General features: G+C 64.8%; 47 protein-coding genes and 1 pseudogene (1 of these 48 cut by a window edge). 21 read left to right on the forward strand and 27 right to left on the reverse strand.

Translation table 11 applies throughout. From position 1 onward, the window contains the following. Positions 1 to 491: 491 nt before the first annotated feature. Genes CCOS865_RS13785 through msuE form a run of 3 tightly spaced genes read right to left on the reverse strand, consistent with a single transcriptional unit; the run spans position 492 to position 3372 of the window. Positions 492 to 1601 carry a sigma-54 interaction domain-containing protein gene (locus tag CCOS865_RS13785; RefSeq protein ID WP_119141690.1) on the reverse strand — a complete coding sequence of 370 codons (1110 nt, stop codon included), beginning with the start codon at positions 1599 to 1601 and terminating at the stop codon, positions 492 to 494. 11 nt (positions 1602 to 1612) lie between these two features. Further along, positions 1613 to 2800 (reverse strand): acyl-CoA dehydrogenase family protein, encoded by a 1188-nt coding sequence (locus tag CCOS865_RS13790; RefSeq protein ID WP_119141692.1) that lies wholly within the window; start codon positions 2798 to 2800, stop codon positions 1613 to 1615. Between the two features lie 11 nt (positions 2801 to 2811). Further along, complete coding sequence (msuE, locus tag CCOS865_RS13795) at positions 2812 to 3372, reverse strand: FMN reductase (protein WP_119141694.1); 561 nt, start codon at positions 3370 to 3372, stop codon at positions 2812 to 2814. Between the two features lie 408 nt (positions 3373 to 3780). Here msuE and CCOS865_RS13800 point away from each other — a divergent pair. After that, positions 3781 to 4011, forward strand: a pseudogene (locus CCOS865_RS13800) (DNA-binding protein); the annotation flags it as partial. A gap of 164 nt (positions 4012 to 4175) precedes the next feature. On the opposite strand, the gene mrdA reads toward CCOS865_RS13800, so the two are convergent. Further along, on the reverse strand, positions 4176 to 6062 hold the full coding sequence (gene mrdA, locus CCOS865_RS13805) for a penicillin-binding protein 2 (RefSeq protein WP_119141696.1): 1887 nt from the start codon (positions 6060 to 6062) through the stop codon (positions 4176 to 4178). A 324-nt stretch (positions 6063 to 6386) separates the two neighbouring features. On the opposite strand from mrdA, the gene CCOS865_RS13810 reads away from it, so the two are divergent. The 8 genes from CCOS865_RS13810 to CCOS865_RS13845 all read left to right on the forward strand — a co-directional run bounded on the left by CCOS865_RS13810 (position 6387) and on the right by CCOS865_RS13845 (position 15387). Further along, complete coding sequence (locus CCOS865_RS13810; protein WP_119141698.1) at positions 6387 to 6722, forward strand: hypothetical protein; 336 nt, start codon at positions 6387 to 6389, stop codon at positions 6720 to 6722. A 127-nt stretch (positions 6723 to 6849) separates the two neighbouring features. Next, the gene (locus tag CCOS865_RS13815; RefSeq protein WP_119142047.1) at positions 6850 to 8340 is read left to right on the forward strand and encodes an aldehyde dehydrogenase; all 1491 of its coding nucleotides are present in this window, start codon (positions 6850 to 6852) and stop codon (positions 8338 to 8340) included. A gap of 338 nt (positions 8341 to 8678) precedes the next feature. Continuing rightward, positions 8679 to 10061, forward strand: a complete 1383-nt coding sequence (locus CCOS865_RS13820) for an aspartate aminotransferase family protein (RefSeq protein WP_119141700.1) — start codon at positions 8679 to 8681, stop codon at positions 10059 to 10061. A 150-nt stretch (positions 10062 to 10211) separates the two neighbouring features. After that, positions 10212 to 11591, forward strand: a complete 1380-nt coding sequence (locus CCOS865_RS13825) for an APC family permease (RefSeq protein WP_119141702.1) — start codon at positions 10212 to 10214, stop codon at positions 11589 to 11591. Between the two features lie 268 nt (positions 11592 to 11859). After that, a complete protein-coding gene (locus CCOS865_RS13830; protein WP_119141704.1) occupies positions 11860 to 12783 on the forward strand; it encodes a metal ABC transporter substrate-binding protein in 924 nt (307 codons plus the stop codon). Continuing rightward, the gene (locus tag CCOS865_RS13835) at positions 12780 to 13679 is read left to right on the forward strand and encodes a manganese/iron ABC transporter ATP-binding protein (protein WP_119141706.1); all 900 of its coding nucleotides are present in this window, start codon (positions 12780 to 12782) and stop codon (positions 13677 to 13679) included. Before CCOS865_RS13830 ends, CCOS865_RS13835 begins: the two co-directional genes overlap by 4 nt. Beyond that, the gene (locus CCOS865_RS13840; protein ID WP_119141708.1) at positions 13676 to 14536 is read left to right on the forward strand and encodes a metal ABC transporter permease; all 861 of its coding nucleotides are present in this window, start codon (positions 13676 to 13678) and stop codon (positions 14534 to 14536) included. Before CCOS865_RS13835 ends, CCOS865_RS13840 begins: the two co-directional genes overlap by 4 nt. Next, positions 14533 to 15387, forward strand: coding sequence for a metal ABC transporter permease (locus CCOS865_RS13845; RefSeq protein ID WP_119141710.1), 855 nt, complete (start codon positions 14533 to 14535; stop codon positions 15385 to 15387). The genes CCOS865_RS13840 and CCOS865_RS13845 overlap by 4 nt, the downstream gene beginning before the upstream one ends. Here CCOS865_RS13845 and CCOS865_RS13850 read toward each other — a convergent pair. Continuing rightward, positions 15333 to 16289 (reverse strand): LysR family transcriptional regulator, encoded by a 957-nt coding sequence (locus tag CCOS865_RS13850; protein ID WP_119141712.1) that lies wholly within the window; start codon positions 16287 to 16289, stop codon positions 15333 to 15335. The genes CCOS865_RS13845 and CCOS865_RS13850 overlap by 55 nt on opposite strands. An 84-nt stretch (positions 16290 to 16373) precedes the next feature. On the opposite strand from CCOS865_RS13850, the gene CCOS865_RS13855 reads away from it, so the two are divergent. Then, positions 16374 to 16886, forward strand: a complete 513-nt coding sequence (locus CCOS865_RS13855) for an SRPBCC family protein (RefSeq protein WP_119141714.1) — start codon at positions 16374 to 16376, stop codon at positions 16884 to 16886. A 22-nt stretch (positions 16887 to 16908) separates the two neighbouring features. On the opposite strand, the gene CCOS865_RS13860 is transcribed toward CCOS865_RS13855, so the two are convergent. The 4 genes from CCOS865_RS13860 to CCOS865_RS13875 form a co-directional block, all read right to left on the reverse strand. Then, complete coding sequence (locus CCOS865_RS13860; RefSeq protein WP_244216106.1) at positions 16909 to 19302, reverse strand: efflux RND transporter permease subunit; 2394 nt, start codon at positions 19300 to 19302, stop codon at positions 16909 to 16911. Continuing rightward, positions 19292 to 20416 carry a WD40/YVTN/BNR-like repeat-containing protein gene (locus CCOS865_RS13865; protein WP_244216107.1) on the reverse strand — a complete coding sequence of 375 codons (1125 nt, stop codon included), beginning with the start codon at positions 20414 to 20416 and terminating at the stop codon, positions 19292 to 19294. The genes CCOS865_RS13860 and CCOS865_RS13865 overlap by 11 nt, the downstream gene beginning before the upstream one ends. Positions 20417 to 20481: 65 nt before the next feature. Then, on the reverse strand, positions 20482 to 21834 hold the full coding sequence (locus tag CCOS865_RS13870) for a DUF1329 domain-containing protein (RefSeq protein WP_119141718.1): 1353 nt from the start codon (positions 21832 to 21834) through the stop codon (positions 20482 to 20484). A gap of 26 nt (positions 21835 to 21860) precedes the next feature. Further along, positions 21861 to 23516 carry a DUF1302 domain-containing protein gene (locus CCOS865_RS13875; protein WP_208644533.1) on the reverse strand — a complete coding sequence of 552 codons (1656 nt, stop codon included), beginning with the start codon at positions 23514 to 23516 and terminating at the stop codon, positions 21861 to 21863. Positions 23517 to 23823: 307 nt separating this feature from the next. Here CCOS865_RS13875 and CCOS865_RS13880 point away from each other — a divergent pair, with 307 nt between their 5' ends. Together CCOS865_RS13880 and CCOS865_RS13885 are read left to right on the forward strand one after the other, a co-directional pair. After that, positions 23824 to 24510 (forward strand): GntR family transcriptional regulator, encoded by a 687-nt coding sequence (locus CCOS865_RS13880; protein ID WP_119141720.1) that lies wholly within the window; start codon positions 23824 to 23826, stop codon positions 24508 to 24510. A gap of 376 nt (positions 24511 to 24886) precedes the next feature. After that, the gene (locus CCOS865_RS13885; RefSeq protein ID WP_119141722.1) at positions 24887 to 26470 is read left to right on the forward strand and encodes a methyl-accepting chemotaxis protein; all 1584 of its coding nucleotides are present in this window, start codon (positions 24887 to 24889) and stop codon (positions 26468 to 26470) included. A 52-nt stretch (positions 26471 to 26522) separates the two neighbouring features. Here the strand turns inward: CCOS865_RS13885 and CCOS865_RS13890 are convergent, their stop codons facing one another. The 3 genes from CCOS865_RS13890 to CCOS865_RS13900 all read right to left on the reverse strand — a co-directional run bounded on the left by CCOS865_RS13890 (position 26523) and on the right by CCOS865_RS13900 (position 29623). Beyond that, entirely contained in the window at positions 26523 to 28088 is a 1566-nt protein-coding gene (locus CCOS865_RS13890) for a bifunctional 3-(3-hydroxy-phenyl)propionate/3-hydroxycinnamic acid hydroxylase (protein ID WP_119141724.1), read from the reverse strand. A gap of 82 nt (positions 28089 to 28170) precedes the next feature. Then, entirely contained in the window at positions 28171 to 28728 is a 558-nt protein-coding gene (locus CCOS865_RS13895; RefSeq protein WP_119141726.1) for a VOC family protein, read from the reverse strand. Between the two features lie 43 nt (positions 28729 to 28771). After that, positions 28772 to 29623 carry a fumarylacetoacetate hydrolase family protein gene (locus tag CCOS865_RS13900; protein ID WP_119141728.1) on the reverse strand — a complete coding sequence of 284 codons (852 nt, stop codon included), beginning with the start codon at positions 29621 to 29623 and terminating at the stop codon, positions 28772 to 28774. A gap of 120 nt (positions 29624 to 29743) precedes the next feature. Between CCOS865_RS13900 and CCOS865_RS13905 the strand changes: the two genes are divergently transcribed. The 6 genes from CCOS865_RS13905 (at position 29744) to CCOS865_RS13930 (ending at position 34340) form a co-directional block, all read left to right on the forward strand. Continuing rightward, the gene (locus CCOS865_RS13905) at positions 29744 to 30325 is read left to right on the forward strand and encodes an amino acid synthesis family protein (RefSeq protein ID WP_119141730.1); all 582 of its coding nucleotides are present in this window, start codon (positions 29744 to 29746) and stop codon (positions 30323 to 30325) included. A gap of 68 nt (positions 30326 to 30393) precedes the next feature. After that, positions 30394 to 31509 carry an alcohol dehydrogenase catalytic domain-containing protein gene (locus tag CCOS865_RS13910; protein WP_119141732.1) on the forward strand — a complete coding sequence of 372 codons (1116 nt, stop codon included), beginning with the start codon at positions 30394 to 30396 and terminating at the stop codon, positions 31507 to 31509. A 46-nt stretch (positions 31510 to 31555) separates the two neighbouring features. After that, a complete protein-coding gene (locus tag CCOS865_RS13915; protein WP_119141734.1) occupies positions 31556 to 32086 on the forward strand; it encodes a cupin domain-containing protein in 531 nt (176 codons plus the stop codon). Positions 32087 to 32112: 26 nt separating this feature from the next. Then, positions 32113 to 32679, forward strand: a complete 567-nt coding sequence (locus tag CCOS865_RS13920; protein ID WP_119141736.1) for an NADPH-dependent FMN reductase — start codon at positions 32113 to 32115, stop codon at positions 32677 to 32679. A gap of 192 nt (positions 32680 to 32871) precedes the next feature. Then, positions 32872 to 33426, forward strand: a complete 555-nt coding sequence (locus tag CCOS865_RS13925) for a GlcG/HbpS family heme-binding protein (RefSeq protein ID WP_244216108.1) — start codon at positions 32872 to 32874, stop codon at positions 33424 to 33426. Between the two features lie 14 nt (positions 33427 to 33440). Further along, complete coding sequence (locus tag CCOS865_RS13930; RefSeq protein WP_119141740.1) at positions 33441 to 34340, forward strand: DoxX family protein; 900 nt, start codon at positions 33441 to 33443, stop codon at positions 34338 to 34340. Between the two features lie 66 nt (positions 34341 to 34406). Here CCOS865_RS13930 and CCOS865_RS13935 read toward each other — a convergent pair whose 3' ends face one another. The 10 genes from CCOS865_RS13935 to CCOS865_RS13980 form a co-directional block, all read right to left on the reverse strand. Further along, the gene (locus CCOS865_RS13935) at positions 34407 to 35732 is read right to left on the reverse strand and encodes a c-type cytochrome (RefSeq protein WP_119141742.1); all 1326 of its coding nucleotides are present in this window, start codon (positions 35730 to 35732) and stop codon (positions 34407 to 34409) included. 7 nt (positions 35733 to 35739) lie between these two features. Then, positions 35740 to 37509: a GMC family oxidoreductase gene (locus CCOS865_RS13940; RefSeq protein WP_119141744.1), complete on the reverse strand. Its 1770-nt coding sequence runs from the start codon at positions 37507 to 37509 to the stop codon at positions 35740 to 35742. 17 nt (positions 37510 to 37526) lie between these two features. Beyond that, entirely contained in the window at positions 37527 to 38255 is a 729-nt protein-coding gene (locus CCOS865_RS13945) for a gluconate 2-dehydrogenase subunit 3 family protein (RefSeq protein ID WP_119141746.1), read from the reverse strand. 36 nt (positions 38256 to 38291) lie between these two features. Next, positions 38292 to 39650, reverse strand: a complete 1359-nt coding sequence (locus tag CCOS865_RS13950) for a carbohydrate porin (protein ID WP_244216109.1) — start codon at positions 39648 to 39650, stop codon at positions 38292 to 38294. A gap of 162 nt (positions 39651 to 39812) precedes the next feature. Next, entirely contained in the window at positions 39813 to 41105 is a 1293-nt protein-coding gene (locus CCOS865_RS13955) for a c-type cytochrome (RefSeq protein WP_244216110.1), read from the reverse strand. A gap of 10 nt (positions 41106 to 41115) precedes the next feature. Next, positions 41116 to 42888, reverse strand: coding sequence for a GMC family oxidoreductase (locus tag CCOS865_RS13960; protein ID WP_119141749.1), 1773 nt, complete (start codon positions 42886 to 42888; stop codon positions 41116 to 41118). A 55-nt stretch (positions 42889 to 42943) separates the two neighbouring features. Then, a complete protein-coding gene (locus CCOS865_RS13965; protein ID WP_119141751.1) occupies positions 42944 to 43669 on the reverse strand; it encodes a gluconate 2-dehydrogenase subunit 3 family protein in 726 nt (241 codons plus the stop codon). Between the two features lie 245 nt (positions 43670 to 43914). Then, positions 43915 to 44922, reverse strand: a complete 1008-nt coding sequence (locus tag CCOS865_RS13970; protein ID WP_119141753.1) for a LacI family DNA-binding transcriptional regulator — start codon at positions 44920 to 44922, stop codon at positions 43915 to 43917. 56 nt (positions 44923 to 44978) lie between these two features. Next, entirely contained in the window at positions 44979 to 46130 is a 1152-nt protein-coding gene (locus CCOS865_RS13975; protein WP_167469059.1) for an SMP-30/gluconolactonase/LRE family protein, read from the reverse strand. A gap of 107 nt (positions 46131 to 46237) precedes the next feature. After that, entirely contained in the window at positions 46238 to 46951 is a 714-nt protein-coding gene (locus CCOS865_RS13980; protein ID WP_119141757.1) for a putative quinol monooxygenase, read from the reverse strand. A 215-nt stretch (positions 46952 to 47166) separates the two neighbouring features. On the opposite strand from CCOS865_RS13980, the gene CCOS865_RS13985 reads away from it, so the two are divergent. From CCOS865_RS13985 to CCOS865_RS13995, 3 genes are all read left to right on the forward strand, one after another. Further along, positions 47167 to 48240: a LacI family DNA-binding transcriptional regulator gene (locus CCOS865_RS13985; protein WP_119141759.1), complete on the forward strand. Its 1074-nt coding sequence runs from the start codon at positions 47167 to 47169 to the stop codon at positions 48238 to 48240. A 120-nt stretch (positions 48241 to 48360) separates the two neighbouring features. Then, a complete protein-coding gene (locus CCOS865_RS13990) occupies positions 48361 to 49563 on the forward strand; it encodes a mandelate racemase/muconate lactonizing enzyme family protein (RefSeq protein ID WP_119141761.1) in 1203 nt (400 codons plus the stop codon). Between the two features lie 57 nt (positions 49564 to 49620). Next, entirely contained in the window at positions 49621 to 50997 is a 1377-nt protein-coding gene (locus tag CCOS865_RS13995; protein ID WP_119141763.1) for an MFS transporter, read from the forward strand. Positions 50998 to 51055: 58 nt separating this feature from the next. Here the strand turns inward: CCOS865_RS13995 and CCOS865_RS14000 are convergent, their stop codons facing one another. From CCOS865_RS14000 to CCOS865_RS14020, 5 genes are all read right to left on the reverse strand, one after another. Beyond that, a complete protein-coding gene (locus CCOS865_RS14000; RefSeq protein WP_119141765.1) occupies positions 51056 to 52318 on the reverse strand; it encodes an OprD family porin in 1263 nt (420 codons plus the stop codon). 101 nt (positions 52319 to 52419) lie between these two features. Further along, positions 52420 to 54072, reverse strand: coding sequence for an AMP-binding protein (locus tag CCOS865_RS14005; RefSeq protein WP_119141767.1), 1653 nt, complete (start codon positions 54070 to 54072; stop codon positions 52420 to 52422). Continuing rightward, positions 54069 to 54815 carry a nitroreductase gene (locus CCOS865_RS14010; RefSeq protein WP_208644534.1) on the reverse strand — a complete coding sequence of 249 codons (747 nt, stop codon included), beginning with the start codon at positions 54813 to 54815 and terminating at the stop codon, positions 54069 to 54071. Before CCOS865_RS14010 ends, CCOS865_RS14005 begins: the two co-directional genes overlap by 4 nt. A gap of 53 nt (positions 54816 to 54868) precedes the next feature. Next, complete coding sequence (locus CCOS865_RS14015; RefSeq protein ID WP_119141771.1) at positions 54869 to 56209, reverse strand: MFS transporter; 1341 nt, start codon at positions 56207 to 56209, stop codon at positions 54869 to 54871. 193 nt (positions 56210 to 56402) lie between these two features. Continuing rightward, positions 56403 to 56470, reverse strand: the final stretch of a protein-coding gene (locus CCOS865_RS14020) for an AraC family transcriptional regulator (RefSeq protein WP_119141773.1). 958 nt of this gene lie beyond the right edge of the window; only the last 68 of its 1026 coding nucleotides appear in the window; the start codon falls outside the window, past its right edge — the gene reads right to left on this strand; it ends in the stop codon at positions 56403 to 56405.

A 56470-nucleotide genomic window follows, 5' to 3' on the forward strand; every position in this document is an offset into this window, starting at 1 on the left:
GAGCCTGGCAGGGGTGATGCTTGGGGTGTCGGCCGGGGTGGATGGGCGGGCCGAGACCTCGGTGGCGGATATCGCCACGGTGATGCTGGTGTGTGCGCTGATGTGCGGGGTGTCGGCGTGGGTGTTCAGGCGGTTGGCGAATTGATTGTGAGGAGTGCATAGCGGGTGCTAGCCACAGGCTTCTCGGGCGCCCTCACTATCGAGCGCCGCCCGCGCGGCGCTTCGCGAGTAAACTCGCTCCCACATTTGTTGCAACGTACCATGGCCTGTGAGAGAGGGGTTGCCAGCCTCGGTGCAAGGCGAAAGGTTGCAGGGAGGCCATTTGGGTCGGCTCAAGATTCTCGCCGTTCAAACAAGGGCTAAGGCTGAGGTCTTTCCGGCCATGGCACGATGCAACAAAATGTGGGAGCGAGTTTACTCGCGAAGCGCCGCGCGGGCGGCGCTCGATAGTGAGCGCGCCGCAAAAGCCTGTGGCCTGCACGGCCAGCCCCCTAAATCGACAACCGCAGCACCCGATTGTCGAGCGGCTGCTCCGGCCCCCGGCGCTTGTTGACCACCAGCTCACCGATCGCGATCAGCCGGGTGCGCGTGACATTGCGCGACAAGCCGAGCAGCTGCGCGGTATGCACCTGGTTGTAATGGCAGAACTGATAAGCCGAACGCAACAGCGCATTCTCGACCTTCTCGTACAATGCCCCAGGCTGCTCCTCATAGAGCCGGCTGAACGCGTGCTGCAGCAGCTCCTCAACGGTGCCGCCCCGTCTGTCACCCGCCGGCCCGTCCTCCTGACGCGCCAGTCGCAGGCTGGACAAGCGCAGATCCTGCGCCTGGATCTGCCCGTCGCCACACGTCAGCAGGCTGTGATGAATGACATTCTCCAACTCACGAATGTTGCCCGGCCAGCTGTACTCGACCAGCTTGGCCTGCGCCGGCGGGCTCAGTTCCACCGGCCCGTAACCGAGCCGCTCGCTGTAGGTGCGGATGAAATGCCAGGCCAGCGGCAGGATATCCCCAGGCCGGTCGCGCAACGGGTGCAGTGATAAGGTGACGACGTTCAGCCGGTAGTACAGGTCTTCGCGAAAATGCCCGGCATTGATGGCCCTTTCCAGTTGCACGTTGGTCGCTGCGAGCACCCGCACGTTGATCGGGATGCTCTTGCGCGAGCCCAGCCTGACCACCTCACGCTCCTGCAGCACGCGCAGCAGCTTGACCTGGATCGGCAGCGGCAGGTCGCCGATCTCGTCGAGAAACAACGTGCCGCCGTTGGCCTCCTCGAACCAGCCCGCCTTCGACGACAGCGCGCCGGTAAAGGCGCCTTTGTCGTGGCCGAACAATTCGGCCTCGACCAGTGACTCGGAGAAGGCCCCACAGTTGACCGCCACGAACGGCCCGTTGCGCCGGCCACTGAGGTTGTGCAGGTGGCGCGCGACCAGCTCCTTGCCGGTGCCGGTCTCGCCAGTGATCAGGACGCTGGCCTCACTGGGGGCGACCTGTTGCAGGTGGGCGAGCAGCGCCTGCGACCTGGGGTCTTCGAAGACCTGGGCGGTCGCCCTGATCGAGGTGGCCAGTGACGGGGACGGAGGGAGGGTCAGCAGCTGCATGGGAGGGCCTTTCAGGAATAGAACGACGGGGTCGGACGCTTGCCACTGAGGGCCCATTCGCCGAGCTCGTGGATGCGGTAGTCCACGGGGTCGTGCAGGGTTTGCGTCCTCAGGTTGCGCCAGTGGCGGTCGAAACGCAGCGAGGCATGGGTGGCGCGGGCACCGGTCACCTCGAACACGCGGTTGCAGATGTCCAGGCCCTGGCGGGTGGCCGCGACCTTGGCCGTGCCGATCGCCAGGGCCAGGTCACCGCGCTCTTCGGCGGTCAGCGCATGCTCCTTGGCCCAGGCGCTGTCGAGCTGGTCGGCGGCGCGCTCGATCAACAGGCGCATGCTCTCCAGGCCGACCCAGAACTCGCCGTAGTGGCGCAACACATAAGGGTCTTCGCTGACCTGCGCGGCGCTGGAGCGGAACCACGGCCGGCTCTCCTTGAGGCTGTACTGGCGGGCTTCGGCAAAGGCACCCTCGGCAATCCCGAGGAACAGGTTGGCGAAGTGCAGTTGCGCGATCAGCGGGCGCAGGGCGGCAAACGGCGTGCTCAGCGGGCCGGGGTCGAGCAGCAGTTCGTCACGCTCGACGCGCACACGCTCGAAGGTGGCGCTGCCGCTGTCGGTCTGCCGTTGGCCGATGTTGTTCCAGTCGTTGTGCAGGGTGATGCCGGTGCGGGCACTGGGGATGGCCGCGATCAGCAGCTTGCCGCCGGCGCGTTCATCGACGGCCGACGCGATGAGCATCTCCGAGTCGCTGGCACCGGAACAGAAACTCTTCTGCCCCGAGAATTCACACCAGCCGTCGAAGTGCTTGACCTGCGTGCGGGTGTCCAGCGGGTTCAGGGCATTGCCCCAGAACCACTGCTTGCGGGCGGTCTGCTCGAACCACGGCTGCCACTGATCGGGGCGCGCGAACAGCCGCACGGTGGCCAGCATCAGGTGATGAAAGCCGAACACGTGGGCGAGCGAACTGTCGACGCGGGCGAATTCGCGGACCACCTCGAAGGTCTCGCGCCAGCTGGCGCCCTGGCCGCCATAGGCGGTCGGGATGGTCAGCGACAACAGGCCGCTGTTGCGCAGGGCATCGCGCTCGGCCTTCGGTGTACCGCCGCGTTCGTCACGCTCCACGGCGGTCAGGGCAAATTCGCCGGCCAGTTCGCGGGCGATGGCCAGGGCAGGGTGCTGGGTTGGCTTCACAGGGGTAGTCATGGGCGCGCTCCTCAGGCGCTTTTGCGCAGCACGTGGTGCGCGGCGAACAGCGGCACGGCGCGCTCGGCGGCCAGGCGAATGCGCGCCGCAAGGGCCTCGCTGGTCACCCGGTAGTCGGCCAGTTCCGCTTGGCTGGCATAGACGCCGATGGGCAGGGTCAGGGCCTGGAGGAAGCTGAACAGCGGGCGCAACTGATGGTCGAGGACCAGCGCGTGGCGTTCGCTGCCACCGGTGGCCGCCAGCAGCACCGGGGTGTCGATCAGGGCGTCCTGGCCGATCAGGTCGAACAGGTGCTTGAAGTGGCCTGGGAAGCTGCCCCGGTAGACCGGGGTGGTCACCACTAGCAGGTCGGCTTTTTCTATCAGGCGTAATTGCTGCTCGACACTGTCGGGCAGTTCGCTGCGCCACAGTGCGCCGCCGAGGGGCCGAGCGATGTCGCCCAGTTCGATCAGTTGCGCCTTGATGTGCAGGTGGTGGCCCAGCTCAGCCAGGATGGCTTCGGTCAGGGCGAGCGTGCGGGAAGGGCGGCCAGTGCCACCAGACAAGGCTACGACGTTCAGCGGGGTGCTCATGGCGGGTCTCCAGTTCAGTGTGAGCGGGGGACTTTGCTTGAGCAATCGTCGTGCCGTGTATGAATTTCCTTATAGATCAACAGGCTGTGCTCAGGCCCGGTGTGCGACCGGTGTTGCCTGGTAGGCCTGTGTGTTGATCCGCTGTTGCGCTGCAGACAGTTGGCCAAGTGTTGGCGGCTGTACAGTGAGAGGAGTTATAGAGGATTTGCTGGCGGATAAAAAAGACTAAGAACTTATATTCTTATGCGATAGAGGGTTATTGCGTTTCCCTCGAATGTCCGCCTGCCAAGAACGGTCCTAACCCGTTGTAGGACCGGTCCCAAGCGCAACCCGAGTCACTTCACTGTGGCCTCTCGATCTGTAGTGTGACCTGACACATCCACCGCGACGCTCAAAGAGGGACCCGTAGTGACTGAATATGCGTTCACGCTCAGATATCAATTAGATGACCAGGCTGACATCGATGAATTGCTCGAGCGGTTAGGCGAGGCAGGCTGTGATGACGCGGTGATTGGTGTCGGGCAGCCAGGCCGACTGGCGCTGGAGTTCGTGCGTGAGTCCGAGTCTGTTCATGAGGCCATCGAGAGCGCGCTGGCGGACGTCTGTAAAGTTGTGCCTCGAGCCAGTCTCATCGACATTACCACCTGACCTTGTTCGCAGCGCTTGGGAATACCCTCGGCACCTGATCTAACGCATTCGCGGGGCAAGCCCGCTCCCCAGGGATGGCGCTGTGCTGGAGATTTGCGCGATCCCTGTGGGAGCGGGCTTGCCCCGCGAATGCGGCGGTACAGCCTCCCATCCCCTCAGCTATGCGGCGAGGCATGATCCCCGCCGGCATATTGCGCCTTGAGATGCCCCTGCTCATCGAGCAACCAGGCATCCATCACCTCACGCACCACAGGCCCGGCCACTCGGCCACCGGCCTCACCGTTCTCGATCATCACCGCGACCACGATCGACGGATGATCCGCCGGGGCAAAGCCTACGAACAAGGCATTGTCGCGATGGCGCTCGAGGGTCTTGTTGCGGTTGTAGCGCTCGCCCTGGCGGATCGCGACCACCTGCGCCGTGCCGCTCTTGCCGGCAATCCGGTACTGCGCGCCAGCGGCAGAGGCTCGGGCAATACCGCGCGGGTCGTGCATGACCATCTGCATGCCCTGGCTGACCTGGTCCCACGCCCGCTTGTCGTGCAGGACGATGTCCGGCATCGGGTTGGGGTCGACCGGCTGCTCGCCACCGACGGTCATCGCCAGGTGCGGGCGGTGCCACACGCCCTTGCTGGCCAGCAGGCTGGTGGCCTGGGCCAGTTGCAGTGGGGTGACCTGCATGTAGCCCTGGCCGATGCCGAGGATCAGCGTCTCGCCGGGGAACCAGGCCTGGCGCCGGGTGGCACGCTTCCACTGGGCCGATGGCATCAACCCGGCCGCCTCCTCGAACATGTCCAGCGAGACCTTCTGACCCAGGCCGAACTCGGCCATGTAGTCATGCAACCGGTCGATCCCCAGCTTGTGCGCAAGGTCATAGAAATAGGTGTCGTTGGAACGCATGATCGCGCTGTACATGTCCACCCAGCCATCGCCGCTGCGGTTCCAGTTGCGGTATTTGTGCGCGTAGTTGGGCAGCTCGTAGTAGCCCGGATCGAATACGCGGCTGGCGGGGGTAATGACGCCACTGTCGAGGCCGGCGATCGCCACTTCCGGTTTGACCGTCGAGCCCGGCGCGTAGAGCCCGCGCAGCACGCGGTTGAACAGTGGCCGGTCGATCGAGTCACGCAGCGCGGCGTACTGCTTGAAGCTGATGCCCTTGACGAACAGGTTGGGGTCGAAGCTGGGGTTGCTGACCATGGCCAGCACGTCGCCGGTCGCAGGGTCGAGCGCGACCACCGAACCACGACGGTCGCCGAGGGCTTTTTCCGCAGCCTGCTGCAGCTGCGCATCGAGGCTAAGGACAATGTTCTTGCCCGGGGTCGGGTCCTGGTGGCGGAGCACGCGCATGACCCGCCCCTGGGCATTGGTCTCGACCTCTTCATAGCCGACATGGCCGTGCAACTGGCTTTCGTAGAAACGCTCGATGCCCGTCTTGCCGATCGACTGGGTGCCCCGGTATTCGGTGCTGTCGAGGGTCTTGGCTTCTTTTTCGTTGATCCGCCCAACGTACCCGACCGAGTGGGCGAAGTGCTCGTTCATGGGGTATTCGCGGATGAACTGCGCTTCGACGTCGAGCCCCGGCAGGCGGAACTGATTGACGGCGATCAGGGCGATCTGTTCTTCGCTCAGGCCAACCATCAAGGTCACCGGCTCGAACGGCTTGCGGCCGCGGCGCAGGTCCTTGTCGAACTGACGGCGGTCATCCTCGCCGAGGCCGAGGATCTGCGCCAGGCTGTCGAGCACTGTGGCCGAGTCGCCCGCGCGCTCGCGGGTCATGGTCAGGTTGAAGCTGGGCTTGTTGTCGGCCAGCACCACGCCATTGCGGTCGTAGATCAGCCCGCGCTCGGGGGCGATCGGCAACACATGCACGCGGTTGTTTTCCGAGACGGCGCTCTGCTGGTCGTGCTGCAGCACCTGCAATACATACAGCCGGCCGACCAGCACCGCCACCAGGCCGATCGTCAGCGCCGCGCACACCAGCAGGCGGCGGTTGACCAGGTGTTTTTCCTTCTCGTGGTCTTTGAGGGGGATGGGTTGGGGCATGCGCGCTCTTCAGGGGGTACGCCAGGGCCGCGCTGGGCGGGAGGCGTGCGTTGACCGGGGCGGCGATGCTACGCAAGCGCCCTCGGAGGCTCAAGCCGCGGTGCCGGGCGGGAAGGCGAGGGGCACCGGGATAGCCCCGGTATTACTATGCTCGCACCCTCCATGAAGATTCGTTCATGTTGCGCTGGCCGCCAGACGCAGGTGCAACCCGACGATCGCGATGATCAACGACTGCCCCTGCCGATGACGAGGCGAACGGGGTCGGTTTTTTTGCATTTGCCCCGCACGCTGGCAATAATCCCGCCTTTTCAGGAGAAACGCCGTATGCAAACACGTAGCCTGGTGGCCGAGATTTTCTTCAGCATTCCCTCCCAACTGTGGGTCTTGCTGGTGGCCGGCCTGATTGCGTTCGGCGGCATCTGGCTGGCGCAACGGTTCGATCGCGAGCGCGCAGGGCGCATGGCGACCTATGCCGCGCTGCTGGCGTTGGCCATCATCCCCAACGGCGTGTACGTGCTGTTTCCACCCACCCCGGACATGCCCGAGCTGCTGGCGCGGGGGATGGCGCTGCCGAACTATGAAGGCCTGTTCTACCTCGATGCGTTCTACACCTTCGCCGGCTGGATGCTCAGCTGGGTGATCCGCAGCCGGATGGAGTAAAGCGGCTAGGCAGTTTTTTCATATAGCCGAAGCATATTTATCCTCGTTTTCCTCAACCCGAGAGTGGCGCACCATCCCCCCACATCAATAACAACTGACCGGCTCACGGTCGATGTGGGAGTACAGCGTGTTCGATCTCAACTACTGGCAACAGCGGGCTGCCCGCCAAACCTTCATCGACCAGGCCGTGATCGGCGGCCAGTCGGTGGGCAGCGCTTCAGGGGCGACCTTCGACGCCATCAACCCGGCCACTCACCAGCTGCTCGCGCGTGTTGCGGCGTGCGGCGAGGCAGACGTCGACCTGGCGGTGCGCAGCGCCCGGCGGGCGTTCAATGACGGACCGTGGAAGCGGATGGCACCGGCGGAGCGCAAGAAGATCCTGGTCAAGCTCGCCGAGCTGCTGTTGGCGCACCGCGAAGAGCTGGCGCTGCTCGATTCCTTGAACATGGGCAAGCCGGTCATGGATGCCTACAACATCGACGTGCCGGGCGCCGCCCACGTGTTCGCCTGGTATGGCGAAGCCCTCGACAAGGTCTACGACCAGGTTGCGCCCACGGCGGCCAATGCCCTGGCGACCATTACCCGCGAGGCCTTGGGCGTGGTGGCTGCGGTGGTGCCGTGGAACTTCCCCCTGGACATGGCCGCGTGGAAGCTCGCCCCGGCCCTGGCTGCGGGCAATAGCGTGGTGCTGAAACCCGCCGAACAGTCGCCGTTCTCTGCCTTGCGCCTGGCCCAGCTGGCGCTGGAGGCCGGGATCCCCGAGGGCGTGCTCAACGTGGTGCCGGGCCTGGGCGAAAGCGCCGGCAAGGCGCTGGGGCTGCACCCGGACGTCGATTGCCTGGTGTTCACCGGCTCGACCCAGGTCGGCAAGTACTTCATGCAGTACTCGGCGCAGTCCAACCTCAAGCAGGTCTGGCTGGAATGTGGCGGCAAGAGCCCGAACCTGGTGTTCGCCGATTGCCAGGACCTGGACCTCGCCGCCGAGAAAGCCGCCTTCGGCATCTTCTTCAACCAGGGCGAAGTGTGCTCGGCCAACTCGCGGCTGTACGTGCAGCGTTCGATCCATGATGAGTTCGTCGAGCGGCTGATCGCCAAGGCCCGCACCTGGATGCCCGGTGATCCGCTCGACCCTGCCAGCCGCGCCGGAGCGATCGTCGACAGCGAGCAGACCACGCGCATCATGCGCGCGATCGAGCAGGCCGGTAACGACGGCGCCAGGCTGTTGTGTGGCGGCGAGCAGTTGACGATCAATGGTTCGTCGAACTTCATCCAGCCGACGATCTTCGGCGATGTCGCCAGTACCAGTAGCCTGGCTCGGGACGAGGTGTTTGGCCCGGTACTCGCGGTCAGTGCCTTCGACACCGAAGAGCAGGCTGTGGAGCAAGCCAACGACAGCATCTACGGCCTGGCCGCCTCGGTCTGGAGCGATGACCTGAACCGCGCGCATCGGGTCGCGCGTGCGCTCAATGCCGGGACCGTGTCGGTCAACACCCTGGACGCGCTGGACGTTTCGGTGCCCTTCGGCGGCGGCAAGCAGTCCGGGTTTGGCCGTGACCTGTCACTGCACTCGTTCGACAAGTACACCCAGCTGAAAACCACCTGGTTCCAGCTGCGCTGAGGGCGACCCCTTTCAGCGTGTTCTGAGCTTGCGTCTGGCTTGAGCCTGCTGGGGCTGCTCTGCAGCCCTTTCGCGACGCAAGGCCGCTCCCACAGGTGGTGCGCATGCCTCGAATGCAGCGCTGGCCCTGTGGGAGCGGCCTTGTGTCGCGAAAGGGGTGCGAAGCGCCCCCCAGCGGGCCTTCGTCGTGCGCAAACTAAAACCCCGCAAGGCCTTTAGATTGGGCATCACAGGCCTTTGGTCAACTCACCCCAACGGGTGATTTCGGGGTGGCTCGGCGCGTGGGAGCATGACCTCGTCCCTTGCTTTGCAAGACCCACAACAAAGAGAACACCACCATGAACGCACCCTTCGCCCCGCAGCGCCAGACCCAGGACTACCAGAAGGCCGACGCCGCTCACCACATCCACGCATTCCTCGATCAGAAGGCGCTCAACGCCGAAGGCCCCCGCGTGATGGTCGGCGGCGAGCGCCTGCACCTGTGGGACAACGACGGCAACCGTTACCTGGACGGCATGTCCGGCCTGTGGTGCACCCAGCTGGGCTACGGGCGCAAGGACCTGACCGCCGCCGCCGCCGCGCAGATGGATCAGCTGGCGTACTACAACATGTTCTTCCACACCACCCACCCGGCGGTGATCGAGTTGTCCGAGCTGCTGTTCAGCCTGCTGCCCGGCCACTACAGCCACGTCATCTACACCAACTCCGGCTCCGAGGCCAACGAAGTGCTGATCCGCACCGTGCGCCGTTACTGGCAAGTGGTCGGCCAGCCGCAGAAGAAGATCATGATCGGCCGCTGGAACGGCTACCACGGCTCGACCCTGGCGGCCACGGCGCTGGGCGGCATGAAGTTCATGCACGAGATGGGCGGGATGATCCCGGATGTCGCACACATCGACGAACCCTACTGGTACGCCGCCGGTGGCGAGCTGAGCCCGGCCGAATTCGGTCGCCGTTGCGCCTTGCAGCTGGAAGAAAAGATCCTCGAACTGGGGGCAGAAAACGTCGCCGGCTTCATCGCCGAGCCGTTCCAGGGCGCGGGCGGGATGATCTTCCCGCCAGAAAGCTACTGGCCGGAAATCCAGCGGATCTGCCGTCAGTACGATGTGCTGTTGTGCGCCGATGAAGTGATCGGTGGCTTTGGCCGCACCGGCGAGTGGTTCGCCCACGAGTACTTCGGCTTCGAGCCAGACACCCTGTCCATCGCCAAGGGCCTGACCTCCGGCTACGTGCCCATGGGCGGCCTGGTGCTGGGCAAGCGTATCGCCGATGCGCTGGTGGAGCAGGGCGGGGTATTCGCCCACGGCCTGACCTACTCCGGCCACCCGGTGGCGGCGGCGGTGGCCCTGGCCAACCTCAAGGCGCTGCGCGACGAAGGCATCGTCCGCCAGGTGAAAGAGGACACCGGCCCGTACTTGCAGCAGCTCCTGCGCGAAGTGTTCAACGACCACCCGCTGATCGGTGAAGTGCAGGGCACGGGCCTGGTCGCCGCCTTGCAGTTTGCCGAGGACAAGGCCACGCGCAAGCGCTTCGCCAATGAAAACGACCTGGCCTGGCAGTGCCGCACCTTCGGCTTCGAGGCCGGGCTGATCATCCGCTCGACCCTGGGCCGGATGATCATGGCGCCGGCGCTGATCGCCACACGTGCGGAGCTTGACGAACTGGTCGAGAAAACCCGCATCGCCGTCGACCGCACCGCGCGGCTGGTCGGCAAGCTCTGAAGTGAAGGGTGCCACCCGGCTCGACGGGCGGCACCCCGTTTGACAGGGGGCTGCCGGTTGCGGCAGCCCAGCTTCCACTGAAGCTTCTTCAACGGTCTCGCGCGTGCTCGAGATTGCAGGCGTCCTGCTTCAAATTTTCAGGAGTTGGCAATGCATACAACAATAAACACAGTCGACACTCCCACCCACCAATCCTCCTCACAGGCCCCCGCGTCGGGGCGCTTTCGCAAATCCATGGGGCTTACCGCGCTGGTGCTGTTCGGCCTTGCCTACATGGTGCCGCTGGCGGTGTTCACCACCTATGGCCTGGTCACCCAGATGACCAAGGGGCACCTGCCCACGGCCTACCTGCTGACCCTCGCCGCGATGCTGCTGACCGCCTACAGCTACGGCCGCATGGTCCAGGCGCACCCGTACTCGGGGTCGGTCTACACCTACACGCGCAAGGCGTTTGGCAGTTACTTCGGCTTCATGGCCGGCTGGACCCTGTTGCTCGACTACATCTTCCTGCCGCTGCTCAGTTACCTGCTGATCGGCATCTACATGTCCGAGTACTTCCCGACGATTCACGCCTGGGTGTGGGTGCTCGGTTCGATCGCACTGGTGACCTTCCTCAACCTTATCGGCATCGAGTCAGTGACCCGGGTCAACTGGATCCTGGTGGTCGTGCAACTGGTGTTCATCGTGGTCTTCGTCGCCTTGTCGATCAGCAACCTGAGCGCCCAGGCGGAACCCGTCTCGTTGTTCAAGCCGTTTCATCATGAAGGCTTCAGCGTGCCGCTGATCATGACCGGGGCGGCGGTGCTGTGCCTGTCGTTTCTGGGGTTCGACGCGGTGTCGACCCTGGCCGAGGAAACCACCAACCCGAAGTCGCGCATTCCCCTGGCGATCATGGTGGTGTCGCTGGTCGGCGGACTGCTGTTCTTGCTGGTGTCGTATTTTGCCCAGATGGTCTTTCCGGAGTGGAGCACCTTCGCCGACCCTGACTCGGCGTCCGTGGACGTCATGCGCCGGGTGGGCGGTGAGTTGTTGGTGACGGCGTTCACCGCCACCTACGTGGCGGGCTGCTTCGCCTCGGCGATGGTCTCCCAGGCCAGTGTCTCGCGGGTGCTGTTCGCCATGGGCCGGGACGGTGCACTGCCGCGCGTGTTCGGCCGGCTGGTGACCCGCAAGCGGGTGCCGGCGACGGCGATCGTGCTGGTCAGCGTGCTGTCGCTGATCGCCTTGTTCATCACCCTCGACACGGTGGCCAACATGATCAGCTTTGGCGCGTTGTTCGCCTTCTCGGCGGTTAACCTGGCGGTGGTCAAGCACTACCTGGTCGACCAGAAGCTGAGCGGGGTACGCAACTACCTGCTGTTCGGGGGCATACCGGGGTTGGGCTTCCTCAGCACCATCTGGTTGTGGACCAGCCTGTCGAGCATGTCGTTCATGATTGGCCTGGGGTGGATGGCGGCGGGGCTGGCGTGCCTGCTGGTGACGACCCGGGCGTTCAGGGTGAAGCTGCCAGAGTTGCAGATGGCCGATTGAGGAGGAGTCCTGCAGGGCCTCTTCGCGGGGCAAGCCCGCTCCCACAGGGATAGCGCTGTTCTGGAGATTCGCGCGGTCCTGTGGGAGCGGGCTTGCCCCGCGAAGAGGGCGGTACGGCTGGCACCGTTGCCATCTGCGCAACAGCTCTCCATACTCCGACCTATCAAGCCAACTGCACGATCCTCTGACGCCGCTCAGGCCCCTGCACAAAGTTGGCAGCCTTACCGTGAACCTAGCCGTTTCCTCTGACGTGAAGTGGAAGTGACGGATGTTCGATACTGCCAAGCCCTGTACCCTGCTGATACGCCTCGCCAGCACGCTGCTCGGCGTGCTCCTGCTCGCCTCGCCTGCGGGCGCCGCGGAAAAATTCAAGGTGGTCACCACCTTCACCATCATTGCCGACATGGCGCGCAACGTCGCCGGTGACGCCGCGGTGGTCGAGTCGATCACCAAGCCCGGCGCTGAAATCCACAACTATTCGCCGACCCCCGGTGACCTGCGCCGCGCCCAGGGCGCCCAGCTGATCCTGTGGAACGGCCTGAACCTCGAGCTGTGGTTCGAGAAGTTTTTCGAGCGCCTGCAGCAAGTACCCGGGGTGGTCATCTCCGACGGTATCGAGCCCATGGGCATCGTCGCCGGCCCCTACACCGGCAAGCCCAACCCGCACGCCTGGATGTCGCCGCGCAACGCATTGATCTACGTCGACAACATCCGTGACGCACTGGTGCGCTACGACCCGGCCAACGCCGCGGTCTACCAGCACAATGCCGAGGCCTACAAGGCACGCATCGAGGCAACCATTGCGCCGTTGCGTGCGCGGATCGAGCAGATCCCACCGGCCAAGCGCTGGCTGGTCAGCAGCGAAGGGGCGTTTTCTTACCTGGCGCGTGACTTCGACCTCAAGGAGCTGTACCTCTGGCCGATCAACGCCGACCAGCAGGGCACGCCCAATCAGGTGCGCAAGGTCATCGACGGCGTGCGCGCCAATGCCATTGCGGCGGTGTTCAGTGAGAGCACCGTCTCCGACAAGCCCGCGCGTCAGGTTGCCCGCGAGACCGGCGCGCGCTATGGCGGTGTGCTCTATGTGGATTCGCTGAGCGCAGGCGATGGGCCGGTGCCGACCTATCTCGATTTGCTGCGGGTCACCACCGACACCGTCATCCAGGGGCTGAGCGAGGGACCCGGGCAATGAACCAGTTCCGCGAACCGCCGCCCGCCGCGACGACGCTCGAAGCGGGCATTGTCGTCCAGGGCGCTACGGTCACCTACCGCAACGGCCACACCGCGCTGCACGATGCCAGCTTCGAGCTGCCGATGGGCACCATCACCGCCTTGGTGGGGATCAACGGCTCGGGCAAATCCACCCTGTTCAAGGCGATCATGGGCCTGGTACGCCTGGCCGCCGGGCACATCAGCGTGCTCGGCATGCCCGCCGAGCGCGCCCTGCGGCAGAAATTCACGGCCTATGTGCCGCAGGCCGAGGAGGTCGACTGGGACTTTCCGGTGCTGGTCGAGGACGTGGTGATGATGGGCCGTTATGGCCACATGGGCCCGCTGCGTATCGCCCGGCGCGCCGACCACCAGGCGGTGGACGCGGCGTTGCAGCGGGTCGACATGGCTGACTTGCGCAAACGGCAGATCGGCGAGCTGTCGGGCGGGCAGCGCAAACGGGTGTTCCTCGCCCGTGCGTTGGCCCAGGACAGCCGGATCATCCTGCTCGACGAGCCGTTCACCGGCGTCGATGTAAAGACCGAAGACCAGATCATCCAGTTGCTGCGGGAGCTGCGCGAAGAAGGCCGGATCATGCTGGTCTCGACCCACAACCTCGGGTCGGTACCGGAGTTCTGCGACCGCGTGGTGCTGATCAAGGGCACCGTGCTGGCCCACGGGCCGACCGACGAGGTCTATACCCGCGACAACCTCGAGCGGGCCTTCGGCGGGGTCTTGCGCCACTTCGCCCTGATGCCGGGTGATCAACCGCTGCAGCCGCTGGTGAGCGTGTTCAGTGACGATGAGCGCCCGCTGATCCTGCGCAACGGCTTCCCGGCACGCCGCGAACGCGACAGCGACACCGAGGCCGACTCATGATCGAACTGCTGCTCGAGCCGTTCGCCTACGGCTACATGCGCAATGCCCTGTGGGTGTCGACGCTGGTCGGCGGGGTGTGCGCGTTTCTCTCCTGTTACCTGATGCTCAAGGGCTGGTCGCTGATTGGCGATGCGCTGTCGCATTCGATCGTGCCGGGCGTAGCGGGGGCCTACATGATCGGCTTGCCGTTCTCGCTCGGCGCCTTTTTCGCCGGCGGCCTGGCGTCCGCTGCCTTGCTGTTCCTGCAGCGGCGCACGCGGCTCAAGGAAGACGTGGTGATCGGCATGATCTTCACCTCGTTCTTCGGCCTGGGCCTGTTCATGGTGTCGCTGTCGCCGACCTCGGTGAACATCCAGACCATCGTGCTCGGCAACATCCTCGCGATCACCCCGAGTGACACGCTGCAGTTGGCCATTATCGGCGTGGTCACGCTGGTGGTCCTGCTGGCCAAGTGGCGCGACCTGATGCTGACGTTCTTCGACGAAAACCAGGCCCGCGCGGTCGGTATCCACCCCGGGCGGCTGAAACTGTTGTTCTTCGCCTTGCTGTCGGCCTCGACCGTCGCGGCATTGCAGACGGTGGGCGCCTTCCTGGTCATCTGCATGGTGATCACCCCCGGCGCGACCGCCTACCTGCTCAGCGACCGTTTCCCACGCCTGCTGGTGATTGCCGTGTGCATCGGCGCCCTGACCAGCCTGACCGGTACCTACCTGAGCTATTACCTCGATGGGGCCACCGGGGGTGTCATCGTCGTGCTGCAAACGGTGATCTTCCTGCTGGTCTTCGTGTTTGCCCGCAAACACGGCCTGCTGGCTGCCCGCCGCCGTCGCCGGCAAGCGCTGGAGGTGCAGCCATGAGCTGGGTCGAGGTCGTGCTGGAGCCGTTTCGGTTCGACTTCATGGTCAGCGCCTTGAGCATTGCCGTGCTCATCGCCATCCCCATGGCATTGTTGTCGTGCTTCCTGGTACTCAAAGGCTGGGCCTTGCTGGGCGATGCCATCGCCCACGCGGTGTTCCCCGGCGTGGTGATTGCCTACATCCTGCACATTCCCTACGCCATCGGTGCATTCGTCGCCGGCATGTTCTGCGCCATCGCCACGGGCTTTCTCAAGGAGAACAGCCGGATCAAGCAAGACACGGTCATGGGCATCGTCTATTCGGGGATGTTCGGCCTTGGGCTGGTGCTGTACCTGAAGATCGAGTCCGACGTGCACCTGGACCACATCCTCTTCGGCGACATTCTTGGCGCCAATAGCCAGGACCTGTGGATGTGCGGCGGCATCGCGCTGCTGACCAGCGTGGTCATCGCGATCAAGTGGAAAGACCTGATGTTGCACACCTTCGATGCCATCCAGGCGCACACCGTCGGCTTGCGCACGGGCTGGCTGCATTACGGCTTGCTGTGCCTGATCTCGCTGGCGGTGGTGGGGGCGCTCAAGGCGTCAGGGGTGATCCTGGCCATTGCGCTGCTGATCGCGCCTGGCGCGATTGCCGCGCTGTTGACCCGCCAGCTCAAGTACATGCTGTGGCTTGCGCTGATCGTCGCGGTGGCCTGCGCGTTTCTCGGTGTGTACCTGTCGTTCTACCTCGACAGTGCGCCAGCGCCGACCATCGTCCTGGTGTTCGCCATCGTGTTCATGCTGACCCTGGGCTATCAGGCGGTTGGCCCTGCGGCCTTGAAAGGCGTCAATGGCTCGCAGAGCTTGTGAGCCGCAGCGACCGTTTCGATCAGCAGTGCGCGGATCCAGCGGTGCGCCGGATCGCGCTCGGTGCGTTCATGCCAGGCCAGCGTCTTGCTGAACCCGGGGATTTCGATCGGTGGCTGCAGCACGCGCAAACCGTCCCGCTGCTGCGCGAGGCGGCTGGGCACCACTGCGATCAGGTCGCTGGTCATGAGGATCTGTGGCAAGACCAGAAAACTGCTCAGCGACAGGGTCACGCGCCGTGTTCTGCCGATACGCGCCAGCGCATCATCGGTCACCCCCCGAAACGCGCCGCCTGAGGGCGACACCAGGGCGTGGTCCAGCGCGCAAAAGCGCTCAAGGCTGATGGCCTGGCCACTGGCATCGGCGTGGTCGGCACGCAGCAGGCAGACGTACGCCTCGTCGAACAGAAACGCACTCTGCAACCCTGCGGCCACGGTCTGCGGGGTGAGCAGCGCCAGGTCGACATCGCCGCGCTCCATCTGCGCCGGCAGCGCCTGCTCGTCGACCGGCAGCACGCACACCCGCACGTTCGGCGCGCGCAGCCGCAAGGCCGCGAGGAAGGGCGCGACCACGGCCTGCAGGGCGTAATCGGTGGACGCCAGGGTGACCGTCAGCTGGGCGGTGCTGGGGTCGAACTCGCTGGGCTTGAGCAAGCCTTCGATGTCGGCCAGCAAGCGCTTGACCGGTATCGCCAGCTGTTCTGCGCGCAGGGTCGGGGTGATCCCGCGTTGCCCGCGGACGAACAACGGGTCATCGAAGCTTTCCCGCAGCCGGTTCAACATGCCGCTCACGGCCGGCTGAGTCAGCGCCAGGCGCTGGGCCGCGCGGGTGACGCTGCGCTCATCGAGCAGTGCGTCGAGCGCTTTGAGCAGGTTGAGGTCCAGGTGTCTGATATCAGTATTCATGATGAGGTGGATAAATTATCGCGATTGGTGTTATTTCACGCTATCACCCATGCTCGCTGCAGTCCAATTCAGCGAGGCACGCACATGAACGCAATCCACTGGCCCGAAGGCTACCTGCCGGGTTTTACCGAGAATTTCGTTTCCAATGAAGTGATCGTTCGCGGCCTGACCGCCGCGCAGGTCTGGCCGCTGCTGGCCGAGCCGCAACGCTGGCCGACGTACTATGCCAACTCGGCCAATGTGCGCTTCCATGCGCATGACGGCCCGCCACTGGCAGACGGCGTGTGCTTCTTCTTCGAGACCTTCGGTTTCCCGGTTGAAGCGCAGTGCAACGAGTTCGTGCCGCCAGCGGCGGGTGCGCCTGCGCGCATTGCCTGGCATGGCTGGGCGGGTGAGGGTGATACCCGGCTCGATGTGCATCACGCCTGGTTGATCGAAGACTTGCCCGGCGGGCGGGTGCGTATCCTCACCCAGGAAACCCAGAAGGGTAAGCCGGCCGAGGCGCTGGCCAAGCAGAAGCCAAACCCGATGATCAACGGCCATCAGGAGTGGCTGGATGGCCTGGTCGACGCGGCGCAGGCCGGCAACGCACGCTGAGCGTTGCGGGCCTGCGCGTCGATCACACTGGCCGGGGTTGCGGCAGCAGCAGCCTGGCCAGCGCGGGAGTCAATATCAGCGCGCCGAGCATGTTCCAGATGAACATGAACGCCAGCAGGATGCCCATGTCGGCCTGGAACTTGATCGGCGACAGCACCCAGGTGGCCACCGCCACGCCGAGCGTCACGCCGGTCAGCACCACCACCTTGCCGGTGGACAGCAGCGCCGTGTAGTAGGCGGTGGACAGGCTCGCGCCTTGGCGCAGGTTGGCCAGGGTGATGCTGAGGATGTACAGCGAGTAGTCCACGCCGATCCCCACGCCAAGCGCGATCACCGGCAAGGTGGCGACCTTGAGGCCGATGTCCAGGCCGACCATCAGCGCCTCGCACAGCACCGAGGTGAGCATCAGCGGCAGCACCGTGCAGACCACCGCCCGCCATGAGCGGAAGGTGATCAGGCACAGCACGATCACGGCGGCATAGACCATCAGCAGCATCTGCAGGTTGGCCCGTTTGACCACGATGTTGGTCGCCGCCTCGATGCCGGCGTTGCCCGCGGCCGACATGAACTGCAGGTCGGCGGTGTTGTGCTGCGCCGCGAACTGCTCGACGGTCTGCGCCACGCGGGTCAGGGTGTCGGCCTTGTGGTCGCTGAGAAACACGTTGACGGTCAGCAGGTCGCAGTTCTGGTTGAACAGCTCACGCGGCGCACGGGTGATGATGGCGTTCAGCAGGCCCTGGTTCTTGGGTATTTCATACCAGCGCAGGCTGCCTTCGTTCATGCCGGCGGCGGCCTGTTTGCTCAAGGCCGCCAGGGAGCTGGTGGAGACCACACCAGGCAACTGCTGCAAGCGCGCCTCGAGCGCATCGACGCTGACCAGCGTGTCGTAGTTGGCGCAGTAGAACGCCGGCGTCTTCACCATGACCACATACTTGTCGCTGCTGGCGGCATAGTTGCCAACCATGAACGCGTTGTCCTGGTTGTAGCGCGAGTCGGCGCGCAGTTCCGGCGCGCCGGGGTTGAGGTCACCGACCTTGACCTGCAGGCTGATGGCAAACCCGACCGCCCCCAGCAGCGCGGCCACCGCAATGGCCAGGCGCGCCCACTTGAGCTCGGTGAAGCGGTCCAGAAACGCCCACAGCGCATGGCGGCGATGTTGCAGGTCACCCAGCGCCAGGCGCTCGGCCTCGGCTTCGCGGCGGGCGGCGCGCAGGCTCACACCGGTGTACGAGAGCAGGATCGGCAACAGCACCAGGTTGGTCAGGACCAGCACCATGACGCCCACCGTGGCGGTCACGGCAAGGTCCTGGATCACCGGAATATTGATGATCATCAACACCGCGAAGCCCACGGCATCGGCCATCAGCGCCATCAGGCCGGTGAGGAACAGGCGGCGGAAGGTGAAGCGCGCGGCAATCAGCTTGTCGGCACCGCGGCCGATGTCCTGCATGATGCCGTTCATCTTTTGCGCGCCATGGCTGAGGCCGATGGCGAACACCAGAAACGGCACCAGGATCGAGTACGGGTCCAGCTGGTAGCCCAGCGTTGGCAGCAGGCCGAGCAGCCAGACCACGGCGATCAGTGAGCAGGCCAACACCAGCAAGGTGCTGCGCAGGCAGCGGGTGTACCAGAACAGCACCAGCGCGCAGATCACCAGGGTAGCGGCGAAGAACACCTGCATCAGCAGCAGGCCGTCCATCAGGTCGCCGACCACCTTGGCAAAGCCGGTGATGACGATCTGGTACTGGTCGCCTTCGTATTGCTGGCGCAGTTGCTCCAGGCGTTGCGACAGCGCGTGGTAGTCCAGCGGTTGCGCCCCCTCGGCGCTGGTGTCCTGCAGCGGCAGGAGGATCACGCTCGAGCGCATGTTGGCGGCGACCAGGCGGCCGATCTCGCCGGAGCGTTCGAGGTTCTGCCTCACCTGGTCGATGCTCGCGCTGGAGCCGTCGTAGTCGTCGGGGATCACCGGGCCGCCGTCGAAGCCCTCTTCGGTCACGCCGATCCAGCGGGTGGCTGGGGTCCACAACGACTTCATGTACGGACGGTCGACGCCGTCGAGCAGAAACAGCGCGTCGTTGATCTGCTTGAGGGTGTCCAGGTACTCGGCGTCGTAGATCGTGCCGTGCTTGCTGCTCAGGGCGATGCGCAGGGTGTTGCCGCCCTCGCCGAGCTGGCCGCGGTACTTGAAGTAGTTCTCGATGTACGGGTGGCCGACCGGGATCATCTTTTCGAAGGCCGCGCTCAGGCGCAGGTCGGTCGCTTGCCAGCCGAGCAGGGCACTGATCAGCAGGCACAGCGCGACGACCAGGCCGCGGTGGTTGAACAGCAGGCGTTCGACCAGGCTGCCGGACTGCTTGTCGAAGGTTTTCAGGTCGAGCAGGGTGGTGTCGTCGGGCGCGGTCACTTTACTGTTCACGGGCGCTGCTCCGTTGGCCATCTTGCAGGGAGAACGCACTCAGCCCGCGCACACCGGCGAGCATGAAGCGGCCGTCAGCGGTTTCACTGAGGCTGGTCAGCGAGCTGGCCTGGGTGGGCGCGGCAGTGAAGTGCCGGCCTTGGTCCTGGCTGGTGAGGACGCGGCCGGTCTCGTCGACCAGCAGCAGCGTACCGTCGCTGGCGCGGGCGCCGGCGGTGAGGGTTACCGGCTGGTCATTGGCGATGGTCTGCCAGCTGTCGCCCAGGTCGTCCGAACGCAGGATCTTGCCGCGCAAGCCAAACGCGAGCAGGCTCTTTTCGCGCCCGGCGAGCAGGCCGAACAGCGTGCCGGTGGCCGGCGTATCGAGGGCGGTGAAGTGCGCGCCGTGGTCACTGGAGCGCAACAGCAGGCCTTGCTCGGCAGCGATGAAGACGTTGCCATCGAGTTCGAGAATGTCGTACAGGTGCAGCGCCGAAGGGTTGTCTAGCTGCTGGCTGATCGAGCGCCAGTGCGCACCGCCGTCGGCCGTGGCGAAGGCCAGCCCGTAGGCGCCGACCACCAGCCCGCGCTGGGCGTCGAAGAAGTGCACCGCGAGAAACGGCTTGTCGGCACCGTCGTCCAGCAATTGCCGTGCGTCATCGAGCTGGCGTTGGGTGTCGGCGTCGGGGCGTGCTGCATGTGCGGCGGTTGCCGCGTCGACGGCCAGTTGCGCCGCCTGGTTGCCATCGAGCTGCTTGACCCAGCTGCGGCCACCGTCGCTGCTGTGCAGGATCACCCCGGCGTGGCCGACCGCCCAGCCTTGCTCGGGGCTGGCGAAGGTGACCTGGGTCAGCGTCACGCTGACCGGAGAGGGGACCTGCTGCCAGCGCTGGCCGTTGTCTTGCGAGCGCAGAATGAAACCGCGTTCGCCCACTGCCAGCAACTGATCGCCGGCACGGGTGACATCCAGCATCAGGGCCCGCGCCGCCAGTTCGCTGTGCAACGCAGGCCGCTCATACAGGGGCGCGTCAAGGGTTGCGGCGCTGGCGGGCAGGGCGCCCAGGCCAAGACTGGCCAAGGCCAAGGACAACAGTGTGGGTACTGCACAGGCATGGAGCTTTGTTTTTATGGCCATCACTACCTCGACAATCGGCGGGTGAGGCGGGCGCGGGGCCCGTCTCAGGTGTTACCTGGTCGGGCTTAACGCACTGAGCCCGAGGCCACCGCGTTGCCGGTAAAGAAATTCTCCGGCTTGCGTGCGACCACCTTGTAGGTTTCGCCGTTGAGGCCCTGCACCACGCTGTAGGTCTTGGCCTGGAGGTTGTAGATGACCACCGGCTTGACCACCACGGCAGGGATCGCCGGCACCACGAACGGCAGCGCCTGGGTCACGCGCCAGAGCTTGCCCTGGGCGTCGTAGCCGTCGACCAGCGACACGGTCCAGCTGTCTTCGTCGATGTAGAAGCGGCGTTTCGGCACGGCGTGGCGCTTGCCCGGTGCCACCGTGGCTTCGACTTCCCAGACGCGGTGCAGCTCCCAGCGCATCTTGTCCGAGTTGAGGGTTTTTTCGGTGTACACCTCGTCCGGCTTGGCCGCATGGAAGGCGTTGAGGTTGTAGGGGATGTACATCTCCTTCTTGCCGATCAGCTTCCACTGGTAGCGGTCAGGGTGGCCGATGAAACCGTGCACCTCGTCGAAGTAGTTGGCCCCCGAGGCGACGAAGTCGGGCGTGTCGTAGCCCACGGTCGGCGCACGCCGCACGCGGCGTTGGCCGACCAGGTACTGCCAGGCCTGGCGCGGGCTGGCGGCATCGATGCTGTCGTGGGTGACCAGCGATTCACCGGCCTTGAACGGCGGCTCGCTGGTGAGGAAGCGCAACAGCACGTACTGGCCTGGCCAGCTCTGCGCGTTGCCGCCTTTGTAGTAGTACGGGTATTGCCAGTTCTCGACGCCGCGGCTGGCCAGGGTGCGGCTGCCATCGGAGTTGCCGATCATGTTGCGGTAGCCATGCTCGATGGACTCGGCTTCGGTGCGCAGGAGGAAGTTCCAGATCACTTCGCTGCCGTTGGCCGGGATCGGGAACGGCACGCCGCCGTAGCAGCCTTGCACCGACAGGCCGTTCTCGGTCAGCTGGCAGTCGCTGGCGTTCTTCAGGGTGTTGGCGTAGGTCCAGTCTGGTGCCGCGGCGCTGCGGTGAGTGGGGTACACGTCCAGGTGGAAGCTGTCGGGGTATTGCTGGAGCAGCGCGCGGGTCCCTTCGCTGAGCTTGTCGGCATACTGCGCGGCGTTCTTGGCGGTAATCTGCAACAGCGGGCGTTCGCCCGGGAACGGGTCGGCCGGCACGTCACCGAACTTGGCGCCGGGCACGTCCCGGGTCAGGCCGCCGGTCCAGGCTGGGATGCTGCCGTCGGCGTTGCCGGCTTTTTCTGCGCCCATCGGCGTCAGGGTGGTTTTCAGGGTGTTGGCCTGTTCGGCGCTGACCGCGGCAATGGCCTGGCCGCAGACCAGGCTGAGCACGCTCAGCAGGGATACCAAAGGCGTGTGCTGTTTCATGGTGATTCTCCGGGGCAGGGCGGGCATCAGAACGTGCGCTGGATCGAGAAGGCGACGAAGTCACGATCCTTGAGGGTCTGCTGGAACGTGTAGGCATTGTTCTCGTCGATGATCGGGCCGCCATCACCAAAGAAGTTGGTGTAGCTGAGCGAGGCGTACCAGGCCTTCTGGTAGTCGGCCTTGAGCGCCACGGTGAAGTCACCGCCATGCTCGGGGGAGAACGCCTGCGGGGTGACCGACGAGCGCCCGTACGGGGTGTAGCCGACGGTAATGGGGATCTGCAGGTCGACCCCCGGCAGCACCTGGAAGTACTGCGGCTCGAAGGTGAAGCGCAGCGAATAGGCGTCGCGGGTGGTGTTGGGGTCGAGCAGTTCGGCGTTCTTCTTCACGCTCAGGCGCCGGTTGAAGGCCAGTTCGCCGACCAGCGAGGCGCCATCCCACAGGCTGTTGCCGGCGTAGATGTTGATCATCGAGACCTGCGCATGCAGCGAGTTGCCCAGCGGATAGGCCGCGTGCTGGTCGTTGTCGGCGCCCATGCCGGCGATCACCACGCCGCCGGTGGGGGCCAGCGGGGTGTCGACGCGCATCGACAGTTCACCGGCGACGTTGGCCTCGCCCACCAGGGTGCTGAAGCTGGCGCCGAAGACCTTGACGTCTTCGGCGTAGACGTTGACGTAGCTGTCGTCGTTGCCGGGGATCAGGGCCGCCGGGCGGAAGTAGAAAATCGGCGTCTTCTCGTGGTACTTGGCGGCATACAGGCCGAACTCCCAATCGTCCAGGCTGAACTTCACCTGCCCACCGAACTGCCCGGAGTCCCTGGCGTTGATGCTCGCGCCGCGGGTCAGGCGGCCGGTCGGGAAGTACACGCTTTCGGCGCCGTCACCGACAAAGTCGCCGCCGCTGAAGTAGCTGCCGGAGCCGGGCAGGCGGGTCTTGTTCCACTCGAACTGGTAGTAGGCGCCGACGCTGATGGTGTCGGTCAGTTGCCAGTTGCCGGAGACCTGCTGGGTCGGCAGGAGGATTTCCTTGAACTGCGAGCCGGGCACCGATTGCAGCTTGACCAGGTCGACCGTGGACTGCGCGTTGGCGATGCCGTTGGCACCGAAGAACAGGCTCTCGCCGTAGATCTGGGTGAACTGCCCAAGGCGTCCCGAGAGCCGCGTGCTGCCGATGTCGCGTGAGCCATAGACGAAGGCATCGAGCAGCTCGCCCTTGCGCCCGTGCAGCTTGCGCGTGTCGTCGGTAAAGCGGTCGTTGCGCACGCTCAAGGCGTTGGCGGTGCCGGGCGAATCGTTGTCGTTGCTGTCGTTGTACACCGAGTCGTACCAGGCCGCGCCGCTCAGGCGGGCGCCGACCTCCTCGTAGCGGATGTCCAGTTCGGAGAGCAGGTCGACGCGGTTGGAGATCAGGCCGCTGCTGAAGTTGCGGTCGCCGTCGTCCATGTTCGGGTTGGGCACCGAGGTGCCTGGGCCGGCGGCGACGTTGTCTTCGCGGCCCTTGAGGCGAAAGGCGTTGCTGTACTTGAGGGTGTTGTCCCAGCTGGTGGTGAGCTCGGGGATGCCGGTGTCAAACTGGAACGCGGCAGCATTGACCGAGCTGCACAAGGCGATGGCGGCGCCAAGGACGCTGGTCAGACGGGGCAGGCGCTCGGCCGGGCCGGAGCGGTTTTGCGGCATTTTCATGGAAACCTCTTCTGCTTTTTTATTGTTGTTGAAGCGAATCGATTTACGTCTGCGGCAAGGGTCGACAGCGGGTTCGGCAGGTTCCGAAGCGCATGCCTGATTGTGCATTATTGGTTTTAATTTGCCCTAAGGATGACTTTGTGCACAAAAAGTAAATCCATGCTTTTTTAAAGTCAAGAAAAAGCGTGTGTGGATCGAGGAGGTTTTTGGCGGGGGGTGAAGGCGACGATTGGCGACGCATAAAATTGCACAAAGAGTTTTTTGCGCATAAAATTGCCATCAGTGCAATATTTATCGGATGACACCCATGCTCAGCAATCACAGCGGATCGTTGATTGAAGTCGCGCTAGCGCAGATGAAGAAATCCATCATCTGCTGCGAGTTGCCCCCCGGTGAAAAGCTCAAGGTGGCAGAGCTGTCAAAAGCCTATGGGCTGAGCAGTTCGCCCATCCGCGAGGCGCTCAATCGCCTGGCCCAGGAAGGCATCGTCGAAGCCAGCGAGAACAAGGGCTTTCGCGTTGCCGGCTTGTCGGTCAAGGATTTCCAGGAGATCACCCACCTGCGCATCCTGCTCGAGCGTGAAGCCCTGGCGGACGCCATTGCCCACGGTGATGACGCCTGGGAGGCCGATATCCTCGGCGCGTTCCACCGCCTCGGGGTCGCCGAGAAGAAGCTCGGCGGCCTGCCGGTCGCGCTCGATGACGATTGGTCGGAGCGGCACAAGGCGTTCCACTTTGCCTTGTTCGGCGGCTGTCGTTCGGCCTTGCTGCTGCGCACCATCGACTCGTTGTTCGACCGCGCCGAACGCTACCGGCGCTTCTCGGCGCTGAGGCGCAAGGTCGAGCGGCACAAGAACGACGAGCACAAGCAGTTGATGAACGCCGTGCTGGCGCGTGACAGCCAGCGTGCCCTGGACTTGTTGGGCGGGCACATCGGCGAAACCCTGAGTCGGGTTACCGATGCGGTGCTGGGGCAGCATTCGACGCTGCAGTAACCAATACCTGGCTGGCGGGCGTGGGCAGGTTTTGCCGCGTCCGCTGGTACGTTCGTGCCTTCAATTTCCCCCTCCTGCACGCTGTCACGCGTTGTCGAAGTGCATGTCCAGGCGGTATATTGCCGCCCGCTTGATGGCTGAGTGCCACTACCGTTTTCGTACCCCTCCTTTCTTCCAGGCCTGCACCTGTGTTTGTCCAGCGGTGTTCAGGCTCTGCGTACGTTTGCGTTTGTATTCATGTCCCATCGATAACGCTCGGATCCGCCACGTGGCTGCCGCTTTCCAGGTGCACGTCGGCGTATTGCTGGCGCGCCCTGCGTGCGGATCCGTTCGATCATAAAACTATTACTAAACGATCAAAAAATAAGGGCTGTACATGTTCGATGCACTTGCGAAGGGATTGGCAGACATCAGTGTCAGGGCCAAACTGACCTTGGGTTTCACCCTGGTTCTGTTGCTTACGGTGGTCATCGCCGGGATCGGCTGGGGCGGCTTGCAGGGCCTGGGGGAACGTAGCGCCAAGCTCAGTGCGATTGCCACCATCAACGAGCTTGCGCGGGACATGCGCATTGCTCGCTTGAGCTACACGCTGACAACGGATACCGCGCACGCCGAGGTGGTGGTCAAGGTGATTGGCAACGTCAACCAGACCATCGAGCAACTGTCGCAACAACTCACCAGCGCCACGGACCTGCGCCTGATCGCGCAGGCCAATACCGCGGTGGACAACTACGCCCGCCACTTCCAGGACTTCAGCCGCGCCCTGCAAGCGGGCAACGACGCCGCTGTGAAGCAAGCCCAGGCGGGCCTGGATGTCGAGATCAAAAGCCTGCTGGCCGCCTGCGAGCAGTTGTCTGACAGCCAGTCGACCAAGCGTGACAATGAAGTCGCATCGTCCATCGAGCGGCTGCTGGTGGCCACGCTGATGGCATTGATGTTCGGCGTCGTCGCCGCGTGGCTGATTACCCGGTTGATTTTCTTGCCGCTGAAACAGGCGCTGCAGAGCGCAGAGCGGGTCGCCGATGGCGATCTGAGCCATGACCTGCACGTCTCGCGACGTGATGAACTGGGCATGTTGCAGGCCAGCATGCAGCGCATGACCATGAACCTGCGTGAGTTGATCGGCGGGCTGCGTGACGGCGTCGTGCAGATCGCCAGCGCGGCGCACCAGTTGTCTGCGGTCACCGAGCAGACCAGCAACGGCGTGAACGGCCAGAAGGTCGAGACCGACCAGGTGGCCACGGCCATGAACGAGATGGTCAGCACCGTCCAGGAAGTCGCCCGCAGCGCCGAAGAGGCCTCCAACGCGGCCGCCGATGCCGCCCAGCAAGCGCGTGAGAGCGACAGTGTGGTGACCCAGGCCATTGCCCAGATCACCCACCTGGATGTCGAAGTGGGCCACTCGACCCAGGCCATGGCCGAACTCAAGCGCGAGAGCGACAAGATCGGCTCGGTGCTCGACGTGATCAAGTCGGTGGCCCAGCAGACCAACTTGCTCGCCTTGAATGCCGCGATCGAGGCGGCACGCGCCGGTGAGGCCGGACGTGGCTTTGCCGTGGTGGCCGATGAAGTGCGCAGCCTGGCGCAACGCACGCAGGTGTCGACCGAAGAGATCGAGGGGCTGATCGGTGGTTTGCACCGTGGCACTCAAGAGGTGGCGGACAGCCTGGAGAAAAGCCGCAGCCTGACCACTGACAGCGTCGAGCTGACCCGCCGTGCTGGCACGTCGCTGATGAGCATCAGCCGCTCGGTGGCCACCATCGAGTCGATGAACGTGCAGATTGCCACGGCGTCGGAGGAGCAGAGCGCAGTGGCCGAAGAGATCAACCGCAGTGTGCTGAACGTGCGCGAAGTGTCCGAACAGACGGCCGCGGCCAGCGAACAGACCGCCGCCTCGAGCGTCGAGCTGGCGCGCCTGGGTGGCCATCTGCAGACGCTGGTCGGCAAGTTCAAGCTCTGACCCACGCCCCGCACGGCCCGCGCCGGCGTTCGCCGTACGCGGGTCGTGTGCTTCAGCTGTCGAGCGCCGCCAGCAGGCGGTGCACCAGCGCCAGGGTCTGCACGCTGCTGACCGCCGTGCCATACACATAGTGATCAGGGCGCGCCAGCACGGCCTTGCAGTCGTATTGGTGCATCCAGGCCGCCATGACCCCGTCCTGCTCCTGGTAGTCGTCTGCCGAGTCACTGACCGACGGCGCCGCCTCCACCAGTTGGACGATGCGCAGCGGCAGCTGGGCGCAGACGCCGCGCACGTGTTCGAGCAGGTCCGGGTCGACCAGGTCGGCCGCCAGCACCAGGCGCAGGCTTTGCCCGGTGAAGCGGTCGAGCAGCTCGGTGGCGCCGCTGTGGTTGCGCACCCGCGGCTGCGGCAGCAGTTCCCCGGCGCCTGGCGAGGTGTCGATGAACCCGCTGTCGAGGCCGGGGATCAGCGCCTGGCGGGTCATGATGCCGTCCGGGCGTGCCAACAGTTGCTGCTCCAGGCGCGCGTCGCGCTCAGCCGCGCGCTGCACATCGCGTTCGCAAATGGTCTGGCCGAAGGTCTTGGCCACCTCGGTGGTACGCCGCACGTGCGGCGCGCGCTCGCGTTGGTAGCTGTCGAGCAGCGCCGGTTGGGCGAGCTGCCGGCGCACCAGGGCGATCTTCCAGATCAGGTTCATCGCATCGCGGATGCCCTGGCACATGCCCTGGGCCAGGAACGGCGGCGTCATGTGCGCAGCGTCGCCGAGGAAGAACGTCTGCTCGTGCCGCCAGCGCTGCAGGATCAGCGCATGGAAGCGGTAGCTCGAGGCGCGCCAGATGGTGTAGCTGTCGGCCGGCAGCCAGCGCGAGATCAGGCGCTGGATCGACTCGGGGCGGGCGATCTCGGCCGGCGACTCGCCCGGGTTGATCATGAACTCCCAGCGGCGATGGCGGCCGGGGCCGACCACGAAGGTGCACGGTCGCTCGACCTCGCAGTACTGCACATTGGTGCTTGGCAACTGCTCGCCGGCGCCGTCCTTGAGCATCACATCCACCACCAGCCACGGCTCGTTGAAGGCCAGGTCGTCCATCGGCAGTTGCAGGCGGGTGCGGATCGGGCTGGTGCCGCCGTCGCAGGCCAGCACGTAATGGCTGCTATGGGTGTGCTCGACGCCGTGCCGGTCACGCACCTGGACCTTGCTCAGCCCGTGCGCCTGCTCGATGCCGAGCACCTCGCAGCCCAGCTCGACCTTGACCGTGGCAAAGTCGTCGATGCGCTTGCGCAGGGCACGCTCCACCGGCGGTTGGGAGAATACGTAGTTGGGCGACCAGCCCAGCAGGTAGGGTGGTTTGGCCGTTTCGATGCGCTTGATCAGGCGGGCGTTGCCACCCAGGTAGAGCGATGCGCGATAGGGCATGACATGGCTGGCAATCGCATCGGCCAGGCCAATATTGTCGAAGCTGCGCATGACCTCGTGGTCCAGGCCCATCGCCCGAGGGTTTTCATAGATGTCCTCGGCCTTGTCCAGGGCCAGCGCATTGAGCCCCCACAGGCCAGCCAGGTTGGCCGCCGTCGCGCCCACCGGGCCCATGCCGACGATGATCAGATCGTAAACCATTGTGTTGTCCTTCTTGTTGTTGTGCACGTCAGGCCTCGCTGCGGGCGTCGACGGCCTGCCAGGGCAGGCCGCAATCGCTGGGCTAGGCGCGCACGCGCTGCTCGACGATGCGCTGGGCGATCGTCTCCATCCATTGCTCGCGGGTCTGGAAGCCCGGGCGGCGCTGACACATGGCAAGGGTCTGGGCCTTGATCTGCTCGCTGCTCTGCTCCAGGTCCAGCGGCTCGCGGCACGGCTGGTTGGTGTAGTAGGGCGCATCGACATACATTTCGATCGGGTTGCCTTCCGGGTCCTTGAAGTACATCGACCAGGCGTTGCCGTGGTCGACCTGGTCGATCGGGCCGATGCCATTGGCCTTGGCGAACTGGTAGTAGCGTTGCAGGTCTTCCAGCGAGTCGAGCAGGAACGACAACTGGTTGATCGGGTTGAACGGCAGGTCCACCGGTTTGCCGTCGAACAGCACCAGCTGGTGGTGCACCTCGGGGTTCTGGGTCATGAAGAACAGGCGGTGGCCGGTGGAGGCGACCCCTTTGTCACTGACGATGAAGCCCAGCTTGCTGCAGTAGAATTCGACCATGGTGTCCAGGTCGGCGCAGAAGGTGCCGGTGTGGGTGAAGTTGATGCGCGGTAAGGTGCTCATGCGGGGTGCCCTCGATTCTTGTAATTGTCGGCGCGAAGGTGCTTCAGGCTTCGTCTGCCACCGGATTGGACAGGGTACCGATCTGCGAAATGACCACCTCGAACACATCGCCCGGGCGCAGGAAAATCGGTGGGTTGCGTTTGAAGCCGATGCCGCTTGGGGTGCCTGTGGCGAGCACATCGCCGGGGTTCCAGGTCAGCGCCTTGGACACATAGGCGATCAACGTGGGGATGTCGAACGCCAGCTCGGCGAGCGAGCCTTCCTGCATCTGTTCACCGTTGAGAATGCCGTGAACCTGGAGCTGACGATAGTCGCTGATTTCATCCGCGGTCACCAGCCACGGGCCCAGCGCGCCGGTGCTGCGGAAGGTCTTGCCCATGCCGTACTGGTGGGTGTGGAACTGCCAGTCGCGTACGCTGGCGTCGTTGAAGCAGGTGTAGCCGGCGACGTGGTCCATGGCGTCTTCGGGGGCGATGTGCGCGCCACCCTTGCCGATCACCACCGCCAGTTCGGCCTCGAAGTCGAACTCCTCGGACACCCGGGGGCGCAGCAGCGGCTGGCCATGCGCGAGCAGGGTTTCGGCGAAGCGCTGGAAGATCACCGGGTGCTCGCCGACCTTGCGTCCGGCTTCTTCGGCGTGGGCGACATAGTTGATGCCCACGCAGATGATCTTGCCCGGCGCCGGGATCACCGGCTCCAGCTCCACGCTGGCCAGCGGGTAGTCTGGCGTGGCGCTGGCGACGTGGGCGCGGGCCTGGTCGAGCAGCTGCTCATCGGCCAGCAACGTGGCCAGGTCATGAATGCCTCGGAACTGCGCCGTCAGCTCTACCACGTGCTCGCCCAGCACGGCACCGAAGTGCGCCTGCTGGTTGTGCTTGTACGAGATCAGTTTCATCGGTTGCCTCTCCTTGTTTTGTGCATAAAACCTAACTTCTTGCACCATACAATACAAAATGCATATTATGGAAGCCCGCCAAGCAACTTCTTACAGGCGGACCTCTGTCGGAGATCGAGCATGCCGTTGGTCAAGATCCGCAAGATCAAACTGGATATAGAAGAAGTGCACCACGAGGGCGGCGCCGCCGTCGCTCAACCACTGCTGGTGGCCGTGGCCGTCGCCGTGGTAGACAACCCCTATGCAGGCCAGCACGTCGACGACCTGTTGCCGTTCATGAATGAGCTGCGCGCCCTCGGCAGCGAGCTGTCCCAGCGGCTGATCAGCGCGCTGGGCGGGGCAGGGCGGGTGCAGGCCTACGGCAAGGGCGCGATCGTCGGCGAAGACGGCGAGCTCGAACACGGCGCCTTGTGGCATGAGGCCGGTGGCTGGGCCATGCGTGAAGCGCTGGGCAACCCCAAGGCGATCGTGCCGGCGGCCAAGAGCGTCGCTGGGCTTGGCTCGCGGATCATGATCCCGCTGGGGCATACCCAGGCCGCCTATGTGCGCAGCCATTTCGGGGTGGCCGAGATGACCGTGTGGGACGGCCCGCGGCGTAACGAGATCGCCTTTGGCCTGGCCATGGCCACGGGCGGGCGCATCCATGCGCGCATCGGAGGCCTGGCGGCTGCCGAGGTCAAGGGCGAAGACGGTTTACGCTGACAGTCAACTGTCAGCGGGTGCTCCACGGATCCAGAACACGACAAAAACAATATGTGTTGGAGAACATCATGACTGCAAAAACCATGCGTGCCGCGCGCCTCTACGAAGGCGGTAAACCAATGGTCATCGAGCAGCTGCCGGTGCCGCAGATTCGCCCCACCGAAGTGCTGGTGAAGATCAAGGCCTGCGGCATCGTGCCCAACCTGCACAACATTCTCACTAACTGGGTGAACTGGTTCCCGCATAACCCGCTGCCGAAACTGCCGGCGATCTTTGGCCTCGACCCCACCGGCGTGGTCGAGGCGGTCGGTGCCCAGGTGTATGACTTCAAGGTCGGTGACCGGGTCTACGTCAACCCGGGCCGCCACTGCGGCTCCTGCCGTGCGTGCCGAGCCGGCAATACGATTGCCTGCTCGGCGTACACCTTCAACGGCTATTTCGGCTTCACCCCGAAGAGCCCGCGGATGTTCGAAGACTACCCGTATGGCGGCCTGTGCGAGTACATCCCGGCGCCGCAGTACAGCCTGGTGAAACTGCCCGACAACCTCAGCTTCGAAACCGCCGCACGGCTGGGTTATCTGGGCACCGCCTACAAGGCCTTGCTGCGGGCCAACGTCGGCCCGGGCTCGACCGTGCTGATCAACGGCATCAGCGGCACGCTAGGCCTGGGTGCAGTGGCCCTGGCCCTGGCGATGGGTGCGCGCAAGATCCTCGGCACCGCCCGCAACCAGGCGCTGTTCCAGCGAGTCAAGGACCTGGCTGCACCGGGGCGCATCGAAATCCATACCCTGGGCAGCGTGCCGACCCAGCAGTGGGTGGCCGAGGTGACCCAGGGCGAAGGGGTCGATGTCGCCATCGATGCGCTGGGGCCGGGTGCACCGCACGAGAGCCTGGTCCAGGCCTTGAAGTCGGTGCGCCGTGGCGGGCACCTGGTGAACATCGGCGCCATCGCCGGCGAAGTGCCGATCGACCTGCACTGGATCATGGACAACGACATCCATATCAGCGGTTCTGCCTGGTTCACCACCGGTCAAGGCCAGGCCATGGCCGACATGGTCGAGTCGGGTGTGCTCGACCTGTCGTTCTTCGAGCACAGCGTGTTCGCCCTGGAGGACGTTAACCAGGCCATCAGCGGTATCGAGAGCCGCAATGGCGGCTTTGGCAACTTCGTCATTCGGCCCTGAACCGCCGCGGGGGCCATGCGGCCCCCGCTTGCCTGGAGGAAGCACGATGCACATCCGCAGAGTCGTCACCGGTCACGATGCCCAGGGCCGTTCGCTGTTCGTCAGCGATGCCCCGGCACCGCGGGCCAAGGACTTTATCGACATGCCGGGCTACGCCATTGCCCAGCTCTGGTGCAGCGATGCACAGCCGCCGCAGGGCAGCGCCGAGGACCCTACCCTGGAGCACGCCTCGCTGATCCCGCTGCCGGGCGGGGTGTCGATGCTGATGATCAGCCTGCCGCCGGACAGTGTCATGGCGGCGCCGTTGGACCCGCCCCGCGCGCTGGGCGAGATGGTCGCGGCGATGCCGGGGCTGATCGAGTGTTTCGAAGCACAAGACCCGGCCATGCACCGCACGCCTACCGTGGACTACGTGGTCATCACCGAAGGTGAATTGTGGCTGGAGCTGGATGACGGTCAGCGGCGGCGGGTGAGCGCGGGTGACGTGGTGATCCAGAACGCAACCCGCCACGCGTGGCGCAACACCTCGCAGCAGGTGGCCAAGGCCGTGGTGTTCATGCACGGCCTGGCGCGTTGAAACGGGCCAGCCGAGGAGGCACGACGATGAGCAGAACGGTTCGACTACTGGGCTTGTCCGGCAGCCTGCGCAAGCAGTCGGCACACACCGCGGTGTTGTGCTCGGTGGCCGAGAGCCTGCCCGAGACGGCGCGTCTGGACGTCCATGGGCTTGAGGCCATTCCGCCGTACAACGAGGACTGTGATGGCGCCAATACGCCGCTTGCGGTGCTGGCGTTGCGCGAGGCCGTGGCCCGTGCCGACGGCCTGTTGATCGGTTCGCCGGAGTATAACCACGGCATGTCCGGGGTGTTGAAGAACGCCCTCGACTGGCTGTCCCGACCGCACGGCCAGTCGGTGCTGAGCGGGCGCGCGGTGCTGACTTTTACCGCGTCGCCGGCGTTCACCGGCGGCGTGCGCGCGCACCAGCAGCTCAACGAAACGCTCTGGGCGATCCAGGCCGTGCTGGTGGCGTATCCGCAGATCGTGATTGGCGGCGTGGGCGGCAAGATCCGTGATGGCCAACTGGTCGACGAGGCGACGCGCAGCTTTCTGCTAGGTGGGGTAGAGCGGCTGATCGAGTGTGCGTTGGGCGGGCGTGCGCACTCTGCCTAGCGCGACGGGGGCCTCAAGATAATCGCTTGGCGCCCCAGTGGGCGCCTTTGCGAGCGCTAGTGATAACGCTACCAGCTTCGTATTTTCAGTTTTATATTCATATTCCCCTTGTCCTGATCTGCATGATGGGCTAGTTTTTTCGTCGAAATGGTAACGATACCATTTCGTCTGAATGGACTTAGGACAAGAATAATGACGACAGTTGCCCCGCTACCCACCTGCCACCCGCTACCCACCGCCTTCCTACGCCGGCTACTGCCTGCGTTGCTGGCAATGACCATCGCCCCCGTATGCGTGGCCGCCGACCCCGCCGGCGCGCTGCATTCAAGCGCCAACCTGTCACTGGGTGGCGCCACTGCGCTGCTCGACAGCGCTGTCAGCAGGGCCGCAGCCGACGGCGTACACCCGTGCATCGCGGTGACCGATGCCAGCGGCTACCTGCTGGCCTTCAAACGCATGGATGGCGCGGCCCCTGGCTGCGTCGATGCGGCCATCAAGAAAGCCAACTCGGCGGCCATCAACGACGTCGACACCGTGGTGTTCTACGACCTGGCGCGCAAAGACAACCTTCAGCTGGGCAGCATCCCCGGCATCCTGCCGGCCGTTGCCGGAGTGGTGATCCGCCAGCAGGGGCAGCGGGTGGGCGCCATCGGTATCGCCGGCGGCGCCGGTGACGCGCAAGAGCAGCGCTTTGCCACTGAACTGGCGCGCGCCTTCGAGAAAACCCTCCCAGCCCCACAACCTTGAGCGAGCACCTGCCCATGAACAGCCCTGTACTTCACCGTGAAGTCGTCGACGGTGCATTTGCCAGCGACTATCACGTCCTCAAACCCTCGCGCACGCCGCACTGGTTGAGCATGACAGCCCTCTTGGCCACCTTTGTCGCGGCCGTTTATTGCGGTTGGGTCGACCATTCGCTGCCGGATTTCGCGGCCTGGTCCGGTGCGGGATGGATGGCGGTCGCGCTGCTGTCGGCCGTGCTGATCACCCCGCGGGTATTCGCGCCGGGTTTTCTGCTGTCGTTGCTGCCGTTTCTGCTCGCCTGGCGGGTTGCGGCCATGAACGATGCAACTGTCATGGTCTGGGTCGCCAGCGTTGCCGCGCTGCCGTTGCTCGTGCAGTTCATCGACTGTGTGGTCAGCGACCTGCGCCGCGATCGCGGCAAGCCAGGCGCCTGGCTCGGCACCCTGTTGTGGCAGGCGACGCTGGTTCGCCTGTGTTTCGGCCTTAACGAGCTGTGCCATTCGGCGGAGAAGATCTTCGCCGGGACGGGGTGGTTCAACAAACTCGAAATCGGTTTCCAGAACCTCGGTTTCGGTGAAGCGGCAGCGGCGTTCGTGGTCCTCGGCGGCCTGATCGAGTTCGCCAGCGCTGTCAGTGTCGGCCTGGGCCTGTTCGCCAGGCTCGGTGCCTTCGTCAGCCTGATCTACTTCCTGGTGGCGACCGTCGGCTTTGGTGGCGAGTGGACCCGCGGTTATGCGTGGGCCATGGCCGGCGGTGGCGGCTGGGAGTACGTGATGCTGCTGATGGTGGTGTTCATCGGCGTGATGATCAGCGGCGCAGGTAAATTCTCGCTGGATGGCTGGTTGCTCCAGCGCGGCCTGATGCCGCGCCTGCTGACCCCGCTGGCCGTGAACGCACAAGGCGTGCGCCAACCCTGAAGAGGCCAGCAGCGGGCAAGACCAGCGGGGCGCCGCAAGGGCGCTCCGCTGGTCTTGCCAGAAGGTCTATTTGACCGAGACAGGCTCCGGAACCGCGAGCTTCTGGTGTGCTCCCAACTCCCCGCGCAGTGCAGCCACCTGCTCGGGTTTCACTTCCACTGCTGCGTTGCCCCAGCTGTTGCGCACGTAGTTGAGAATCTCAGCGACCTGCTGATCGTTCATCTTCCAGGCAAACGATGGCATCCCCGCTGCGGTTTGCCGTGCTTCGGTATGCGGCGCGCGCGCCCCCATCAGCATGGCGTGCAGCAGGTTGGTCGGGTCATCCGTGAGCATCCTCCGGTTGCCCGCAAACGCAGTGACCATGCCCTGGATGCCTTCGCCCTCGAGCCCATGACAGGCCGAGCAGTTGACTTCATACGTCAGCGCCGCTGCCTTCATGCGCTGCGCGTTCGGGGTCATCGGCTGGCCAGGCTGTGCAGCCGAGGCGGGCAGCGACTTGAGGTAACTGCCGATCGCATCGAGGTCGTCCACCTGGTAGTACTGGAACGAGTGCTCGACAGCCTCGGCCATCGGGCCCGCAGCGACGGCGACGTCATCCGAGCCGGTCTTGAGGTAAGTGGTGAGGGTGTCGACCGACCAGTGGCCAATGCCGGTCAGCGGGTTGGGGGTGATGTCGGGCGCATACCAGGCGCCGAGTCGCCCGCCCTGCAGGTAGGCACTGCTGCGCTCGCCACCGAGCAGGTTGCGTGGTGTATGGCAGGTGCCGCAGTGCGCCGGGCCGTCGGTGAGGTACTTGCCGCGGTTCCAGTCCTTGCCCTGGGTGACGTCGGCGATGAACGGGGTGTTGTCGAAGAACAGCATGTCCCAGCCGGCCATGGCCAGGCGCACGTTGTACGGGAAGTGCATGCCGGCATTCTCGTCGATGGGCTTGTTCACCGGTGCGATGGTCGACAGGTAGGCCCACAGGTCATGCATGTCGCGGTCGTTGAACTTGGTGTAGGCGGTGTAGGGCATGGCCGGGTACAGCAGGCCATGCGAACCGATGCCCTGGCGCACGGCATTGAAGAAGTCGCGCTCGGTCATCGCGCCGATCCCGGTCTGGGTATCGGGGGTGATGTTCGAGGTGAGCAACGAGCCGAACGGTGTGTCGATCTTGTAGCCACCGGCAAAGTCGGCCTTGTGGCAGGCCGCGCAGTCGCCCAGGCGCATCACGTATTCGCCCCGCACGATGGCCGCCTGGTCGGTGCTGCGAAACTGCGCCAGGGGCACCGTGTCATCGGCCACTGCGGAGCGCGAGGTGTCGAAGGTCTTCACGGCCATCCAGGCTGCGCCAACGGCCGCCAGGCCAGCCACCAGCGCGGTCCCGGTGGCGATTTTTTTCCAGTTTTTCATTGCTCGTTCAACCCTTGACCAGTGCGCCTGGATTGTTGAAATAGGTCTCGTGGATCGCCCGGGCCGCCCGAATGGCCAGCGCGCCGACCGTCACGGTCGGGTTGTAGCCACCGTTGTTGGGGAACGCCGACGCACCGACCACGAACAGGTTGTGCGCATCCCAGCTCTGCAGGTACGGGTTGATCGCCGAGGTGGTCGGGTCAGCGCCCATCACCGCGCCGCCAATGGTGTGCGAGCTGTGCTGCATGTACGGGTTCCAGCTCTGCTCGCCCTGGTTGTCGACGATGATGTCGCGCCCGCCGGCCTCTTTCATGATGCGCACGGCACGCTCGGTGACATAGTCGAGCATGTTGGTGTCGTTGCGGTTCCAGTCGAAGGTCAGGCGCAGCAGCGGCTGGCCGTGGCGGTCCTTGTAGGTCGGGTCGAGGTCCAGGTAGGCCTCGCGCACCGGCATCGAGGTGCCTTGGCAGAAGATCCCGCCGGACTGCTGGTAGTCGCGCGCATAGGCCTTTTTCCACTCGCTGCCCCAGCGCTTGGTGCCAGGGCGCACGGTGTTGGCGTTCTGGATCGGCCGGCCATTGGTGGAGTAGCCCATGATCCCGGCGCCACCGATGAAGTCCAGGTTGGAGTGGTCGAAGTTGTCGCCGTTGAAGTCGTCGATCTGCACGGCCAGCGCGCCGCCGCCGATGAACGGGTTCATGTAGCTGTCATCGAAGAAGCCGGTGACGGTGGAGCAGGTCTGGTAGTTGTAGTTGCGCCCGACCGTGCCGCGACCGGTGCGCGGGTCGTACTGCTCGCCGACCCGCGACAGCAGCATCAGGCGCACGTTGTCCATCTGGTAGGCGGTGATGCACACGACATCGGCCGGCTGGAAGCCTTCGACGCCTTCCTTGGTGATGAACTTCACGCCTTTGACGGTCTTGCCGTCGTCGTGCTTCACCGCGTGCAGCACTTCGGTTTCGCTGAGCAGGGTGAAGTTCGGACGGCGCATCAGCGCGGGCAGGATGCAGGCTTGTGGTGACGACTTGGAGAAGTTGCCGCAGCCGTGGAAATCGCAGAAGCCGCAGTAGGTGCACGGGCCCATGGTTACGCCCAGCGGGTTGACGAAGGCTTGTGAGATGTTGCCGGCCGGAATGGTGAACGGATGGTGGCCGAGGCGCGTGGAGGCGTCGCGGAAGGTGCGCATCCAGTGCGTGTCTTTCAGTGGTGGGGTCGGGTATTCACGCGAGCGCGGCCCCTCGAACGGGTTGCCGCCCGGGTGGATCTGGCCATTGATGTTGCCGGCAATCCCCGAGGTCCCGGCGATGCGCTCGAAGCGGTCGTAGTAGGGGGCCATTTCGTCGTAGGTCACGCCCCAGTCCTGCAGCTGCAGGCCTTTCATCTTTGCCGCGCCATAGCGCTCGCGGGTCTGCGTGGCGACCTCGAAGTCCCACGGCGAGAAGCGCCACGACATGCCGGCCCAGTGCGCACCGGCGCCGCCGACGTTCCAGCCATACTGGAACGCCGACCAGTTACGCACCGGGGCGGCCTGTTGGTCCAGGCGATTGCGGAAGGTGGTGGTTTCCACGCTCATCGGCTGCAGCAGCTCGCGGCGGGTGGTCCAGCGCAGTTCGTCCGGGTCCACCGCGGGGGGGAAGTCGGTCGAGGTGTCGCGCCAGGCGCCGCGTTCGATGGCGACCACTTCGAGCCCGGCGCGGGTGAGTTCTTCGGCCATTACCGAACCGGCCCAGCCCAGGCCGCAAATGACCACGTCGGCGCGTTTTCGTACATTACTCATGGGGTACTCCTTACAGCTCAGTCGGCCGGAATCAGGCTTACAGGGATCAGTCGCAGGTTTTCCCCGCGACGGTCGATGTAGGGGCGGTAGTCATAGCGCGCACCGGGGAAGCCGATCATTTTCCAGCCCGCCATGTTGCGGTTGCCGCCATACATCGGGTCGGCGAGGTAGCCTTCGCGAACGTTCTGCAGCAGCAGTTCGAACAGGCCTTTGCTGTTGATGGCCTGGCCCAGGTCGAGGCGGCCGGCTTCCATTTCGCCCAGCAGGGCGTCGATCCGTTCGGCTGGCAGGTCGGCCAGGTGTTGCCCGTCTACGCGCTGGGCATACGCCTCCAGCGCCGCCAGGCCTGAGCGATAACGCTCCAGCGGCGAGGCGAGGAACTGCGCGGTGCCCATCAGTTGCAATTCGCTTTCAGGGCGGATCGGCCCTTCCAGGTACAGCGCCTTGCCGGCCCCGTAATGCCCGGCCAGCTGGCTGTCGATGAACTCCAGGCACCCTGCCTCGGTGGCCGATGGGCCGTACTCGTCGGCGGGCAACAGTCGGTCATACAGCGCGCCGAGGGTTCTGCGCTCGGCTTCGCTGAGGACCAGAAAGCCACCGCTGCGTATGGCGGGTTGTGGCATGTGGTCGTCACTGAGCTGGGTGTCGTGTGGCACCCCTTTGAGCTCTACGGCGCCGAGGCCGGGTGCTACAGCCAGCGAGGCTGCGATGGTGCCCAGGGAAAAAAGGGCTTCTCTTCGGTTCATTCACGGGTCCTGTGCAAGGCACTGCGGGGTGCTTTTTTAGAATTGACTCTGTACTTGAACGCCGGCCACCCAGGTGTTGGCGACTTCGCGTTGGCCGTCAGGGTTCTTGAGGAACTGCAGGTTGGGCATCACGCTCAGCCAGCCGGTCAGTTGCGCCCGGTAGTTCAGCTCGGCCACGTACAGGGTGTGTTGTTCCGGCACGTAGCCGGCATCGTTGAAGGTGGCGCCGCTGAGGTCGTTGGCGGTCTTGGCGTTACGCAGGAAGCGCGAGCTGCCATGCACGCGGGCCATGCCGAAGCCAACGGTGTCGGCGGGGCGGGCATCGAACAGGCCTTTGTAGAGCAGCGCGGCTTTCTGGTAGCTGTCGACCGGGGTGCTGGCGCGGTCCATGAAGGTTGCGCTGGCCACTACCGAGAGGCCGCGGCTGCTGTCGCCGTTGACGCTGGTCAGCTGCTGCTTGGCGACGATCCACGAACCGTGGCGGCTGCCGTTGATGCGGTAGTCGTCGCCGCTGAGGGCAGCCGGTTGGCCATGGGCATCCTTGTACACATCGGCGGCTTCGGCGCTGCTGTGGTAGTAGCCGATGCGGTATTCACCGGGCAGCTGATTGACCCGCGGGGTCCACACCAGCTCGACCGGTACCAGGGTGCCGGTGGTGCCTTGCACGTGCAGCTTGAGGCCGTTGTCGTTGTCGAGGTTGGACGGGTTGACGTTGTACGCGCCGACCTGGGCATACACCTCGGGGGTGATCCGGTAGCGCAGGCGCGCCGCCCACTGGCTGATCGGGCCGTTGTGGATGCTGTCGACATAGTTGCCCGGCTGCGAGCCGCAGAACGCCAGGTTCTGGAACACGCAGTCTTCAACGGCAAACTCGTCGCTCACCGCGAAGCGACCGGCCTTGAGGTTGATCCGGTCGTCCAGCCAGCCTTTGCTCAACCACAGGCCGCCGAGGCGGGTGACACTGCCACGCCCGTTGATTTCCTGGGTGGCGCCAAAGCTCTTGGCGCGGGGGTCGCTGATGACCTCGTCGAGCTCTTTGCCATTGCGGTTGGTGAAGGAAATGCTGAACACGGCGTCTTGCCAGCCGAGGGCTTTTTCCAGGTCCGCTTCAACGCCGACGTTGAACTGGTCGGAGTAGCGCGTGGCATGGTTGTGGCGATCATAGCCACCGCGCAGGCCAGAGGCCGACTCGCCGACATAGCCCAGTTTGATGTTGATGCCCTGTTCGAGCAGCTCGGTGCGCAAGCCACCCCAGTCGCCGGTCATCCAGCGCGAGTCGATGGCAAACGCCTGGTCGGCGTTGGCCGCAGCGCTGCACAGTGAAGCGGCAAGCGCGGTCAGCATGAAGCCGGCAGTGCGCGGGAAGGCAGTAGCGGTGAAGATCCTTTTGACCATGATCGGTTTCTTGTCCAGTGTGGGTGACTGCCCTTGTTGGTGTTATGTGCAGTCAGTTGCGGGTGGGTGCTGCGTTATCGATGCGGGCGCGGGCGCAGCGCGCGAGGCAATGCCTCACGCGCTGGCCGTCGGTGTCGCGGTGCTTGCGGCTAATGGCGGGGGTTAACGCATCAGCCAGGCCTCGGCGCCCAGCGCGGTGCGTGCCCGGCTGACGTCTGCGGCGCTGACCCGGGCTGCGCTGTTGCCCCAGCTGTTGCGGATGTAGGTCAAGGCGGCGGCGATATCTTCATCGGCCATCTTCCAGTCGAAGCGCGGCATGCCGGCGCCGGTGGGGTTGCCTGCGGTGACCGGGCCTTCGGCGCCGCGCAGGACGATGTTGATCAGGCTCGCGGCATCGCGGGCGTTGACCTGGGCGTTGTCGCGCAATGCCGGGATCATGTTGCGCACCCCGTGGCCATCCCTGCGGTGGCAGGCCTCGCATTGGCTTTCGACCACGCGCTTGCCGGTGACCATCTGTGGGTCGTCGGCGGCAATCGCCGGGCCCGGCTGTTCGGCGCTTGCCGGCAGCTGCTGCAGGTACGCGGCGATGGCATACAGGTCGGCGTCGGTCAGGTGCTGGGTGGAGTTTTCCACGGCTTCCAGCATCGGCCCGGAGGCCGCCGCCTGGTGGTTGCTGCCGGTCTTCAGGTAGCGCACCAGGTCGTCGCTGGCCCACTTGCCCAGGCCGACATGCGGGTTGGGCGTCAGGTCTGGCGCGTGCCAGCCCTGCAGCGTGCCACCGTGCAGGGCGCCGGCCAGGTCGCCGCCGAGCAGGTTCTTGCCGGTGTGGCAGGCAGCGCAGTGGCCGGGGCCATTGACCAGGTAATCGCCGCGGTTGACCTGCGCACTGACGCCGGCTTGCGGCGTGAACGGCTGGTCCTTGAAGAACAGCAGGTTCCACCCGGCCAGCAGGAAGCGCTGGTTGTAGGGGAACGGTAACTGGTTTTCGACGACCGTCTGGTGGACCGGCTCGACCGTCTTGATATACGCCCACAGGTCGGTGATATCGGCATCGCTCATCTTCGCGTAGGCCGGGTAGGGCATCGCCGGGTACAGGTAGCCGTGGCGGCCGATGCCGTGGCGTACCGCCTTGTCGAACTGCTCGAGGGACCAACTGCCGATGCCGGTCTCCGGGTCCTGGGTAATGTTCGAGGCCTGGATGCTGCCAAACGGCGTCTGCAAACTGTAGCCACCGGCGTATTCGGGCTTGCCGGGGACCGTATGGCACGCGGCGCAATCGGCCATGGCGGCGACATAGCGGCCGCGCTCGATCTGCGCAACGGACTCGCCGAGCAACGCCGGTGGGATCGCGGCAAAGCGCTGGCTTTCGCCGTGCTTGGCCCACGCCGCGAAACCGGCAAAGCCGATCAGGCCGCAGCCAAGGGCGACGGCCGCGAGGGTTCTGAACTGGGTCACGGTCATCTCCTCAGCGGGTCAGCAGGCCAGGTTGGCGCAGGTAGTCGTTGATGATCGCCTTGGCGGTCCAGAGGGTCAGGGCGCTGAGCGTGCCGGTCGGGTTGTAGCCGGCGTTGTTGGGGAACGACGAGGCGCCGATGACGAACAGGTTGTGCGCGTCCCAGCTCTGCTGGTAGCGGTTGAGCGCCGAGGTGGCCGGGTCCAGGCCCATGGCCGTGCCGCCGATGGTGTGGCCGCTGTCGTAAGCGCGGGTCGGCGAGAACGGCTGATCGGGGAAGGCCATCGCCTCCCAGGTCTTGGCCCCGGACTGGCGGCAGATGTCGGCGATCCGGTCGCGCACGAAGCGCGCCATGCGCCGATCGTTCTCGTTGAACTCGAAGGTCATGCGCAACAGCGGTTGGCCGTTGTCATCGGTGTAGTTCGGGTCCAGCGAGAGGTAACTCTCGGCATGTGCGTAGGAGGTGCCCTGGCCCTGGATCTTGGCGTAGTTCTGGTAGCTGTGCTGGAAGGCCTTTTTCCACTCCGACCCCCACAGCTTGGTGCCTGCCGGCACGCGGTCGGTCATGCCCATCGGGGTCGCCTGGTCAGACAGCGCGAGGATGCCCGCGCCGCCGATGAAGCCCAGGTCGCTGTGGTCGAAGTTGTCGCCGTTGTAGTCGTCTACCTGGGTGGCCAGCGCGCCGGTGGAGATGAACGGGTTCATGTACTCGTTCTCGAAGTACAGGAAGCCATACGACATGGTCTGGAAGTTGTACGCCCGGCCAATGGTGCCGGTGCGGGTGGCCGGGTCGTAGGGCGTGCCGATCTGCGACAGCAGCATCAGGCGCACATTGTCGAACTGGAAGGCGGCGAAGATGACGATGTCGGCCGGTTGGAAGCCGATGTTGCGGTCGGAGTCGATGAAGGTCACCCCGGTGACGGTCTTGCCATCGGCGGCCTTCTCGGCCTTGAGCACCGTGCACTCGGTCAGCAGGGTGAAGTTCTTGCGGGTCATCAGCGCCGGGATCACGCAGGCATTGGGCGAGGATTTCGACCAGTTGCCGCAGCCGTAGAAACCACAGAAGCCGCAGTACGTGCAGGGCGCCAGGTTGATCCCGAGCGGGTTGGTGTAGGCTGCGCCCAGGGTGCCGGCGGGGATCGGGAAGGGGTGCAGGCCCATCTTTTCAGTGGTGGCATGGAACAGGTCGTTCCAGCGTGAGCGCTCCAGCGGCGGCGTCGGGTACTCGGCGCTGCGCGAGCCTTCGAAAGGGTTGCCGCCGGGCTGCAGGGCGCCGTTGAGGACGCCGGCCTTGCCGGAAATACCGGCGATCTTCTCCCAGCGATCGTAGTGCGGCTCGAGTTCGTCGTAGGTCACCCCCCAGTCCTGCACGATCAGCCCTTCGGGCAGTTGCATGTGGGGGTAACGCTCCTTGACCCGGGTGGCCATGGTGAAGTCCGCCGGGGTAAACCGCCAGGCGTTGGCCGACCAGTGCTTGCCGGCGCCGCCGACGCTGTAGCCCACCACCCAGTTGCTCAGGTCGCGGCCGGGCAGGGCGGTCTGCGAGCGGTGGTTGCGGAAGGTCAGGGTTTGCACGCTCGGCGGGCGCAGGGCCTCACGGCGGGCACCGTAGCGCAGCTCATCGGCGGCAACGCTGGGCGGGAAGTTGCGGTGGGTCACCTCGTAGGGGCCCCGTTCGATCACCACTACATCGAGCCCAGCGCGGGTCAGTTCTTCGGCCATGAGCGAACCCGCCCAGCCCAATCCGACGATCACGGCGTCGGCCTTCGGTCGTTTGTAAGTCATCAGTCACATCCAGATCAGGCAAGCGCCTTTGCGGCGTCATACGTTATGAAGGGCTTCAGATCCGCCCGATGAGGCTGACTGGAATGATCTCCAGCTTGTGGCCTTTCTGCGCCAGGAAGTCGCGGTAGTCGTAGCGGGCCCCCGGGAAGCCGATCATCTTCCAGCCGACCATGCCCTGGTTGCCGCCGTAGACAGGGTCGGCGAAGAACCCTTCGTGGACGTTGGCCAGGCACTGCTTGAACAGCACCTCGCTGGGCAGGCGGCCCAACTGCACCGAGCCGCTTTCCAGCTGCGCCAGCAGGGCATCCTGTTGCTCGGCGCCGAGCGCTTCGAAGCTGCTGCCGAAGGCCTGCTGGCAGTGGCCTTCGAGCTCGGCGAGGCCGATGCGGTAGACCTGCGCCGGGTTGCGCAGCGACTGGTCGCCCTGGCTAGGCGTACCGGCCTGTTCAGGGCCTTTCAGGTAGCGGTTGCTGCCTTGCCCGTACGGCCCGGCCAGTTGGTGGTCGAGAAACACTACGCAGCCGGCTTGCGAGGCACTGACACTGAGCGCGTCTGCCGGGATCAGCCGGTCGAAGATGGCCGTGACCTGGGCGTATTCCTTGTCGCTGAGAAACATCCGCACAGCAGGGTCGACCGGGGTCGGTGGCAGGGTTTCTTTCGCGTGCCAGCGGTTACCGCCCGACAGGACCCGCAGGGCGGCACCTGCAGGTCGGTAGATCGAGGCTGCGACGCTGGTGGCAATCAGCACCATGCCGGCTTTGATGACGCTTCGGCGGTCCATTTCAACTCCCTCTGGTAACAGCCGCCGCGTACGCGGCGCTGCCTGGCCCAGGTCCTGCCCCGTGATGATGCGGGGTGATTATTTTGAGAGAGCGCTCTCATTCGTGCGGTGAAAAAATGCCCATTCAGGGCGATTGTTGGAGAGCGCTCTCATTTGCAATGAAAAAAACGGCCGCATGGGCCGACACCGGCAGATCATAGGCGCGACATTTTGTCTCGTCAATGATCTGCCGTCAGCTGAAGCACTCAGGTTTTCTTTGGCGCGGCGGACGAGGTGCGCAAGATCAGTTCGACCGGCATCACGTGGCGTTTGATCCGCTTCGGGGTGCCGGCGATGATGTCCTGCAGCGCAGCGACGGCCGTCTGTGCTTGAGCCTGCGGGTCCTGGCGCACAGTCGAGAGGGCGAACACCGAGTTGGAGGCGCTGGGGATGTCGTCGAAACCGACCACCGAAACATCGTGCGGAACCGACAGCCCCATCCCTCTCAAGCGGTCGAGGATGCCCAGCGCGAGGTAGTCGTTGGAGGCCAGGATCGCCGTAGGCGGCTCAGGGTCCGCGAACAGCGTGTCGACGCCCCTGCGCCCCGACGCTGCATCGTGGGTGCCGCGCAGGTAGAACGGCGTCAGGCCGGCCTCGGTCATGACGTCGCAATAGGCCTTGGTGCGTTCGCGCGCCGAGGCCTCGGTACCGCCGCCCAGGTGGGCGATGCGCCGGTGGCCGAGGGCGAGCAGGTGCTCCATGGCCTTGCGGATGCCGCCGTGGTCGTCGACGGTGATCACCGTCACCCGAGGGTGCTTGATCTGCAGGCTGCCGAGGTACACGCACGGCAGGCTGTCGGCGATGCTGTTGATGGCCTTGGCCGACAGCGAGTTGGCAATCAGGATCACCCCGGCCGCACGCAGGCGCAACAGCCGCTCGACCGCGCTGGTCGCGCAGTCGTCGTCACTCGCCCTGAGGGTGGTTATGGGCTCGAAGCCGGCTTTCACCAAGGCGTGGTCGATGGCCTGGGCCAATTCGATATGAAAGGGGTTGTTCGGGTCGCCAATCAGCAACCCGACCATGGAAGAATGCGCCGACATGAGGCTGCGCGCAGCCAGATTTGGCCGGTAGCCCAGCTCTGCGGCGATCTTGGCGATGCGCTCACGGGTTTCTGCGCGAACGCCCGGGTCACCCCGCAGGGCACGCGAGGTTTGCGCGCGAGACATGCCCGCTGCGAGGGCGACATCGTCGAGGGTAGTGAATGGTTTGTTCATAGGCGGGCAAGAATATACGTCTTGCCCGCCGTGCAGTACAACCTTCGCGGCGGCGGTCAGTGGCTGGCAGCGGTGCTCAGCGTCCTGAACGACATCGACTTGCCGATCTTGATGCCGTCAACCGAGTCTGGCAGGGGCAGCGAGTAGACATGGAACTTGCCCGAGGTGCCGTTCTTGCCTTTATTGAAGTTGGCCATCAGCTCGCCCTGGGTCGCAGGGATCAACAGGCGGCGGTTGGCGTCGATGAACAGCGCATCCGGGCCGATCAGGCGATCGTCCTGGATCAGGGTGGCGCGCCGGCCATCCGGTGCGACCACTTCGATGCTGCGGCTTTCGACCAGGCCCAGGTAGACGTTGCCCAGCGAGTCGATGCAGGTGCCGTTGATCGTGCCTTTGTCGAAGGCCAGGACGATGTGCTTGGCAAGCTCGGCGTCGCTCACGCTCGGGTCGTCGAGCAGTTGCCGGCGGATCTTGTACATCGGGCTGCTTGGGGTCGAGAACAGCACCCACTCACCGTCCGGGGTGACCTCGAGCATGTCTGCATGGACCGCTGGGCGCTTGCCGTTCTCGTCTTCATAAGGCCGGCCAGCGGTGGCCAGGATCGGACGGTCGAGCGGCTGGCGCAGCAGCGGCTGGTTGTGCAGGCGGCGCAGGGTCTTGCCGGTCTTCAGGTCATGGATGATCAGTGCGCCAACACCGGCATCGGTGATGTAGACGCGGTTGTCGAATACCCGCAGGTCGTTCATTACGGCGCCGGGCGGCAGGATGCTCTCGTCGAAGCGCAGCACGCGCAGGATTTTGCCGGTCTTGCTGTCGAGCTGGACGACCTTGGCCGCGCCGGGCAGGGTTTTGATGTTGTCCGGCGCGCCCTGGTCGACCAGCCACACCGTGTCGTCATCGAACACGTGCACCGAGTTGACCTGCACAAAGGCATTCGCGGCATCGCCGCCCGGTGCCCAGCCGTTCCAGCTGCCCCCGGGGAACGGGGTGTACTGGGTCGGCCCCTGCACGCGCATCAACGACGGGGTCTTCAAGGTCGCGTGCCAGCGGGGCAGGCCGATGAACAGCGTGCCATCGCTCGTCGCGGTGACCGCGTTGGCGATCGTGTCGATCTCGACTTCGGTCTTGAGCTCGGGGCTTGCGGCGAAGCTCAGAGAGGGCAGTAGGGCGGCGAGCGCGAAGGTCTTGATCCATGTCTTGTGTTGCATGTGGCTACATCTCCTGATTGTCATCGTTATTGCGGTGATGTGGCGCCTCGATCAGAGAGCGCTCTCATTAATGATGGTATCGTTACCATTCTAATGTCAATGATTGGCTAGTCGAGGATCCGATCCTGCAGTACCAGCACTTCCGGAGCACCTGCCTGCAGTTGGCCAAGTACCCGGTCAAACGCTCTGCCGGCCAATTGGGCGTGGAACTGCTGATAGGCAGCGGCGTCTTGCCAGCGCTCGTAGATGACGAAGGCGTTGTCGTCATCGCGCACGCCGTAGACGTTGAACACCCGGTTGCCCGGCTGTTGCCGAGCCTGCTCGATGGCCGAGCGGGCCTGGCTCAGAAACGCATCGCGCTGCTCAGGCTTGACCGAAAAACGGGCGACCACGTTCTTGCTCGCAGTGGGGGCCTCGATTTCGGTTCGGGCCGGGGCCGGCAGGGCTTGCAGGTCGCGCAGCACGTATTTGCGCTCCGGCTTGGCGAACGCCGAGGGCACCAGGGCGAGGACCGGCGCGACGTGGGCCGAGGCTTCGTGCTGCTGATAACCGTCGGCATCGCGCCAGCTTTCGAAGAGCACCAGGGTCGGGTCGTTGCCGCCAATGTCGGCAACATCGAAGACCCGGTTGGCGGCCTCGCTGCGGCTTTGCGTGGCGTTGTTGCGCATGGCCTTGATGAAGCCTTCGCGGGCTTCGGGGTTGATCGTCTGAATGTTCAGGTAGTGCACCGGCTCTGCCTGGGCAGTGCCGAAAACGCCGAGCGCGGCGGCGCTGAGCAGTGCGAGCAGGGCAGTGCGGCTGCGTGTGCGGGGATGATGCATGATGACCTCCAGTCTTTATTGTTGTGCGGCGCCAGGCATCCGGGGGGGCATGCAGCTGGCCGCCGTGGAGCAACCTATCAGGAAAATGAGAGCGCTCTCAAGGCTTTTCACGCAACCGCCCGATCGTTGCGCATTTCAGCCAGCCTCGCCCTTGGGCTGATCAGCCTGATAGCATCGGGGTTCTTTCATTCGCCCGCATGGATATCGATACCCCCATGGCCGACACTCCGACCGGCACGCCTGGTAAACCGTCCGGTGCCGTTACATTGAGCGACGTTGCCCGTCTGGCCGCCGTGGCGCCGATGACCGTCTCGCGTTATCTGAACAACCCCGAGGCGGTCAAGGCCGCGACCCGCCTGCGGGTGCAGCGGGCCATCGAGCAGACCGGCTATGTGCACAACCGCCTGGCCGGTGCCTTGCGCTCCAACCGCACCCGGCTGGTCGCGGTGGTGCTGCCGATGGTCACCAACCCGTTGTTCTCCGACACCTTCCAGGCCATCAGCACGCGCCTGAGCCAGTCCGGCTACCAGGTGCTGCTGGGGGTTTCCGGGCATCAGCGCGAGCAGGAGCAGGAGTTGCTCGAGGTGATCCTCAGCCGCCGCCCCGATGGCATCATCCTCACTGGCACCCTGCACACGCCGGCGTGCCGCAATCGGCTGCGAGTGTGCGGAGTACCCGTGGTCGAGACCTGGGACCTGAGTGCCGAGCCGATCGACATGCTCGTCGGCTTTTCTCACGAGCAGGCGGGCAGGGCGGTGGCGCGGCGCCTGCTCGAGCTGGGCTACCGGCAGTTCGGCCTGCTGGCGGTCGATGACCCGCGTGGCCTGCGCCGGGCCGACAGCTTTCTTGCCGCCTTGGCAGAGCAGGGCGTGGGCCCGGTACCGCGGCTGATCTATCCCGGGGTGCCGTCGCTTGCGCAAGGGCGCGAAGGCCTCAGTGCCTTGCTCGAGGGTGTGCAGGTGGGCGCGGCGCAACCGCTGGCGGTGGTCTGTACCTCCGACACCATCGCCCACGGCGTGCTCACCGAGGCAGCGGCCCGCGGCATTCGGGTGCCCGAGCAGCTGGCGGTGATGGGCTTTGGCGACATGAATTTCGCCGCCCATACCTTCCCGTCGTTATCCACGGTAAAGGTCGACGGCAGCCTGATCGGCGATACCGCCGCGCAGATGCTCCTGGCCCGCCTCAAGGGGCCGCAGCAAGGGCAGCAGGGCGTGCAGGACGTCGGCTTCGAGCTGATCGAGCGCGACAGCACGGCGCGCGTGGCAACGGCGACTCCTACCGACGACTGATCGACACGAAATAGGCCTTGGCGGAACCAGCACGCTTGTCGGGCGTGCTTTTCTGGGGTAGGGTTTTGCCTATCAATGGTAACGATACCATTTTTGCTTCAGCTGCCTTGGATTACAAAAATGTCAAAAATCACCTGCGTCAGAACCTTCCGCCTGCCCCAACGCCCCAAGCTGATCTGGGTAGAAATCGAGACCGACGAGGGCTTGATCGGTCTGGGTGAAACCTTTCGCGGCGCCGCCACCGTCGAGGCCGCTATCCATGAACTGATCGCGCCTGGCCTGATCGGCAGGGATTCACGCCAGATCGAAGCCATTGCCCTGGAGCTGTCGACGCCCTACGTGGGCTTTCACAGTGCCAGCGCCGAGATCCGTGCCGCCAGTGCGATCGACATCGCCCTGTGGGACCTCAAAGGGCAGCGCCATGGCGTGCCGATCCACGAGGCACTGGGCGGCGCCAGCCGTGACCGGGTGCGCGTGTACAACACCTGCGCCGGCTACGAATTCAACACCCAGCAAGGCGCGCGCCGGGAGATCTCCGAGGCCGACAGCCGCCAGGGCCCGTATGACGATCAGTTGGCGTTTGCCCGCGACCCGGCGGCCCTGGCGATCAGCCTGGTCGAAGAGGGCTACACGGCGATGAAGATCTGGCCGTTCGACCAATTCGCGCGTCAGCCTGGGGCCAACACGATCAGCCTGGCCGAGGTCGAGCAGGGCGTGGAGACCTTCCGCAAGATCCGCGACGCGGTCGGCAACAAGATCGAAATCATGTGCGAGCTGCACAGCCTCTGGGACACCAGCGCGGCGCTGCGCATCTGCCAGGCGCTGGAGCCGTTCGACATCTACTGGGTCGAGGACCCGCTGTGCAAGATGGATGACGCCCAAGCGCTGGCCGACCTGCGCCGGCGCACCCGTGTGCCGATCTGCGCCAGCGAGACCCTGGGCGGCAGCGCGGCCTACCGCGAGCTGCTCAAGGCCGACAGCCTCGACTACCTCATGCTCGACCTGGTCTGGTGTGGCGGGTTCACCGAGGGGCGCAAGGTCGCCGCGCTGGCGCAGGCCTTCAACAAGCCGCTGGCACCGCACGACTGCACCGGTCCGGTTGCGCTGTTCGCCGGGCTGCAGCTGGCCATCCATGCGCCCACGGCGGTGCTGCAGGAAGTCGTGCGGGCGTCGCTGTCGACCTGGTATGGCGACCTGGTCGATGAGCTGCCGCAGATCGAATCGGGTTTTGCCCTGGCACCGACCCGGCCCGGCTTGGGCACGGCACTGCGCCCAGCGTTCAAGCAGCGCGCTGACATGATCATCCGTCAAACCTCCCGTTAAGCGGAAAGAGGAGGGCAGCTGCGTGCCGCCTTCCCGCCCTCCGGCATCGAGAAAACAATGAAAAAAACAGGTTCTCTTCGTCGCTTCTTCGCCGAGCATCGCCGCTACGAGGTGATTGCTCTGCTGTTCATCATGATGATCGTCAACCAGGGCGATCGCGCCACCTTGTCGATCGCCGGCGCCAGCATCTCGCAGGAGCTAGGCCTGGGGCATGCGCAGATGGGCTGGCTGTTTTCGGCCTTTGGCTGGGCCTACATGCTCTTGCAATTGCCCGGTGGCCTGGCGATCGACCGCTTCGGCAGTATCCGCGTGCTGGGCTTGGCGATCGTCGCCTGGTCGCTGTTTACCGCAGCGATCGGCACGGTTGCGTTGATGCCGGTGGGCCTGGCGTTTCTCGCGGTGTTCGTCTTCCGGTTTCTGGTCGGCGTTGCCGAGGCCCCGTGTTTTCCGGCCAACAGCAAGATCGTCTCGATGTGGTTCCCGTCGTCCGAACGCGGCACGGCGACAGCGATCTTCAATTCATCGCAGTATTTCGCCGCCGTGGTGTTCACGCCGCTGCTGGCGTGGATCTCCACGCGCTGGGGCTGGCCGTGGATCTTCTACGTGATGGGCGCAGCAGGGGTGTTGATCGGGGTGGTGTTCATCCTGCGCATCAAGGCGCCTGCGGATCACCCGAGCATCGAGGCGCAAGAGCTCGAGCACATCCGCCTGGGCGGCGCCAGCCTGACCGAACGCCCCACGGCTGTGGTGCGCAAAGCCACGCTGGGTGAAACCTGGAAAGACGCCCGCGCGCTGCTCGGTCAGCGGATGTACCTGGGCATCTACATTGCGCAGTTCTGCATCAGCACGATGACGTTCTTCTTCCTTACGTGGTTCCCGGTGTACTTGGTGCAGCAGCGCGGGTTGTCGCTGCTCGACGCCGGCCTGATGGCAGCGGTGCCGGCGATCTGCGGCTTTATCGGCGGCATCAGTGGCGGCGTGATCAGTGACTGGATGCTGCGCCGCGGGGTGTCCTTGACCCTGGCCCGCAAGCTGCCGATCTTCATCGGCATGCTGCTGTCGATGAGCATGATCCTCTGCAACTACGTCGACAGCGACTGGCTGGTCGTGCTGTTCATGGCACTGGCGTTTTTCGGCAAGGGTGTCGGCGCATTGGGCTGGGCGATCATCGCCGACGTCTCGCCGAAGAACAGCGCCGGCTTGAACGGGGCGATCTTCAATACCTTTGGCAGCACCGCCGGTATCGTCACGCCGATCGTCATCGGCTATCTGGTGCAGTCGATGGGCTCGTTCAACGGCGCGTTGATCTATGTCGGCCTGAATGCCGCCGGGGCGTTCGTCAGCTACCTGCTGATCGTCGGCCCGCTGCGCCGTCCGGATGACAAGCTGCAAGCCGACAGCGGCCAGCAACCGACGGCGGTGACGGCGGCCTGAGCCTTGAGCCGGCCTGGCATGTCGCTGCCTGAGTGACTCGCCAGGCCGTGTGCCCGGTCTAGAAATTGACCGTATAGCGCACGATGAAGCGGTTTTCGTTGGCGCTGTCGGCATACGTGGAGCGGTTGGTCGAGTTGCGCCACTGCACTGCCAGGTTTTTTAGCGGGCCGCTCTGAATCACATAGGCGATGTCGCTGACCCGCTCCCATTCCTTGCCCTGTCGATCGTCCGCGCGCAGGCCGGCCGCCTGGCGCGTGGTCAGCAGTGTAGGGTCGACATCATCGCCTTTGACGTACCTCAGGGTCAGCGTCAGCCCGGGTACACCCAAGGCGGCGAAATCGTAGTCGTAGCGGGCGAACCAGACGCGTTCGTTGGGCGCGGTGAAGGTACTCACCAGCGACTCGCCAAACAGATAGGTGTCGGCGCCGTTGACGACCGCGAACGGTGTATCGCCCCAGGCTTTCTGGTAGCCACCACCCAGGGTGTGGCCCTTCAGGCTATAGGCGAAATAGCTGCTCAAGGTGCGGTTGTCCACCTCTCCCAACGCTTCGTCGCCTGTCTCGCTGGCATCGAACAGGCGCACATCGGCAAGCAGCGCACCGCTCGACAGCGGTTGATTGAGCTTCAGGCCGGCGTAGTGGGTGCGGTACAGGTCGGCGAGCTGGGCAACGTGGTAACTCACGGTAAGGGTCGGCAGTAGCTTGTAGTCGAACGCCAGGTAGTCGAAATGATCGGCTTCGACCGCGCGATAGCCAAAGGTCGTCAGCGATTCGAAATCGGTCGAGTTGCGCTGTTTCACCGCGTTGACCCGCAGTGCCGAAACGCTCAGTGAATCGACATCGTTGGACACCAGCGAACCGCCGCGGAACACTTGCGGCAGCAAGCGGCTGTTGTTGCTCCACAACAACGGCATCAAGGGGCTGATGCCACCCAGGCGAAGTTCGCTCTTGCCCAGGCGCGCCTTGGCGGTGAGGGTGAACTTGCCGTACTGGTCCTCGACGTTACGCTCGGAGTCGAACGCCAGCAGGCCAGAGCCTGTGCGGTCAGGGCTCGAGTCGAGCTTGACCCCCAGCAGGCCCTGCGCATCGACGCCAAAGCCCAGCGTGCCCTCGGTAAAACCCGACTGCAGGTTGAGAATGAAACCCTGCGCCCATTCGTCCCGCTTCGACTGGGCGGCACCCTCGTTTCGGAAGTCGCGGTTGTAGTAGAAGTTCCTCAATTCCAGGCTCGCCTTGGCATCAGCGACAAAGTCTGCGCAGGCGTAGGGGGCTGAAGTCAGTGCCGCCAGTGGCAGCAGGAGGCGGGCGGGATAGTTCGTCATTGCAAGCACCTTTTGTTATTTTTAATGTGCAAGAACGCCTGCTGCCGCAAGGGGCAACATCAGCGGTAACGCTTTGGGGGTCACTGGTACGTGGCGGTGGCTCAGCCGCTCGAAGCCAGGCGCATGATCGCCTCACGGCTGCCGGCGCGCTGGCGCAGCAGGAACTTCTGGATCTTGCCGGTGGCCGTCTTCGGCAGTTCGTCGAAGATCACCCGTTGCGGGCACTTGAAGCGGGCCAGGCGTTGTTGGCAGAAGGCGATCAGTTGCGCCTGCGACGGCGCCTCCACGCCAGGTTTCAGTTCAATGAAGGCACACGGCACTTCACCCCATTTGTCGTCCGGCTGCGCCACCACGGCGGCGTGCAGCACCGCGGGATGGGCATGCAGCGCTTCTTCGATTTCGATCGAGGAGATGTTCTCGCCGCCAGAAATGATCACGTCCTTGGTGCGGTCGGTGATCTGGATATAGCCGTTGGGGTGAACCACGGCCACATCGCCGGTGTGAAACCAGCCCCCGGCAAAAGCCTGTTCGGTGGCAGACGGGTTTTTCAGGTAACCCATCATCACGGTGTTGCCGCGCAGCAACAGCTCGCCGGTGGTCTGGCCATCGTGGACTACCGGTTGCAGGGTCTCGGGGTCGGCGACCATCAGGCCTTCGAAGACCGCCCCGCGGGCACCCTGGCGAACCCGCAGCGCGCACTGCTCGGCCTCCGGCAGGGTGTCCCAGGCGTCTTGCCAGACGCAACTGAGCGGGGTGCCGCAGACTTCGGTGATGCCGTATACATGGTCGACATCGAAGCCCTGTGCGAGTACGGCCTGCAGTACCGCGGCCGGCGGTGGGGAGCCTGCGGTCAGCACCCGCACGGGCTTCGCCAGTGCGGCGCGGCCGGTACTGTTGGCGATCATCGCCATGACGATCGGCGCGGCGCAGAAGTGGTCGACAGCCTGCGTGTCGATGGCCTCGAACACCGTTTCAGCAGACACCTTGCGCAGGCACACGTGGGTGCCGGCGGCCGCGGTGATCGCCCAGGTGAAGCACCAGCCGTTGGCATGGAACATCGGCAGGGTCCACAAGTAGCGCGGCGCGCGGGGCAGCGGCCAGTTGGTCATCTGCAGCAGGCTCATCAGGTAGGTACTGCGATGGCTGGCGACCACGCCCTTGGGGTCACCGGTGGTCCCCGAGGTGTAGTTCAGCGCGATCGGCTGCCACTCGCTGGCCGGCCAGACGCCGGCAAACTCGGGGTCACCACTCGCCAGCAAGCTTTCGTAATCGGTTTCGCCAATGGCCGGGCCCATCGGCGCCAGGTGGTCATCGATATCGATCACCACAGGGCGCTGCTCAAGCAGCTCCAGCGCAGCCGCCGCCAGCTTGGCGAACTCGCGATCGACCAACAGCAGCTTGCATTCGCCATGGCGCAGGATGAAGGCCACACCTTCGGCATCCAGGCGATAGTTGACGCAGTTCAATACCGCGCCAGACAGCGGCACACCGTAGTGCGCTTCGAGCATCGCCGGCGTGTTGGGCGAGAGGATCGACACGGTGTCGCCATTGCCCAGACCTCTGCTGGCCAGTGCCGAGGCCAGGCGGTAGCAGCGCTCACGGGTTTCGACCCAGCTTCGGCGCAGCTCACCGTGCACCACGGCCTCGCGCTGCGGGTGGACCAGGGCGGCACGGTCCAGGAAGCCGAGCGGCGTCAGCGCGAGGTGGTTGGCCGGGCTGCGCTCGAGCCCGCTGTCATAGGCACCAGGGTTCATGGGGTTGTCTCCTTGTTATTGTGATGAAAAATGGTGAATGCGCTGACCGGTTCGCGGTCGGTGACCAGGCTGTTCTCGATGCGGCTTTCGTCGGCGTAGCCCAGGCTCATGCCACACACCAGCATCTGCTCGGGGGGGATCTCCAGCACTTCGGTGATCACCTCGTGGTACTTGAGGAACGCCGCCTGCGGGCAGGTGTGCAAGCCTCTGCCGCGCGCCGCCACCATCACGCTCTGCAAGAACATGCCGTAATCGAGCAGGCTGCCTTCCTGGAGGACCCGATCGATGGTGAAGATCAGGCCGACCGGCGCATCGAAAAAGCGGTAGTTGCGCGCGTGCTGCCGATGCATCCGCTGCTTGTCGCCCTTGCTGATGCCGAGCAGGCTGTAGAGCTCCCAGCCGACTTGCCGGCGGCGGTCGACGTACGGCGCCACCCACTCGCGCGGGTAGTACTCGTATGGGTCGGCGAGGTGTTCATTGAGCAGCGGATCGTCGTCGATCGCGGCGATCGCGCTGGACAACCTGGCTTTCGCGGCACCACTGATGACATGAACGCGCCACGGCTGCATGTTCACGCCGGTCGCACAGAAGCGTGCGACCTCGAGGATCGACTCGATTTCCTCGCGCGGCACGGCGGTCGGCAGGAACGCGCGGATGCTGCGGCGTGAGGCGATCGCCCAGTCGACCGTCTGCTCCAGTAGAGGCGCCGAGAGGGGTGGTTGCGATAGGCGGTTCATAGTCATCTCTTGCAGGTTCGTGGGTGAGTGGCATGCGCAGGCAGGCTGCGGCTGCAGGCTCAACGCGCGGCCATTGCAGCCTTTGCCTGGGCGGAGTCGGAGCGCGATTGGTTGATCAGGGTGACGGCCGCGGCGCCGATCAGGCCGGCCAGGCTGATGGCCATGAAGTTCTGCTCCAGTGGCAGGCTCAAGGACACCAGCCAGCCGATCAGCACCGGTGCGACGATCGCGCCGATCCGGCCAACCCCGGAGGCAAAGCCGACGCCCGCTGAGCGCAGGGTCGAGGGGTAGAAGTCGCCGGCGTAGGCATAGGCCAGCAGTTGCGTGCCCAGGGTCGAGGCGCCGACCACGAACACCACCGCGAACAGCAAGCTGGTCGAGCGCGTGTAGCCGAGCAGCGTCAGGGCGATGGCACCGACCAGGTAGAAGCACACCAGCACATGCTTGATGTTGAACTTGTCACTCAACCAGCCACCGCCGAGGGCGCCGACGATGGCCCCGACGTTGAACACGATGACGAAGTTGAGTGCCGAGCCCAGGCTGAACCCGGCCATCGCCATCAGCTTGGTCAGCCAGGAATTGAGCGCATAGACCATGAACAGGCCGGTCATGAAGGCCGCCCAGATCATCACCGTGCTGAAGCCACGCCCGTCCTTGAACAGGTTGCGCACCGGCGTGTCCTGTTTGCCGAGGACCGCAGGGTTGCCGACCATGGTGCTCTGCTCGCTGATGGCCAGGTCCGGCTGAAGTTGCCGGGCGATGTCGCGCAGTTGGTCCTGGCGGCCATTTTTCAGCAGGTAGCCAATCGAGTCGGGCATGCTCTTGAGGATGAACGGAATCAGCAGCACCGGCAGCGCGGCGATATAGAACACCCACTGCCAGCCGTGGCTTTCGATCAGTTGCTTGGCCGTCAGGGCAACCAGGATGCCCCCCACCGAGTAGCCGGCAAACACTAGGGTCACCAGGCGGGTGCGCAGTTTCAGCGGGGCGAACTCACCCATCTGCGCGGTGCACACCGGCAGTACACCGCCAATCCCCAGGCCGGCGATGAAGCGCATGATGCTGAAACTCACCGGGTCGTTGGTCAGCCCCGCCGCGGCGGTAAACAGGCTGAACAGCGCAACACAGATCGCGATCATTTTCGGCCGACCGATACGGTCTGCCAGGGTGCCGAGGAAAATCGCCCCGAGCATCGTCCCGAACAGCGCGGAGCCTGCCATGATGCCGGCGCTGGTCGGGTCGATGTTCATGTCTTTCATGATGGCCGGCAGGGCCGCGCCGACCACCGCCAGGTCGTAGCCGTCGATCACCAGGATCAGCACGCACCAGAACAGAATCAGCCTGTGGAAGCGGTTGAAGCGTGACTCGGCTGCCAACGCATAGACGTTCACCGGTTGCATAGCGTGTCTCCTTCGATCTTGTTTTTGTTTGTGAAGTGCACTGTGCTCGCCAGGCTGTGCTGGCTGGGCCAATCATAGGAGCAGGCAACGGCGCAGCCCATGCCCGCAGGCATCGTTGTGCGTGACCGATCTGGGCAGTCTCGAGGCGAGGGGGCAGGGCTGTGCGGGGGCGCGGGGAGAGGAGGGCTTGCCGTCAGAGATCGGCGTCTTCACCCTGGGAACGGCGGTAGGCGCCGGGGCTTACCCCGGTCCATTTCTTGA

The organism is Pseudomonas reidholzensis (assembly GCF_900536025.1).
Lineage (GTDB): Bacteria > Pseudomonadota > Gammaproteobacteria > Pseudomonadales > Pseudomonadaceae > Aquipseudomonas > Aquipseudomonas reidholzensis.

What these genes read in the sequence shown, in the direction of transcription:
- CCOS865_RS13785 (WP_119141690.1), bottom strand. Translation starts at nt 1,601, where the DNA reads ATGCAGCTGCTGACCCTCCCTCCGTCCCCGTCACTGGCCACCTCGATC.
- CCOS865_RS13790 (WP_119141692.1), bottom strand. Translation starts at nt 2,800, where the DNA reads ATGACTACCCCTGTGAAGCCAACCCAGCACCCTGCCCTGGCCATCGCC.
- msuE (WP_119141694.1), bottom strand. Translation starts at nt 3,372, where the DNA reads ATGAGCACCCCGCTGAACGTCGTAGCCTTGTCTGGTGGCACTGGCCGC.
- mrdA (WP_119141696.1), bottom strand. Translation starts at nt 6,062, where the DNA reads ATGCCCCAACCCATCCCCCTCAAAGACCACGAGAAGGAAAAACACCTG.
- CCOS865_RS13810 (WP_119141698.1), top strand. Translation starts at nt 6,387, where the DNA reads ATGCAAACACGTAGCCTGGTGGCCGAGATTTTCTTCAGCATTCCCTCC.
- CCOS865_RS13820 (WP_119141700.1), top strand. Translation starts at nt 8,679, where the DNA reads ATGAACGCACCCTTCGCCCCGCAGCGCCAGACCCAGGACTACCAGAAG.
- CCOS865_RS13825 (WP_119141702.1), top strand. Translation starts at nt 10,212, where the DNA reads ATGCATACAACAATAAACACAGTCGACACTCCCACCCACCAATCCTCC.
- CCOS865_RS13830 (WP_119141704.1), top strand. Translation starts at nt 11,860, where the DNA reads ATGTTCGATACTGCCAAGCCCTGTACCCTGCTGATACGCCTCGCCAGC.
- CCOS865_RS13835 (WP_119141706.1), top strand. Translation starts at nt 12,780, where the DNA reads ATGAACCAGTTCCGCGAACCGCCGCCCGCCGCGACGACGCTCGAAGCG.
- CCOS865_RS13840 (WP_119141708.1), top strand. Translation starts at nt 13,676, where the DNA reads ATGATCGAACTGCTGCTCGAGCCGTTCGCCTACGGCTACATGCGCAAT.
- CCOS865_RS13845 (WP_119141710.1), top strand. Translation starts at nt 14,533, where the DNA reads ATGAGCTGGGTCGAGGTCGTGCTGGAGCCGTTTCGGTTCGACTTCATG.
- CCOS865_RS13850 (WP_119141712.1), bottom strand. Translation starts at nt 16,289, where the DNA reads ATGAATACTGATATCAGACACCTGGACCTCAACCTGCTCAAAGCGCTC.
- CCOS865_RS13855 (WP_119141714.1), top strand. Translation starts at nt 16,374, where the DNA reads ATGAACGCAATCCACTGGCCCGAAGGCTACCTGCCGGGTTTTACCGAG.
- CCOS865_RS13865 (WP_244216107.1), bottom strand. Translation starts at nt 20,416, where the DNA reads ATGGCCATAAAAACAAAGCTCCATGCCTGTGCAGTACCCACACTGTTG.
- CCOS865_RS13870 (WP_119141718.1), bottom strand. Translation starts at nt 21,834, where the DNA reads ATGAAACAGCACACGCCTTTGGTATCCCTGCTGAGCGTGCTCAGCCTG.
- CCOS865_RS13875 (WP_208644533.1), bottom strand. Translation starts at nt 23,516, where the DNA reads ATGAAAATGCCGCAAAACCGCTCCGGCCCGGCCGAGCGCCTGCCCCGT.
- CCOS865_RS13880 (WP_119141720.1), top strand. Translation starts at nt 23,824, where the DNA reads ATGCTCAGCAATCACAGCGGATCGTTGATTGAAGTCGCGCTAGCGCAG.
- CCOS865_RS13885 (WP_119141722.1), top strand. Translation starts at nt 24,887, where the DNA reads ATGTTCGATGCACTTGCGAAGGGATTGGCAGACATCAGTGTCAGGGCC.
- CCOS865_RS13890 (WP_119141724.1), bottom strand. Translation starts at nt 28,088, where the DNA reads ATGGTTTACGATCTGATCATCGTCGGCATGGGCCCGGTGGGCGCGACG.
- CCOS865_RS13895 (WP_119141726.1), bottom strand. Translation starts at nt 28,728, where the DNA reads ATGAGCACCTTACCGCGCATCAACTTCACCCACACCGGCACCTTCTGC.
- CCOS865_RS13900 (WP_119141728.1), bottom strand. Translation starts at nt 29,623, where the DNA reads ATGAAACTGATCTCGTACAAGCACAACCAGCAGGCGCACTTCGGTGCC.
- CCOS865_RS13905 (WP_119141730.1), top strand. Translation starts at nt 29,744, where the DNA reads ATGCCGTTGGTCAAGATCCGCAAGATCAAACTGGATATAGAAGAAGTG.
- CCOS865_RS13910 (WP_119141732.1), top strand. Translation starts at nt 30,394, where the DNA reads ATGACTGCAAAAACCATGCGTGCCGCGCGCCTCTACGAAGGCGGTAAA.
- CCOS865_RS13915 (WP_119141734.1), top strand. Translation starts at nt 31,556, where the DNA reads ATGCACATCCGCAGAGTCGTCACCGGTCACGATGCCCAGGGCCGTTCG.
- CCOS865_RS13920 (WP_119141736.1), top strand. Translation starts at nt 32,113, where the DNA reads ATGAGCAGAACGGTTCGACTACTGGGCTTGTCCGGCAGCCTGCGCAAG.
- CCOS865_RS13925 (WP_244216108.1), top strand. Translation starts at nt 32,872, where the DNA reads ATGACGACAGTTGCCCCGCTACCCACCTGCCACCCGCTACCCACCGCC.
- CCOS865_RS13930 (WP_119141740.1), top strand. Translation starts at nt 33,441, where the DNA reads ATGAACAGCCCTGTACTTCACCGTGAAGTCGTCGACGGTGCATTTGCC.
- CCOS865_RS13935 (WP_119141742.1), bottom strand. Translation starts at nt 35,732, where the DNA reads ATGAAAAACTGGAAAAAAATCGCCACCGGGACCGCGCTGGTGGCTGGC.
- CCOS865_RS13940 (WP_119141744.1), bottom strand. Translation starts at nt 37,509, where the DNA reads ATGAGTAATGTACGAAAACGCGCCGACGTGGTCATTTGCGGCCTGGGC.
- CCOS865_RS13945 (WP_119141746.1), bottom strand. Translation starts at nt 38,255, where the DNA reads ATGAACCGAAGAGAAGCCCTTTTTTCCCTGGGCACCATCGCAGCCTCG.
- CCOS865_RS13950 (WP_244216109.1), bottom strand. Translation starts at nt 39,650, where the DNA reads ATGGTCAAAAGGATCTTCACCGCTACTGCCTTCCCGCGCACTGCCGGC.
- CCOS865_RS13960 (WP_119141749.1), bottom strand. Translation starts at nt 42,888, where the DNA reads ATGACTTACAAACGACCGAAGGCCGACGCCGTGATCGTCGGATTGGGC.
- CCOS865_RS13965 (WP_119141751.1), bottom strand. Translation starts at nt 43,669, where the DNA reads ATGGACCGCCGAAGCGTCATCAAAGCCGGCATGGTGCTGATTGCCACC.
- CCOS865_RS13970 (WP_119141753.1), bottom strand. Translation starts at nt 44,922, where the DNA reads ATGAACAAACCATTCACTACCCTCGACGATGTCGCCCTCGCAGCGGGC.
- CCOS865_RS13975 (WP_167469059.1), bottom strand. Translation starts at nt 46,130, where the DNA reads ATGCAACACAAGACATGGATCAAGACCTTCGCGCTCGCCGCCCTACTG.
- CCOS865_RS13980 (WP_119141757.1), bottom strand. Translation starts at nt 46,951, where the DNA reads ATGCATCATCCCCGCACACGCAGCCGCACTGCCCTGCTCGCACTGCTC.
- CCOS865_RS13985 (WP_119141759.1), top strand. Translation starts at nt 47,167, where the DNA reads ATGGCCGACACTCCGACCGGCACGCCTGGTAAACCGTCCGGTGCCGTT.
- CCOS865_RS13990 (WP_119141761.1), top strand. Translation starts at nt 48,361, where the DNA reads ATGTCAAAAATCACCTGCGTCAGAACCTTCCGCCTGCCCCAACGCCCC.
- CCOS865_RS13995 (WP_119141763.1), top strand. Translation starts at nt 49,621, where the DNA reads ATGAAAAAAACAGGTTCTCTTCGTCGCTTCTTCGCCGAGCATCGCCGC.
- CCOS865_RS14000 (WP_119141765.1), bottom strand. Translation starts at nt 52,318, where the DNA reads ATGACGAACTATCCCGCCCGCCTCCTGCTGCCACTGGCGGCACTGACT.
- CCOS865_RS14005 (WP_119141767.1), bottom strand. Translation starts at nt 54,072, where the DNA reads ATGAACCCTGGTGCCTATGACAGCGGGCTCGAGCGCAGCCCGGCCAAC.
- CCOS865_RS14010 (WP_208644534.1), bottom strand. Translation starts at nt 54,815, where the DNA reads ATGACTATGAACCGCCTATCGCAACCACCCCTCTCGGCGCCTCTACTG.
- CCOS865_RS14015 (WP_119141771.1), bottom strand. Translation starts at nt 56,209, where the DNA reads ATGCAACCGGTGAACGTCTATGCGTTGGCAGCCGAGTCACGCTTCAAC.